Raw genomic sequence first — 42,859 nt, 5'->3', positions numbered from 1 at the left:
AGCGGCGCGCTGGGAATAAAGGTTCAGAGCGATATTGTGCTGGAAAGCAGCAGCCGGATAAGCCTGAAGGTGGGCGGTTCGTTTGTGGTCATCCACCCGGGTGGCGTGGATATTATGGGGCCGAAAATCAATCTCAACAGCGGCGGGAGTCCAGGTACAGCCGTGGGGACACTGCAACCAGTTGTTCTGGCAACTTTATCAAGTGATGGCACTGGAGAAAATTCAGGAGGCGGCGATGATTCGAATGTCTCAGGTAATCCGGTGATTGAGTCGGAAGATGTAGATGAAGAGAAAAAAATTACCTCGATTAGTTGGTCTTATGGTGAAGATAAAATAGAGCTTGGTGATATATCGAGACATTATGTTGACCTGAACCTTCATATTCAGACAGAAAACTATAATCCTGGCGAAAGTGTTTGTTGTGCTGTGGAATATAATGACATAGATAATATTAAACAAATAATAACTGTTACTGGAATTGTTGATAATACTGGAAATGTTTGCATACGCAATGTTTTTAGTGATGTGCTAATGAGCGTGCAATAAGGATATTGTAATGGGTAAAGTTCACGCAAGCGCAGGGGGACAAAAGTCCTCTTTGACGGCAAGAAGACCTACATGGAATAATGTTTATAATGGATACCCTAAAGTTAATGGAGGTACTTCATCGGAAGGTGATGAGTATTATGATACCGTTTTTACTAATGTTTTTGGTGCGAGTTATGATAAAACGATATATTTTAATGCTTGTGGGACAAGAGTTTCCCTAGCGTTGCTTGCTGGTGGAGTGAGGCAGGTTGGGAACCGAGGGATAAAAATAACAAATAAAAATCATAAATTTTATGGTAAGCAAATTGAACCTGGCGCTGAAAAATTAAAGAGTATTCTCGAAGGTAAGTGGGGAAAGGCTGACATAGTTGTAAATTTCCCGACTAACCTGAGTGATGTAAGTTCAAAACTAGATGGCAAGAAGGGTATTTATATTATGATCCCTAAATCCCCTAGAGATTTCCACGCATCAGGGCATGCAACATTATGGACCGGGAATAGAGTTATGGCCGATCATTACTATATCGCAGAATATACTGCCGCAATATACTTTTGGGAGTTGAAATAATGATACACAGACTCAACTTAGTCTTTTTTTTATTTTTTGTTCCCAGATATGCCATTTGTTCAAATGGAAACGATCTCAATATCCATGAGCATCTTCTAGATAATTACAAAACGTATTCTCTTGCTCGATGCATTACTAATAATTATGAGGAAATGGGAATGGATTTTAATAAACTACCCTTGAAAGATTATACAATGGGATTCATTGATATCGAGAAAGGATTAGCTTTTAGTAGTGATAAAAATAATGCTCTTGATATGTTTATAAAAAGTAAAACAGATAATTTTTATAAAACCAGACAAACTGAAGGCGATCTGGCTCAGCTAAATATGGTTATATATGATTGTGTTGATTTTTATCACTCAAGAGAGCTGGATGCGCTTTTAAATAGTTTGATTTCAAAAAAAACAAAATAAGACAGGGTATGAAACTATCGATAGTGTTTTCAATTAAAGCCAAATAGCTGAGTCGAATACTGTTATATTTTTTACCGGCCCTCTCAGGACAATGGCGTAGTGTTATTTTCTCTGCTAGGTGACACTACGTCTAAATTTGTATTACCTTGCTCTTGAGTAACTGCCCCACTCAATAAATCATAAGTATGAATCTTGTCCAGCAATTGCACATAAAGTATGAATGATTCAGATATAGAACATAACTTACATATCATTACAAAATGATATTTTAAAAATTTGGCTGCATTGTAAACATTCAAATATTGTTTTTACTCACAACATTAATAATGGAGAACACTTGAATCACAAAAGATAATCTTCTGAAGATCATGTAATAGCAATAAATTCTAAATTTAAAATCATTTATTAACATAAATTTAATTTCTGCTCTAACTCTGACTAAATATTATGGAGGATCCCCATGCCCACAGCAGCCCGACTTAACGATAAAGGTACCCAGCACGATGGTTATCACGAAACTGTCATTACAGCGGGTTCACCCACGGTATTTATTGATGGATTGCCTGCTGCCCGTATGAGTGACCCACTGACGCCTCACGATAAACCGAAACACCCACCTCACCCCCGAAAAATAGCCAGTGGTTCAGGCACTGTGTTTATTGACGGCCTGCCTGCCGCCAGAACCGGTGATGCAATTGACTGTGGCGGCGTGGTGATCGGCAGCGGCACAGTCAGTATCGGCTGATATACAAGGACAAGGTTATGTCACAAAATGGTTTGTGTTTTACGCTGGATGTGGAGAACTCAGTGTCCGGGAAGTGACTTCAAGGAAGAATTTACGGTCGTAGTGATAGATTCGAAACAAGAAAAGGATAAACCAATAAACTAAAGAGATGATAAAAAATCACAAAACATAATTTTAATGATATCAATGAAATTCCCCCTTACCCCATTCAAGCCAGGGTAAGGGTTCATACTTCACACTAACATAATTACAGCGGCTGAGTCTGTGCTTCTACAACCGCCAGCGCCACCATATTAACGATACGACGAACAGAGGCGATCGGCGTTAATACATGAACAGGTTTCGCAACCCCCATCAGCACCGGGCCAACCGTTACGCCTTCAGAACTGGAAACGCGTAGTAAGTTGTAACTAATACGGGCCGCTTCCATATTCGGCATCACCAGAATATTAGCTGAGCCTTTCAGCGGACTGTCCGGCATGCGGTCATTACGGATACTTTCCACCAGCGCGGCATCGCCGTGCATTTCGCCGTCAATCATCAACTCTGGCGCGCGCGCCTTAATCAGCTCCAGCGCTTCGCGCATTTTGCTGGCCGACGGGCAGTCAGAGGAACCAAAGTTGGAGTGCGACAGCAACGCCACCTTCGGTTCAATACCAAAGCGACGCACAGTCTCTGCCGCCATCACGGCGATTTCCGCCAGTTGCTCAGGCGTAGGATCGTCGTTGACGTAAGTATCGGCGATAAAAGTGTTACCGCTTGGCAGCAGCAAGGCGTTCATCGCCCCAGCAGTATGCACGCCGTCACGATGACCAAACACCTCTTTCACCACGCTGAAGTGCTCATGGTAGTCGCCAATCGTACCACAGATCATCGCATCCGCTTCGCCACGCTGCACCATGATTGCACCGATCACCGTAGTGTTGGCAATCACCGCACGCTGCGCCTGCTCCTGGGTGATCCCACGGCGCTTCATGATCTGATAATACTCACTCCAGTACTCTTTAAAGCGCGGATCGGATTCGTTGTTGACGATTTCAAAATCGACGCCCGCTTTGATCTGCAGCCCCAGTTTCTGGATACGCATTTCAATAACGCTCGGACGACCGATCAGGATTGGTTTTGCCAGCCCTAAAGTAATCAGCTCCTGGGTAGCATGCAGTACGCGCGCTTCTTCCCCTTCCGTCAGCACCACACGCTTCGGCGCTTTGCGTGCCAGGGAGAAAATTGGCTTCATGAACAGGTTGGTTTTGTAGACGAATTCAGTCAGCTTATCGATGTAAGCGTCAAAGTCGGCAATCGGACGCGTTGCCACACCAGAGTCCATCGCTGCTTTCGCCACAGCAGGGGCGATTTTGACGATCAGACGCGGGTCGAACGGTTTCGGAATGATGTATTCCGGGCCGAAGCTCAGGTCCTGATCGCCATAAGCAGAGGCCACCACTTCACTCTGCTCGGCATGCGCCAGCTCAGCAATGGCGTGCACCGCCGCCAGTTTCATCTCTTCGTTGATGGCCGTCGCACCAACATCCAGCGCACCGCGGAAGATGAACGGGAAGCACAGGACGTTGTTAACCTGGTTCGGGTAGTCTGAACGACCAGTACAAATGATTGCGTCGGAACGCACCTCTTTTGCCAACGGCGGCAGGATTTCCGGTTCCGGGTTAGCGAGTGCCAGAATCATTGGCGCACGCGCCATCTTCTTAACCATTTCCTGCGTCAGCACTTTCGGACCGGAGCAACCGAGGAAAATATCTGCGCCGTCAATGACATCATCCAGCGTACGCTTACCGTCATCCACCACCGCATAAGCCGCTTTGGTTTCCGCCATGTTCGGTTCGCGGTCTTTGTAAATCACGCCTTTGGAGTCACAGACCACAATATTGTGTTTCTGCATACCCAGCGCTACCAGCAGGTTCATACAGGCAATCGCCGCCGCGCCTGCGCCAGACACCACCATGCGCACGTCGGAGATATTTTTCTCAACCACCCGCAGACCGTTCAGAATTGCGGCAGTACTGATGATTGCTGTACCGTGCTGGTCATCGTGGAAGACCGGAATATTCATGCGTTCGCGCAGCTTTTGCTCAATGTAGAAGCACTCCGGCGCTTTGATATCTTCGAGGTTGATACCGCCAAACGTGGGTTCCAGGGCCGCAACCACATTGATAAATTTATCCGGATCGAGTTCATCGACTTCAATGTCGAACACGTCGATCCCGGCGAATTTCTTAAACAGAACGCCTTTACCTTCCATCACCGGTTTGCCGGCCAGTGCGCCAATATTGCCCAGGCCCAGCACCGCCGTACCGTTGGAAATAACCGCAACCAGGTTGCCGCGCGCGGTGTATTTGTAGGCTGCCAGCGGGTCCTTTTCAATTTCAAGACACGGTGCAGCCACGCCCGGCGAGTAGGCCAGCGCCAGGTCGCGCTGCGTTGCCAGAGGCTTGGTCGGAGAAACCTGGATTTTACCGGGTACCGGAAATTCGTGGAAATCGAGGGCGCTTTGTTTTAACTGGTCATCCATCTTGTTGTTCCTTTCACGTATCTATCAAAAAAGTGGCGCGGGTAACCATTCTACTGAGCCGCACATTATCACCTCAGTCAACGGCACAAACTTTGAAGGTCCCCAAACTCTCACCATTCAAAGAAAGAATTTGTTATCAATTTATAACAGCCATGTTACCTGCTTAATCCAGCAATACCATGCCTGTCTGCTATGCTTTTTGCTGACAACGCCCGCAATTTTCCCAAAAGTGTGAATCACAACACGCATCTAACACTTTACTTTTCAAGGAGTATTTCCTATGACCCGTAAAGAGCTTGCCAATGCCATTCGTGCGCTGAGTATGGATGCCGTCCAAAAAGCTAACTCCGGCCACCCAGGAGCACCAATGGGGATGGCCGATATCGCCGAAGTGCTGTGGAACGATTTTCTACGCCATAATCCGACCGATCCCACCTGGTACGATCGTGACCGGTTTATTCTGTCCAACGGCCACGCCTCAATGCTGCTTTACAGCCTATTGCATCTTTCCGGTTACGACCTGCCGATCGAAGAATTAAAGAACTTCCGTCAGCTCCATTCAAAGACGCCAGGTCACCCGGAAATTGGCTACACGCCGGGCGTGGAAACCACCACCGGACCGCTGGGCCAGGGTTTAGCCAACGCCGTCGGCATGGCCATTGCCGAACGCACGCTGGCAGCGCAGTTTAACCAGCCGGACCATGAGATTGTTAACCACTTTACCTGGGTCTTTATGGGCGACGGCTGTCTGATGGAGGGTATTTCACACGAGGCTTGTTCGCTGGCGGGCACGCTGGGGCTTGGCAAACTCATCGGCTTCTACGATCACAACGGCATCTCAATTGATGGCGAAACCGAAGGCTGGTTTACCGACGATACTGCAAAACGCTTTGAGGCTTACCACTGGCATGTAGTGCACGACATTGACGGTCATGACCCTGAGGCGGTGAAAAAAGCCATTCAGGAAGCGCAGGCTGTTACCGATAAACCGTCGCTGATTATCTGCCGCACGGTGATTGGTTTTGGCTCACCGAATAAAGCCGGGAAAGAGGAAGCGCACGGCGCTGCGCTGGGCGAAGAAGAGGTGGCGCTGACCCGGCAGAAACTGGGGTGGCATCATCCTGCTTTTGAAATCCCCAAAGAGATTTACCGGGCCTGGGACGCACGCGAGAAAGGCGAAAAAGCGCAACAGGGCTGGAAGGAAAAATTCGCAGCTTACGAACAAGCCTACCCAGAACTGGCGGCAGAGTTTACTCGCCGGATGAGCGGCGGACTGCCTAAGGAGTGGGAAGCAACAACCCAGAAATATATTACCGACCTGCAAGCCAACCCAACCAAAATAGCCACCCGTAAAGCTTCGCAAAATACCCTGAACGCCTATGGGCCGATACTGCCAGAACTGCTCGGCGGCTCGGCGGATCTGGCACCCAGCAACCTGACCATCTGGAAAGGCTCCTCCTCTCTTAAAGAGGATCATGCAGGAAACTACATCCACTACGGCGTGCGGGAATTTGGCATGACCGCCATTGCCAATGGTATCGCGCACCACGGGGGCTTCGTACCTTACACTGCCACGTTCCTGATGTTTGTTGAATATGCCCGTAATGCCGCGCGCATGGCGGCGCTGATGAAAGCCCGACAAATCATGGTTTATACCCACGACTCGATTGGCCTGGGGGAAGATGGTCCCACGCACCAGGCCGTCGAACAACTCGCCAGCCTACGCCTGACACCTAATTTCAGTACCTGGCGACCATGCGATCAGGTTGAGGCGGCAGTAGGCTGGAAGCTGGCGGTCGAACGCCATGACGGGCCAACGGCGCTGATCCTCTCGCGGCAGAATCTGGCGCAGGTTGAGCGCACACCTGAGCAGGTGCAGCAAATTGCCCGCGGCGGCTATGTGCTGAAGGACGGCGGCGGTAAGCCGGATGTTATCCTGATTGCTACCGGTTCAGAAATGGAAATCACACTGCTGGCAGCGGAAAAACTGACCGGCGAAGGCCGTAACGTACGTGTAGTTTCTCTGCCTTCAACCGATATCTTCGACGCCCAGGATGAGACGTACCGGGAGTCGGTCCTGCCGGCAAACGTCAGCGCGCGCGTGGCGGTAGAAGCCGGTATTGCCGACTACTGGTACAAATATGTTGGGCTGAAAGGGGCGATTGTTGGGATGACGGGCTATGGGGAGTCGGCACCGGCAGACAAGCTGTTCCCGTTCTTCGGCTTTACGGTAGATAACATCGTCGACAAAGCACACAAGGTGCTTAACGTGTGATCCACAGCGTGGGCCAGGCGTCTGGCCCATGCCAGTTATCGCAGCTTGGCTCCTGGGCATAACGCACCAGACGAAAACGCTGACCATCGTAGCGCCAGCGGGTCTGGATCCCGCAATCTGCCATCCCTCGTCCTTTGGCGAGGGTTACCAACTCCCGCGACTTCTCGTCAAACGTAGCGTTGGTCAGCTCCATATCGCGACTTTCCGCATCCGTTTTAAAAGGCAGGCTTAACCGTACCGCGCGTGAAGTCAGCGGGGTTGTACGTGAAACCACCCACGCCAGATCGATAGTGTTATACGCTCCGGCCTCACAGCCAATCATCAGCAGCGCTTTATCATCCGTTAGGGCCGTGACGCGCATCTCGCGACGCAGCGGATCGATAGAGCAACGAATACCGTTGATTCGCCAGTTACCATAGTCCAGCAGTTCACTGCGCTCTTGCTGTGTGAGAGGCGTTGGTGTTGGGTTAATGACCGCTACGCCTTTCAGCGCGGGGGCAGGAGGTACACTGAGCGGAGGCTCGTTACCTTTTTCGATCCATGCGGTTTCGCTGCCAACCCGTTTTTGCTGGGCATCGATAAACAACAATGCGGCTTTTAGCCCGACCAGCGAAAGATTTTGCGCACCTTTTTGCAGGGTAATCGCCTTCGCGTCCTGTACGGTTTGTAAAAATGCGCTAATGGTGGCGGGATCATCGGTCATCATTTGCCATGGGGTAACACGCCAGTGCTCGCCGCTCAGCGAGAGCGGCACACCATCCAACAACAGACGCGGCGCAATATCGCTCTCTTTGACGTTGGACGATTCCAGCCCGCCCAGCTCAATACGCAACACGGCGTCAGTATGTGCCCCGGCGCTGCGGCTCAAGGTCATGACCAGGCCGTGGTGCTCTCCGGTATTGCGCGCCACGCAAAAATTTTGGTTATTACACGTCACCTGCCAGTCAGAAAACGCCTGTTGCGCGGGCGCAGCCCAGAGCAATCGGGCTGGTAGCAACCCAAGCAGGAAAAGGAGAATAACGCGATAGCGCATGGACGGTACAACCCCGAAGTCAAAACACACAGCCTAAGCGGTATCTTCCTTGCGCGACTGATGTGGCTCAATAAGAATTGTCGGATTGGCCGTAAATTTGTAAAGAAATATAAATCCCACGCATTAGTCCATGAGATGCGACGACTGCAAATAGTTCAACAATAGCACCGTTTTACCGTCACGGATCTCACCCGTTTTGATCATTTCCAGCGCCTGTGTAAACGGCAGTTCCAGAACTTCAATGTCTTCATCTTCCACACCGCCACCAGCGTTTGCTCGCTGGCTGTCACTGTATTGTGCAATGAAGAAGTGGATTATTTCCGTCACGCCGCCCGGCGACATGTATAACTCAAACAGTTTGCGCACTTCGCCCACTTCAAAGCCGGTCTCTTCAATGGCCTCTTTGCGAATGCACGCTTCCGGTTCGTCGTTATCCAACAGCCCGGCGCAGGTTTCAATCAGTTGACCATCTTCATTACCGTTGACCCAGGTGGCGACGCGGAACTGGCGAATTAAGACCACCGTTTTCTTCTCCGGGTTATACAGCAGGATTGTGGCACCGTTACCGCGATCGTAAACCTCGCGTTTATGACGAATCACCTCCCCAGTGCTACGGGTCAGGTCATAGGTGATATTGCGCAGGATGAAGTAGTTATCGGAGAGGACTTTATCTTTGATGAGGGTAATTTTTTGCGACATACCGGCTCCACAGCAAGAAGTGAGAAATAATACTACGCCGTGAAACCGGGTTTGTCTTGGAACAATGTAGGCCTGATAAGCAAAGCGCCATCAGGCATTCATGCGGCACATTGCCGGATAACAACGCTAACGCGTCTTATCCGGCCTGGACGCCGATTAGTGAGATTTGACTGATTTTACGCCCAGCCAGTCGACGATCCCCTGGGCGGCGTGCCGCCCCTCCGCCATGGCCGTCACCACCAGATCCGCACCGCGTACCGCGTCGCCACCGGCAAAGATTTTCGGGTTACTGGTTTGGTAACGGTATGCGCTTTCAACATCGGCGGCAATGCGCCCCCAGTTATCGACCTTAACGCCATGCGACTCCAGCCACGGCATGCCGTGTGGGTGAAAACCAAACGCCATGATCACCGCATCTGCGGGCATCACAAACTCACTCCCGGCGATGGGAACCGGGCGACGACGCCCCTGCGCATCAGGTTCGCCAAGTTGGGTACGTAAGAAACGCACGCCGCTGACTCGCCCATCGGCATGCAACACCAGCTCAACCGGCTGGACGTTAAACTCGAAGTTTGCCCCCTCTTCCCGGGCGTTCTTCACCTCTTTTTTCGAACCCGGCATGTTGGCTTCATCACGACGATAGGCGCAGGTCACCTGGCTTGCACCGTGGCGCAGCGCGGTACGTACACAGTCCATGGCCGTATCGCCTCCGCCCAGAACCACCACGTTCAGTCCAGCGGTATCGATAAACGGTTCTTCAGGCAACTCATCCAGCCCCATCACCTGCTTGGTGTTGGCAATCAGGAACGGCAGCGCATCATATACGCCTGGCGCGTCTTCATTTGGCAGGTCCGCCTTCATGGAACGATAGGTTCCCACCCCCACGAACACGGCATCGTAATCCTCCAGCAACTTTTCAAGTGCGACGTCCTTACCCACTTCACAGTTAAGTTCGAAATGAATCCCCATAGCGCTGAAGATTTCACGGCGACGCGTCAGCAGCGATTTGTCCAGCTTGAAGGCCGGAATACCGAACGTCAACAAACCGCCAATTTCAGGATGGCGATCGTACACGGTGGCACTGATACCGCTACGCGCCAGCACATCCGCGCAGGCCAGACCCGCCGGACCCGCGCCAATAATGGCAACACGCTTGTCCACTTTCTGCACATGGCTTAAGTCCGGCCGCCATCCTTTACTCAGCGCCCGATCGGAGATGTAACGCTCAATATTACCGATGGTGACTGCGCCATGCTCACTACGCACCGTGCATGCCCCTTCGCAGAGTCGATCCTGCGGGCATACACGCCCGGTCACCTCCGGCAAGCAGTTGGTTTGATGTGAAAGCTCAACCGCGGCATCGATGTTTCCGGCTTTGACCAGCTCAATCCACTGCGGAATGTGGTTATGCAACGGACAGGTCCATTCACAAATACTGTGGTCGCCGCATTTCAGGCAGCGAGAGGCTTCCCGCTCCGCCTGCGCCGTACGAAACGGCAGATAGATCTCTTCAAAGCTGGTTTTCCGGGCCTCAATCGCCAGTTTATCCGGTTCACCACGCGCAGGCGTCGCCTGCATTTGCTCACGTTTGGTGATGACATGTGGAACAAAATCGGTAGTGCTGGCGTGCCATGGCTGGCTTTCCAGACTTGCGGTACGCAGCCTGCGCGCTTTTGACAGACCGGTAAGCGAGTTTTCCGTCACCAACTGTAACGCCTGCGCCGGGCAGTTCTCTACGCAGGCGGGCCCCTGTTCACGCCCCTGGCACAGATCGCATTTGTGCGCGGTGGCTTTCACCTTCCCTTTGGCGACGGGAGTGAGTACGATCTGCATCGTGCCGAAAGGACAGGCAACGACGCACGATTTACAGCCAATGCACTTTTGCGGGTTCACCTGAACGCTGTCGTTATCATGGCTAATTGCCCCATTTGGGCAACTTCTGGCGCAGGGTGCATCTTCGCAGTGGTGACAGGTCACCGCGCTGCGCTGCTGCTGATGTTTAATGACGGTAATTCGGGGCTGAAAATGCCGTTGGCTCAGGACATGCTGTTCGCCATTGTGAGCCATGACGCAAGCGACCTCACAGGCATGGCATCCCAGGCACTGCTGGCTATTGACCATAATAAAACGATTCATGGCTTCCTTCTTTTTTGGTTGCAAAAACCTTATTCTTTATAAGAGTGTTATTAACCGACACGGAAGGAAGCGGCAATGTTCATTTGCCCAGGAAGCACAACTATTTATGCAGAACCTGTGGCAGATCAATTTATTTCATCGCATATGAAATTGTGTTTCAGTTACCATCCAGTTTCATGGCGTTTTATTAACCTTTATCAAATACACCGCATCGTTCACGCTGTTTTCAGGCGCGACGTGTATTGTGTGAGGATGCACAAGTGACGGTAAAGCGTCCGGTCTCGGCCAGTCTGGCTAAAGCTTTTTTCTACATAGTGCTGCTGTCAATTCTCTCAACAGGTATTGCGCTGCTCACGCTGACCAGCAGCTTGCGAGATGCCGAAGCCATCAACGTTGCTGGCTCATTGCGCATGCAAAGCTACCGTCTGGGTTACGATCTGCAAAGCCAGAGCTCGCAGCTTAACGCCCACCGCCAGCTTTTCCAGCAGGCGCTAAACGCACCGGCATTACAGAATCTGAATGCGTGGTATGTGCCACAAGCGGTAAAAAGCCGCTATGGACGTCTGCATGCTAACTGGCTGGAAATGAATGCCCGCCTGATCGACGGCGATTTAAAATGGTACCAGGCCAATATCAACAACTACGTCGATCAAATCGATCTCTTCGTGCTGGCGTTGCAACATTATGCCGAGCGTAAAGTCATGCTGGTATTTGGTATCTCGCTGGCGGGCGGGATCGGCATATTCACCCTCGTCTTCTTTACCCTGCGGCGCATTCGCCAGCAGGTGGTGCGTCCGCTGAATAAACTGGTGATGGCCAGTCAGCAAATTGAACACGGTCAGTTTAATATCCCACCGCTTGATACCGGTTTGCCCAATGAGCTGGGGTTGCTGGGCAAAACGTTTAGCCAGATGTCGAGTGAATTACACAAGCTGTATCGCTCGCTGGAAGCGTCTGTTGCCGAGAAAACTCACGATCTCCATGAAGCCAATCGCCGTCTGGAGGTGTTGTATCAGTGCTCCCAGGCGTTAAATACCAGCCAGATTGACGTGTACTGTTTCCGCCATATTTTACAGATCGTCCGCGAACATGATGCCGCGTATTTCCTTGAGCTCACCGTCGGTGATAACTGGCGGATTAGCGAAGGGACTAAAAGCCTGGAGCTACCGATGCAGATCCTGCCGGTCACTATGCAGGAAACCGTCTACGGCGAACTGCACTGGCAAAGTCCAAACGTCAATGCTTCTACTCCGCTGCTTAACAGCGTTTCCTCAATGCTGGGACGCGGGTTGTACTTCAACCAGGCACAAAAACATTTTCAGCAACTGTTGTTAATGGAGGAGCGAGCGACGATTGCACGCGAACTGCACGACTCACTGGCACAGGTGCTCTCTTATTTACGCATTCAGTTGACGCTGCTGAAGCGGTCAATTCCGGAAGATAACGCCCCAGCGCAAAGCATTATGGCGGATTTCTCCCAGGCGCTGAACGATGCCTACCGTCAGCTACGCGAACTGCTCACCACCTTCCGTCTGACCTTACAACAGGCAGACTTACCCTCCGCCCTGCATGAAATGCTGGAAACGCTGCAAAATCAAACCTCAGCTAAACTCACACTCGACTGTCGGTTACCCACGCTGGCGTTGGATGCGCAAATGCAAGTGCACCTGTTGCAGATCATCCGCGAAGCGGTGCTGAACGCCATTAAGCATGCCAGTGCGAGCGAAATTGCCGTCAGTTGCGTAACGGCTCCGGACGGCAACCACACGGTTTATATCCGCGATAACGGCATCGGCATTGGCGAGCCGCATGAGCCTACAGGGCACTATGGACTAAATATTATGCGTGAGCGGGCGGAAAGACTAAGCGGCACGTTGACCTTCTCTCAACCTTCCGGAGGAGGAACGTTGGTAAGCATCAGTTTCCGCTCGGCTGAATCAGACAGTGATCTAACGTAAAGAACCGCAAAGCGCCGTCGGGTCTGGATCCTGGCCTGACGGCGTTGGCACGAAAGGTATGCTGTAAACGGGCATGATAATTTACATTATCTTCTTTTTTTCTCCACGTTTGACCCGTACCTTGCCGCTAAAGTGAAGCAAGCCATACCCATAACGATACGCAGAAACACGAGGTCCTCTTTTAATGGCGAATTTTTTCATCGATCGCCCCATTTTTGCCTGGGTGTTAGCTATCCTGTTGTGCCTGACAGGAGCCCTGGCTATTTTTTCACTACCCGTTGAGCAATATCCCGATCTGGCGCCGCCAAATGTACGGGTCACCGCCAACTATCCTGGCGCCTCGGCTCAGACTCTGGAAAACACCGTCACCCAGGTGATCGAGCAGAACATGACCGGTCTCGATAACCTGATGTACATGTCGTCACAGAGCAGCGGGACAGGTCAGGCGTCAGTTACGCTGAGCTTTGTCGCCGGAACCGATCCTGATGAGGCCGTCCAGCAGGTGCAAAACCAGCTGCAATCGGCAATGCGTAAACTGCCGCAGGCGGTACAGGATCAGGGGGTCACGGTGCGTAAGACCGGGGACACTAATATTCTGACAATCGCCTTTGTCTCCACCGATGGCTCAATGGATAAGCAGGACATCGCCGACTATGTCGCCAGTAACATTCAGGATCCGCTCAGCCGTATTAACGGCGTGGGGGATATTGACGCTTACGGCTCACAGTACTCCATGCGAATCTGGCTTGACCCGGCCAAACTGAACAGTTTCCAGATGACCGCTAAAGATGTGACCGACGCTATCGAGTCACAGAATGCGCAGATTGCGGTCGGACAACTTGGCGGTACGCCTTCGGTGGACAAGCAGGCGCTGAACGCGACGATCAACGCCCAGTCGCTACTGCAGACTCCGGATGAATTCCGCGCCATTACTCTACGCGTCAACCAGGATGGCTCAGAAGTTAAACTGGGCGATGTGGCAACGGTCGAAATGGGGGCCGAGAAGTACGACTACCTCAGCCGGTTTAACGGCAACCCGGCTTCCGGTCTGGGCGTGAAACTGGCCTCCGGCGCCAATGAAATGGCAACGGCAGAGCTGGTGCTCAACCGCCTTGACGAACTGTCACAGTATTTTCCACATGGGCTGGAATATAAGGTGGCATATGAAACCACCTCCTTTGTCAAAGCCTCAATCATCGACGTGGTAAAAACCCTGCTGGAAGCGATAGCGCTGGTATTCCTCGTGATGTACCTGTTCCTGCAAAACTTCCGCGCCACGCTGATTCCCACCATCGCCGTTCCCGTCGTCCTGATGGGGACCTTCTCCGTGCTTTACGCCTTTGGCTATAGCGTTAACACCTTGACGATGTTTGCGATGGTGCTGGCGATCGGCCTGCTGGTCGATGACGCCATTGTGGTAGTGGAAAACGTCGAGCGTATTATGAGTGAGGAAGGGCTCACACCGCGGGAAGCGACGCGGAAATCGATGGGGCAAATCCAGGGCGCGCTGGTTGGTATTGCCATGGTGCTGTCGGCGGTGTTTATCCCGATGGCCTTCTTCGGCGGCACTACCGGGGCTATTTACCGCCAGTTCTCGATTACTATCGTCTCCGCAATGGTGCTGTCTGTTCTGGTGGCGATGATCCTCACTCCTGCTCTGTGCGCCACCCTGCTCAAACCGCTGCATAAGGGCGAGCATCACGGACAAACCGGTTTCTTCGGCTGGTTTAACCGAATGTTTAATCGCAACGCCGAGCGCTACGAAAAAGGCGTTGCCAGGATCCTGCACCGCAGCCTGCGCTGGATACTGATCTACGGCCTGCTGCTCGGCGGAATGGTTTTCCTGTTCCTGCGCCTGCCAACCTCCTTCCTGCCGCTGGAAGACCGCGGCATGTTTACCACCTCGGTACAGCTGCCTAGCGGCTCCACACAGCAGCAAACATTGAAAGTGGTTGAGGAAGTAGAGAAGTATTACTTCACCCATGAGAAAGACAACATTATGTCGGTCTTTTCCACGGTCGGTTCAGGCCCTGGCGGGAACGGTCAAAACGTGGCGCGTATGTTTGTCCGTTTAAAAGACTGGGATGAGCGCGACACCACCACCGGAACCTCTTTCGCCATCATTGAACGTGCGACCAAAGCTTTTAATAAGATTAAAGAAGCCCGCGTCTTCGCCAGTAGCCCTCCGGCTATCAGTGGCCTCGGAAGCTCTGCCGGTTTCGATATGGAGCTGCAGGATCACGCTGGTGCGGGGCATGACGCGTTAATGGCCGCGCGCGACAAGCTGATTGAGCTGGCCGGGAAGGATTCTTCCCTGACCCGCGTTCGTCATAACGGTCTGGACGACAGCCCGCAGTTGCAAATTGATATCGATCAGCGCAAAGCCCAGGCACTGGGCGTTTCCATCGACGACATCAACGATACATTGCAAACGGCCTGGGGTTCCAGCTACGTCAATGACTTTATGGACCGCGGTCGCGTGAAGAAGGTTTACGTACAGGCGGCAGCAAAATATCGCATGCTCCCTGACGACATCAATTTGTGGTACGTCCGTAATAACAACGGTGGCATGGTGCCTTTCTCGGCCTTTGCCTCGTCGCGCTGGGAAACCGGTTCACCACGTCTGGAACGCTACAACGGCTACTCCGCGGTCGAGATTGTCGGAGAAGCCGCGCCCGGCGTCAGTACCGGTACAGCGATGGACATAATGGAATCGCTGGTGCGCCAGTTGCCGACCGGATTTGGCCTCGAATGGACTGCGATGTCTTATCAGGAACGGCTGTCGGGTTCTCAGGCCCCCGCCCTGTACGCCATTTCTCTGCTGGTGGTATTCCTGTGTCTGGCGGCCCTGTATGAAAGCTGGTCAGTTCCCTTCTCTGTCATGCTGGTTGTGCCGCTGGGGGTCATTGGTGCTCTGCTGGCGACCTGGATGCGCGGTCTGGAAAACGACGTGTACTTCCAGGTCGGGTTACTTACCGTTATCGGGCTATCGGCGAAGAACGCAATCTTGATTGTTGAATTCGCCAATGAGATGAACGAGAAAGGACACGATCTGCTCGATGCCACGCTCCACGCCTGTCGCCAGCGCTTGCGTCCGATTCTGATGACCTCGCTGGCGTTTATCTTCGGAGTGCTGCCGATGACCATCAGCAGCGGCGCGGGCTCCGGCGGTCAACATGCGGTGGGGACAGGCGTAATGGGTGGAATGATTTCAGCCACTATCCTGGCGATTTACTTCGTGCCCCTGTTCTTTGTGCTGGTGCGCAGACGCTTCCCGTTGAAACCGCGCCCGGAATAATCGGGCACAAAAAAGGCGACTTACGTTGAGTCGCCTTTTTTTATCCTTTACAGGATATGAATTTCTTCCAGAAAATTATTTACGAAGCATCACTTCGATAAAGTCTTTCCAGTTCCCCAGTTCACGTTCAATCATAACAACCTCTCTTATTATTATGAGCATTCTACAAAATCATCATCATCAAAAGAAGAACATTTAACCGATGGTTGTGATTACATCCTCCCGTGTTTGGGGTTTATGTGATCACTATGCGCCATACTCATAAATTTTATGTGACTTACTGCAATATTTTGAAATATTCATACGCTATCTACTACTTTGCCAATTCTGATGGAAAAACAGGCTGATGCAAACAGATAAATTCTGAATTGTGTCTCAGCACAGATTATTGGAACTTTCAGGAATTATTATTAACCATTGCCCAACAATGTTATATTTTTCTATAACGTCTGAATGACAATATGTATTATCTGCATTCATCAGCATAAGAATAGATATTCAAAATTAGTTAATAAGGATTCAAATGATCACCCTCTACGGCATTAAGAATTGCGACACGATTAAAAAAGCCAGACGCTGGTTGGAAGCTCAAGGTATTGACTATCGCTTTCATGATTATCGCGTCGACGGTCTTGACAATACGCTATTACAGTCCTTTATCAGAGAATTAGGTTGGGAAGCGCTGCTCAATACACGTGGAACCACCTGGCGTAAACTCGATGAATCCACGCGCAGTCAAATCACCGATGCGGCTTCCGCCGCCGCATTGATGATTGAAATGCCAGCAATTATCAAACGCCCATTGCTCTGCGCGCCGGGTAAGCCTATGCTGCTTGGTTTCAGTGAATCCAGTTATACTCTGTTTTTTAATGAGGTGTAGTCTATGTCGTGCCCGGTTATTGAGCTGACACAGCAGCTTATTCGCCGTCCTTCCCTGAGCCCGGATGATGCCGGGTGCCAGGCGTTAATGATTGAACGCCTGCGCGCGGTAGGTTTTACCGTTGAGCGTATGGATTTTGGTGACACACAGAATTTTTGGGCATGGCGCGGTAAAGGTGAGACCCTGGCATTTGCCGGTCACACCGACGTAGTGCCCGCCGGCGATGTCGATCGTTGGATCAATCCACCGTTCGAACCGACCATTCGCGATGGCATGCTGTTCGGGCGTGGCGCTGCCGATATGAAAGGCTCACTGGCAGCGATGGTCGTGGCCGCAGAGCGTTTTGTCGCCCAGCATCCAAACCATCAGGGTCGTCTGGCATTTTTGATAACGTCCGACGAAGAAGCCAGCGCCAAAAACGGCACCGTAAAGGTGGTTGAAGCACTGATGGCGCGTAATGAGCGACTGGATTATTGTCTGGTTGGCGAGCCGTCCAGCACGGAAATCGTTGGCGACGTAGTCAAGAATGGACGTCGTGGTTCACTGACCTGCAACCTGACCATTCATGGCGTGCAGGGGCACGTAGCCTATCCGCATCTGGCCGATAACCCGGTACACCGCGCGGCGCCAATGCTCAACGAACTGGTGGCGATTGAGTGGGACCAGGGTAACGAGTTTTTCCCGGCGACCAGCATGCAGATTGCCAATATTCAGGCAGGTACCGGCAGCAACAACGTTATCCCCGGAGAACTGTTTATCCAGTTCAACTTCCGTTTCAGCACTGAGCTGACCGATGAGATGATTAAAGCACGGGTTCACGCGCTGCTGGAGAAACATCAGTTGCGCTATACCGTCGACTGGTGGCTTTCCGGTCAGCCGTTCCTGACTGAACGCGGTAAACTGGTGGATGCAGTAGTGAACGCCATTGAGCACTATAATGAAATTAAACCGCAGTTACTGACTACAGGCGGGACGTCCGACGGGCGCTTTATTGCCCGCATGGGGGCACAGGTAGTCGAACTTGGGCCGGTCAACGCCACTATTCATAAAATAAATGAATGTGTTAATGCCGCCGACCTGCAGCTGCTTGCCCGTATGTATCAACGTATCATGGAGCAACTCGTCGCCTGATGAGTGTTCCTGCAAGAGGGAAAATACATGGACTGGCTAGCAAAATATTGGTGGATTCTGGTGTTGGTGTTTCTGGTAGGCGTGCTGCTTAACGTTATCAAAGATCTCAAGCGCGTCGATCCAAAGAAATATCTGGCCAACAAACCGGAGCTTCCCCCGCATCGTGACTTTAACGATAAATGGGATGACGACGACGATTGGCCGAACAAGGATCAACCGAAGAAATAATTTCCAGGCCGATAAGTCACGTAGGCCCGGTAAGCGTTAGCGCCACCGGGCGTTAAGTGCCGGATGGCAACGCTTCGCGTTTTATCCGGCCTACGGTTATCAATCAGATCATCTCAATCACATCATCATCGTGAGGCTTACCACCGCTCAGCGCTTCATCAAAATAGTGCTTCGGTACGGTAAAACGCAGATGATCGAGCGCAAACTGCATGCTGCGTTCATCAATGGCGTGCCCCAGGTTTTCGACGATATCCAGCGTCACATCCCCACCCGCAGCAATTAATGCCTCCTGCGCGGCAACGGCATGGGAGAGCTCTATCACCCGGTCTTCACCACCGTGAATCAAATGCACCGTCGTTGCGGTAGTTGCAACCTCCGGTAAGGTGGCATAGCGACCATTGAAGGCAATGACCCGCGACGCCAGCCCCGGCTCGGCTTTGATGCTCTCAAGCGACATAATCGAACCCTGAGAAAAACCAATCAGCGCAGTGGCCTGCGGTGAAACGCCGCTTTGTTTCTGCCAGTAGCGCACGGTTTCGATAAACACCGGCATAATCGCGTCGATACGCGCCTGGCGGTTCTCTTCCGTTACGCCCTGTACCGAAAACCACTGACGTCCGGAAGTCGTACCGTAAGGCTCTGCCCCGCCAATGCTGACGATTAACGCATCCGGAAACAGCGGCGCAAACCAGGAGCCAATTTCCCCCATGGCAACCGGGTTATCGCCGACGCCATGAAACAGCAGCAGTAGCTGTTGAGCGGGTTTATCGGGACTTTGAACAACAAAATGGTCATGTTTCATGGCGATCTCCTTAACTGATGAGAATCATTCTACGCCGCTTAACCGCAATGACCATGCCAGGAAATTGAAGATGTTAGTGAAAAAATTGCCATTGCATAATGCGATTATGTAGCCGCTGTTCACGTTCAGCATCCAGCTGATTTAACGCTTGTGCCACTTCGGCGCGCTGAACGACCAGCAGCGCTTTACGACCTGAGATCTTCAGCTGTTGGCACAATTCGGCGTCGCTGCGTTTAGCCTGTATACGTCCACGCAATGCCGGAAGAGGTAATTCACTGTGCTCAAGCAGACGACTCAGACAGCCTAGTGACGTCAATAATGGCCGATGCGCGAAGGCAAACCCAGCCAGCTCAGCCCAGTCATCCTCATTAAGCGTAGTCTCTTTCAGCGGGACCAGCGGAATGCTCTCATCGTTCCATCGCGCAAGGATTTCCGCGTCACGCCGCAAATGCTGGTGCTCCCGCTCGGCAAGGCGCTTTCCCGCTTCGCTGATCGGCAGCAACGCCATGGCGGTATAACAGCCGCTGCTGGCTTCCCGGTGATTTCCCACTCTCACCAGCACAAAACCGCAGCGCTGCCAGAAACGCCATAGTTCAGCCGTATACCCAAAACTGACCGACAGATAGTCACACGATGTGGAATAGTGGTGGGCCAGCACAATCAGCTGTTGCCCAATACCTTCTCTTTGGCGCGCAGGATGAACCGCAATTCGACTGACTCGTCTCCCGACGAGCGTCGCCGCCAACGGGTCACCACCGTGCGCCGCCAGCGACTGCGCAACCAAATTCCCCCTCGGTCGACGATATCCGGCCCAGACGGCCTGGCTTAATTCTGCGGATAGTCCCCCTTCATCGACCAGCCAGACAGCACCCGCCACTGAGTCAGCGGTTGATGCCTGAAGAAAATGCTGACCAGGCGCGTCCATCATTCGCCGCAGGTCTAATGGCGAGGTGCGATAATGCGCTCCGGAGAGCAACTGGTATACCGCTAACGGCAGCGCCGGGCCAGCACCCCAGGACTGTTGCTCAAATGCCGAGAAGTGAAGCTCCCCCAATGGGGCATGCGTGAACGTTTCATCATCAAACACCAGCGCATCGCTGACAATTTGCTCCAGCGGACATCCCTGCGCCCAGCGCACGGGTTGTTGCAACTCATAGCGTCGAAGATTAGGGAAGCGGGCGCAGAATTTCAGCAAGAAGCCTCTACCCGTTCCCTCGTAGCCTTGTACTGTAGTGGTTAACAGCGTACGAGGAAAACGCGCCACCAGTTGGTGTAGCAGCGGCGCGGGGATCGCGGCGGCTTCATCCACAATCAGCCAGTCTGCGGTTTCAGAACTGCTTAATAGTGCATCCGGCGCCATAAAGCGGTAACGCTCTGCGGCAAATTGTGCCAGCACATCCGTTGCAGCTTTGGCAGGTGCGGTCACAATCGCAGTGCCGTTAATCCGCGCTATGAGTTGCCCTGCCAGAGCGGATTTGCCCCGACCCCGTGCGGCCGTCACCGCAACCACACCGGGAGGCATAGCCAGCAAATGATTTAATATCATCGCCTGTTCTGGTTGGGGTTCGCCAGTTGCCGCAAGCCAGGCTGCGCGAGCAGGAAAGTGCGGACAGGAAACCGGCTGATGCTGCTGCCAGTGCAGAGCCTGTCTATCGAGGGAAATCACCCGTTTGACGTGCTCAACAAAGTGCGGTGTGGGAATGGGCTCAGCACAATCGCTCCAGCGTAGTGAATCCACGTCCGGATGCGTGTGCCAGGAATGCCAGGGTGGGGTCAGCAAAACCAGCCAACTGCCGGCAAGCAGTGTACCGCTTAAGGCGGCAAACGCCGCAGCGTCAAATCCCTGCCCGGCGTCGAAGACTGCATGACGAAACTCGCGCCCCAGTAACGTTTGCAGCGCCTGTGGCGTACAGTTCGGTTCAGCCGGGGCATTCGCCCCTACCCACAACCAGTCGCCGGGTAATATGTCGCGTAGCGCTAACGCCTGCCCCTGACACCAGTTCTCCTCGCCGCTGATAATCAGCAAGCGACGGATCCCCTCACGAGCCATCTGTTCGGTTAACGCCCTCAGCGCCGTGTTATCGGACATCCCTGCCTCTGTATCTTAAATACCTTTACCAAAAGTATTACATTGTCCCGGATCGCCGCTATCAAAACCGCGTTTGAACCAGGTAAAACGCTGTTCAGAGGTTCCGTGAGTAAAGCTGTCCGGTACGACGCGTCCTTGCCCCTGCTGTTGCAGACGATCGTCACCAATGGCCTGTGCGGCGTTTAGTGCCTCTTCCAGGTCACCAGACTCCAGCACGCCTTGCTGCTGCATGCTGTGGCCCCAGACACCGGCAAAGCAGTCCGCCTGCAGTTCCATACGAACGGAAAGACGGTTCACCTCAGCTTGTGAGGCGTTCTGCTGCATCTGGCGAACCTTCGGTTCAATACCCAGCAGTTTCTGCACGTGGTGACCCACTTCATGGGCGATAACATAGCCCTGCGCAAAATCACCATCAGCGCCCAGCTTGTTTTTCATGTCATCATAGAATGAAAGGTCGATATATACCGTACCATCTGCCGGACAATAAAACGGCCCCATCACGGACTGGCCCGCGCCGCAGCCGGTGCGCGTCGCGCCCCGGTACATGACCAGCTTTGGCTGTTGATAGGTGCGGCCCATTTTTTCAAACTGCTGTCCCCAGGTATCTTCTGTTGTAGCCAGAATCACCGAGGTAAATTTTGCCGCTTCATCATCGTTTGGGTTGATGGAGCGTGATGATTGTTGTTGGGAGACCGGCTGGCCGGTCATTAATCCGGTAAGATCCACGCCATAATAACCCGCCACCAGCACCACAATCAGCAGGATGATACCGCCTTTACCACTGGGCAGACGAAAACCAGGCCCACCCATAGAGGGGCCGCCGCCAGAGCTGTTTCGTCTGTCTTCCACGTTGTCACTTTCACGACGCCCTTGCCAGCGCATAATCACCTCAACTTTTTATTCATTATGATGATGATCGTAGGCGGTTCGGAACAGGATTACCATAAGAAATAGTAATCAAATCAGGTGGGGTTAATGAGCCGGAGAGCGATCGCCGGCTCAGGGGAAGATTAGTCTAACTTCACACCCAGGCGATGCGCGACGGCTTCATAGGCTTCGATCAGGCCGCCCAGACTCTGGCGGAAGCGATCTTTGTCCATTTTATCCAGCGTTTCTTTGTCCCACAGGCGGCTACCGTCCGGTGAGAATTCATCACCCAGGACTACTTCACCTTTATACAAACCAAACTCAAGTTTGAAGTCGACCAGAATCAGACCAGCATCATCAAACATCTTTTTCAGCACGTCGTTAGCTTTGTAGGTCAGCTCTTTCATACGTGCCAGATTCTCTTTGCTCACCCAACCAAAAGTTTCGCAATAGGAATCGTTAATCATTGGATCGTGCATAGCATCGTTTTTCAGGAACAGATCAAACAGCGGCGGATTCAGTTCAATACCTTCCTCAACGCCTAAACGCTTAACCAGAGAGCCTGCTGCGCGGTTACGTACCACACATTCAACCGGTACCATATCCAGCTTTTTCACCAGACATTCGGTATCAGAAAGCAGTCGCTCCATCTGGGTAGGAATACCCGCTTCTTGCAGTTTAGTCATAATGAAATGGTTGAATTTGTTGTTCACCATGCCTTTACGGTCAAACTGTTCAATGCGCGCGCCATCCCCTGCTGACGTATCATTGCGGAATTCGAGCACCAACAGGTCCGGGTTTTCCGTGCTGTATACGGTCTTCGCTTTACCACGATACAACTCAGCTTGCTTTTGCATCTTTATTACTCCTGGGTGTGAATTAACGATAAATATTGCGTTTTTCTGCCGACGCACACGTTTGCGTATCATATCAGAAAAAAAGGGCTGGAGTTATCCAGCCCTTTATTTTTACTTACTGAACGCTGCCTGGAAGACAGCGACCAGCGCGTCGTTCTGGTTTTGCGTCAGGGTATGCCCCTTCGGATCGATAAACTGCAAGCTACTGCGGTTGTCTAAATCACCAACCTGCAGTTTATAGTCGCCGGATACCAGACCTGGGTCACTTGCGCCCAGCTCCTGCCAGCTGCTATCAGACAGAGGTTTGTAGGTCACCGCGATGCTACCCTGAGAACGGGTGCTGTCGGTTACCTTCATCCCCACTTTCTCAAGCGCTGCTGGCAAACGCTGCCACACCACGTTGAACGGCCCGCGTACCACCAGCATTGGTAAACCGGTGTCATCGGCTGCGCTCTGAACATCCATGGTGGCTGCAGAGCGGTTCTGCGCGGCATTCGCGGCGTCGGTGGCGTTCTTATCCAGACCAGCAGAGATAACGTTCATCATCTCAGCGCTGTAACGCTGCATTGATGCCGCATCGGCTACGGGTTTACCCGCCTGCTCGAGGTTAATCAGTTTCACCGTTACCGCTTGCTGATAGCCCTGCGGTTTAACCGAGATTTGATAACGTCCACGGTACTGCTCGTCTTCATCCAGACGGTTCCAGTCAACCCAGTCGGTGGTCAGCGTCTGGCTGGCATCATCACGTTTGGTGATCGTGTAGTTTTTAGACTGAATGACGCTCACGACCTGCGGCCACAGCGTGTTGCCACGACCATTTTCCACCAGCAACGTTGAGGTATCGCCTGCGATTTGCGTGCGAGCGCCAGTGACTAACGCTAACGGCTGAGCCGGTGGACGAATATCCAGCGCTTTACCCACGGCACCACTGCCGTTAGTTACCGGGATATTATAGTCGCCCGACATAACCGGCAAAATCATCCCAGCTGGAGCATGAAGCTCAGCAAGCGGTGCGGCCTCCAGATAGGATTCATCACCGCTCACCTGGCGCTTATAGCGCGAGTCAGAGCTACAGGCCGCGAGCAACATAACAAGCGAAACACCCGCAACCTTGGCCAGGCGCGACTTTTGTACTGAGTAAGCCATCAAATCTCCCTAAACTTTACAGCAAACCGGCATGCTTAAGTGCCGCTTTGACGATTTCACGAGCATTGTCCGTGATTGGCGTCATCGGCAGACGTAGCGTATCGGTCGCCACAAGTCCCAATTCCTTACACGCCCATTTCACGGGAATAGGATTGGGTTCGACAAATAGTTTGTTGTGTAACGGCATCAGACGCTGGTTAATCACCCGCGCCTCGGCAAATTGCCCAGCTGCCGCCAGTTTGCACATTTCAGCCATATCACGTGCCGCAACGTTAGACGTTACAGAAATCACGCCATGACCACCGAGCTGCATAAAATCCAGTCCGGTCGCGTCATCACCGCTGAGCAGAATAAAGTCGTCCGAAACCAGCTCTTTGATCTGGTGAACGCGACTTAAGTTCCCCGTGGCCTCTTTAATAGCGATAATATTTTTAACTTTCGCCAGACGACCAACGGTTTCCGGCAGCATATCGCAGCCAGTACGGGACGGCACATTATACAGAATTTGCGGCAGGTCAGTATGCTCAGCGATGGCTTTGAAATGCTGGAACAAACCTTCCTGGGTTGGGCGGTTGTAGTAAGGCGTCACCGTCAGGCAGCCAACAACACCGCTGTCGTTGAAACGCTGCGTCAGACTAATGGCTTCCGCGGTCGCATTGGCGCCGGTTCCGGCAATAACCGGAATACGCCCGTCAGCCAGCTCCAGCGTCATCATCACCACATCGCCATGTTCATCATGACTCAGGGTGGCGGACTCACCGGTGGTGCCAACAGAAACGATCGCCGAGGTGCCGCTGGCGACATGATAATCAATCAGTTTTTTCAGGCTCGACCGGCAGACTTTACCTTTCTCATCCATCGGCGTAACAAGCGCGACAATACTTCCCGTGAACATGGGCCATCCTCTGTGCAAACAAGTGTCTCAATGGTACGTTTGGTACGACAATAAAAGCAAGCGACCAGAGCCGTTCTGATTGTTGTATGCATGTTTTTTTTATGCTTTCCTTATGATTACCTCACCGCTCAAAGGAAGAACAGGTTTGACATCGTCATCGCAACACTATCTGGTCATTACTGCGCTGGGTGCCGACCGCCCAGGAATTGTGAACACCATCACACGTCATGTCAGCAGTTGCGGCTGTAATATCGAAGACAGCCGACTGGCCATGCTGGGTGATGAGTTCACGTTTATCATGTTGCTGTCGGGCACCTGGAATGCCATCACCCTGATTGAATCAACCCTGCCATTAAAAGGCGCAGAGCTGGATTTACTCATTGTGATGAAGCGCACGACCGCGCGCCCTCGTCCGGCGATGCCTGCTACGGTATGGGTGCAGGTCGATGTCCCTGATTCTCCCCATTTGATTGAACGCTTCACCGCACTGTTTGACAGCCACCAAATGAATATTGCGGAACTGGTTTCACGCACGCAACCGGCTGAGAATGGAAAGGCGGCGCAGTTGTTTATTCAAATTACCGCACATAGTCCTGCGTCACATGATTCGGCAAATATTGAAGATGCGTTTAAAGCACTCTGTACAGAACTCAATGCGCAAGGCAGTATTAACGTCGTCAATTACTCACAGCATGATGAACAGGATGGAGTTAAGTAATGAACCCACTGAAAGCCGGTGATATCGCACCGAAATTTAGCTTGCCGGATCAAGACGGAGAACAAGTAAATTTAACCGACTTCCAGGGACAGCGTGTTCTGGTTTATTTTTACCCGAAAGCCATGACACCCGGCTGTACCGTACAGGCCTGCGGCTTGCGCGATAACATGGATGAGTTAAAAAAAGCTGGTGTTGAAGTGCTGGGGATCAGCACCGACAAACCAGAGAAGCTTTCCCGATTCGCGGAGAAAGAAGTCCTGAATTTCACGCTCCTGTCCGATGAAGATCATCAGGTTTGCGAGCAGTTCGGCGTCTGGGGTGAGAAGTCATTTATGGGCAAAACCTACGATGGCATCCACCGCATCAGCTTCCTGATTGATGCCGAAGGCAAAATTGAGCACGTGTTCGATGACTTCAAAACCAGCAATCACCACGACGTGGTACTTAACTGGCTGAAAGAGAACGCCTGATTTACGTTTTGCTGGAAAAAGCCTGATGGCGCTTCGCTTATCAGGCCTACGCAGCTTATTAATATTGCGAAACTTGTAGGCCGGGTGAGGCGTAGCCGCCACCCGGCATAAACGTGAATCTGTACTTTTTCAGGCTGACATCCGCATAAACGTTTATTCAAACGTCCCTTTTACGCAGGCTTTCTTCTCTCTGACCACGGCTTTTCCCTTCGCCCAAAGGTGATTAACCTCCAACGCATCGTTAAGCACCAGAATGTCCGCATCGCATCCCACCGCCAGGCGCCCCTTATGTTCGAGCCCCAAAAATTCTGCGACCGTACGCGTCAGCGGACAGAGCGCCTGTTCCAGCGGTATGGCATGAACTTTCACCAACTGGCGCACCGTTTCAGCCAGTGATTCAAACCCCGCGACACCGATACCTATGAGATTACCTAACTCATCAAATTCCGGCTGGCTGCCGTTGCCATCCGAGCTAAGCGTAATGCGCGACAGTGGCACGTTCTGCCGCAGCGCCGTGGCGATAGCCGTGGCGGGGTCGACGGGCTCATCAATGCTGCTGGTAATGTCGATATAACCGCCTTTACGGGCATACTCCAGCGCCGCCTGGAACAACGGTTCCGCACGGTTAACGTGTGTCGGCAACAGTTTAGTAATCGGCACATCGCAGCAGTTGAGGATCTGGTACAATGGTTCCAGCATGCGCGGGCTATCGCCCATATGGAATACACTGATCCCCGGTTTGCGTCCTAACAATCCACCGACGCGCGACTGCGCTGCCATGTTTGCCAGCACCGAGGTATCTGGGGCTGAGGAACGATGGTCCGAAATCGCACATTTCACGCCAATGATTTTATCGATCAGCGCCACGTCACGATCGATGCTGCCGGTTATCGTCGGGGAAGGCAGAGAATACGCCCCAGTAAGCATCCATGCGCTGATGCCTTCAAACTCCAGCGCGCGGGTTTTTGCCAGCAGCGATTCCGGATGACGGGTAATGCCATCGGTACCCAGCAAACCCACCACCGAAGTTACACCAGCTTCAACCAGGCGTGACAAGCGTACTTCCGGCGTGCGGGTATGCGGTCCTGCTTCCCCGCCTCCGCCAATCAGATGGACGTGTTGATCGATAAATCCTGGGCACACAATCGCGCCGTCAAGATTGATACACTCGCAACCGGGAAAGTCTTCAGGAGAAATTGACGGGGCGATGGCAACAATTTTACTGCCGGAGACCAGTATATCCTGTCGCCCTAAATCTTCCAGTGCGTACACGTGTCCCTGCTGGAACAACGTCAAATTAAGAATTGAACAGTTCATAACCTTCCTTGTCAGGCAATTACCTGCATAACCCAAATAGAGAGCAGTGCATTAATGACGCATACCGCAATAATCAGCGGGTAGTAACGGGGATGGACCCCCGCAGTTCCCAGGCAGCGTCCCACATTTTGCACCGGATTGCCCATCAGGTAGATTGCCGGTAGCAATACAGTCGCATCATGTCCCGAAAGCGTACCAGCAACAACCAGACTGGCACAAACGCCGACGCCGCCTCCCATACTCATCACCGCCGCCAGCAGCACGGTGGCAGATTCCCCCGGTAGCCCCCACAACGCCATCACCGGTTCGCACACCCGCCCGACAATCTCGAGCAATCCCGTCACCTTCAGCGCCTGAATAATCACAAAAGCCATCACCACGTTAGGTAACAGGCTGGTTGTAGCAATTGTAAACCCGCGCCGCGCGCCATCGATAAACATATCCATGACGTTTTTACGTACCTGCGTTGTCATCTCAGACCTCCTGCTGCAGACGGCGATTTTCCAACTGCGCAATCCACAAACGCAGCAGGTTCGCACCCACAAATTTGAAGACAAGGATCACCGCCAGCGGCGTAATCACCGGAACGGTAACCACCGTAAACAGCGCAGCGCCAGAGGAAAAATAGTTGGTAATACACGCGCTGCCGCTGGTTTGCCAGCAGGCAAAAATGGCACGCTCCTGTTCAGTAATAATACCCTCTTCCGCCATCTCTTTGGTCATCCCGGCCGCGGCATCGGTATTTTGCAAATTCGCAATTAGCGCCAGCGAACAAACTCCCGGAATACCGAGTAACGGGCGCAGGACCGGCGTCATCAGCTGTTGTGCCGCACGTAAACCACCTAACCCTTCGGTGACGGAAATAATCCCGAGTGAAAGAATGACGGAAGGTGCCAGCTCAAGCGCGAATAAGAAGCCATCTTTGGCTCCCATCCCTCCAGAGCCGCGAAAAGAGACCGCCGTATCGCCTGCGGCATTAATCTGCCCAAACGCGCCGTTGAGGACGGTGAAGTCAAAGACCCGCCACCATTCGGTACTTTTCGCAAACATGCCGGAAAAAAGGATAATCGTAATAAAAAAAGCGAGATAACCGCCCCATCCCACCTTTTGCTGCGTGTGTGTGTTGTGACCCATTTTGTTCTCCTGTTGGTCTTATTCCTTGCGTGACAGAAAGACATCACGCAGGTCAAGTTAAAGACAAATGCGGAGAAAAACGACAGCAGAAGAGATTATTCAGAAAGTGTGGATAGAGGTCAGACAAGTTCGGATCCGGCGACATGATATCGCCGGATCTTGCAGATTAGGGTTCGTCAACGACCTGACCATCCGGCCAGGCGTGCATTACCGCTTTGATTAACGTCGCCAGAGGGATCGCAAAGAATACGCCCCAGAATCCCCACAGACCGCCGAAAATCACCACGGAGAGAATAATCACCAATGGATGCAGATTGACCGCCTCGGAGAACAGCACGGGAACCAGCAGATTGCCGTCCAGCGCCTGGATAATCAGGTACACGGCAAAACAGCTCCAGAACTCAGTGCCAAGCCCGAACTGAAACAGCGCCACGCCGACCACCGGAATCGTCACCACAAAAGCGCCGATATACGGGATCAGCACAGAGAACCCTACCAGCACCGCCAGCAGCAGCGAATAGTTGAGACCAAACAGCAGGAAGCCGAGCCAGGTCGCCACGCCGACCACCACCATTTCCAGCACCTTTCCGCGAATATAGTTGGTGATTTGCTGGTTCATCTCTTTCCACACCTGCCCCGCCAGCCCACGATTACGCGGCAGCACCCGGCGCACGGCGTTCAGCATCTGTCCTTTATCTTTGATCAGGAAGAACACCATCAACGGGACGAGAACCAGATAGACCGCCAGGGTCAGCAATCCAACCAGTGAGGCTAACGAATATTTCACCACCGAATCACCCATGGTGAGCATTCGCGAGCGCATATTTTCCGCCATCGCATCAATGATGCCCGCATCCATCAGCGCCGGATAACGCCGAGGTAAGGTGGCGGCAAAATCAGACAATTTATTAAGCATACCGGGCATGTCGCGGATCAGGTAAATACCCTGCTGCCACGCAACGGGCATCACCACAAAGGCCATCAGCAGCAAAATACCGACAAACACCACCAGCACAATCGATGTCGCCCAACGCCGTGAACACCCAATATGTTCCAGCCGCACAGTCGGCCATTCAAGCAGGTACGCCAGCACTATGGCGACCAGTAGCGGCGCCAGAAGACCGCTAAAAAAGAACAGGATGCCAAAACCGGCAACAAGAATAATCAGCAGGGCGATGGCTTCGGGGTCGCTAAAGCGGCGACGATACCATTGCATCAACATTTCGAGCATAAAACCCTTCCATGAACCCAATAGCGGGATTGCGATCCCGAATTGTATCGAAATGTCACAAAAAAGACTTCGCTTTTTATGGCTGATTACGCAAAGTGAAAAGACATTTTTCCTGGGTGTTCATCGTCAGGTTTCGCAGTTACACTCCGTAAGCTTGCGGAGTGTGAACGATACTTCACAGCATAGGTCAAATGGCTATCTCAAAAAAGAATACAGGACAGAGGTTATGTTCAGGCAGTTGAAAAAAAACCTGGTTGCTACCCTCATTGCCGCACTGACTATCGGTCAGGTTGCGCCCGCATTTGCTGATACTGCGGACACCCTGCCTGATATGGGAACGTCGGCAGGCAGTACGCTTTCCATAGGACAGGAAATGCAGATGGGCGATTATTACGTACGCCAACTGCGCGGCAGTGCGCCATTAATTAATGATCCATTGCTCACCCAATACATTAATGCGCTGGGGATGCGTCTGGTCTCGCACGCCGACTCGGTAAAAACACCCTTCACATTCTTTTTGATCAACAACGATGAAATCAACGCCTTTGCTTTCTTTGGCGGCAACGTTGTCTTGCACTCCGCGCTGTTCCGCTATTCCGACAACGAAAGCCAGTTAGCATCGGTTATGGCACACGAAATTTCCCACGTCACACAACGTCACCTGGCGCGTGCAATGGAAGATCAGAAACGCAGTGCGCCGCTAACGTGGGTAGGTGCGCTAGGTTCAATTTTATTAGCGATGGCTAGCCCGCAGGCGGGTATGGCGGCGCTGACCGGTACGCTGGCGGGTACACGTCAGGGGATGATTAGTTTTACGCAACAAAATGAACAGGAAGCAGACCGCATCGGTATTCAGGTGCTGCAACGCTCGGGATTCGATCCCCAGGCCATGCCGACGTTCCTCGAAAAACTGCTCGATCAGGCCCGTTACTCTTCGCGTCCGCCGGAAATTTTGCTGACTCACCCCCTGCCTGAAAGCCGCCTGTCGGATGCCCGTAACCGCGCCAACCAGATGCGTCCGGTGGTCGTCCAGTCGTCAGAAGATTTTTATCTGGCTAAGGCACGAACCTTGGGCATGTACAACTCTGGTCGTAACCAGTTGACCGATGACCTGCTGAGTAACTGGTCGAAAGGCAACGTACGTGAGCAACGTGCGGCACAATATGGCCGGGCATTGCAGGCGATGGAAGCCAGCAAATATGACGAGGCGCGTAAAGCGCTGCAACCGCTGCTGGCTGCAGACGCGAACAATGCCTGGTATCTCGACCTGGCAACGGATATCGATCTCGGCCAGAAGAAAACCAGTGATGCCATTAACCGCCTGAAAAACGCCCGCGACCTGCGCACTAACCCGGTACTGCAGCTCAACCTGGCGAATGCGTATCTACAGGGCGGACAAGCCAAAGAGGCGGCAACCATCCTGAATCGCTATACGTTTAACCATAAGGACGACCCTAACGGCTGGGATCTGTTAGCGCAAACGGAAGCCAACCTGAACAACCGCGATCAGGAGCTGGCGGCGCGGGCGGAGGGGTATGCCCTCGCCGGACGTCTGGATCAGGCGATTTCGATGCTCAGCAGCGCAAGCTCTCAGGTGAAACTGGGTAGCCAGCAGCAGGCCAGATACGATGCCCGTATCGACCAGCTACGCCAGCTGCAAGAACGCTTTAAACCCTACACGAAGATGTAATTATCGAACCCTTGCCGGATGGCGACGCTGTAGCGTCTTATCCGGCCTACGTCAGACGCGATATGTAGGCCGGATAAGGTCTTTTGGCCGCCATCCGGCAGTATTGTTATGCAAGGAGAAGTCATGTCAGACGCGATTAAAATCTACCATAACCCACGCTGCTCCAAGAGCCGTGAAACGCTGGAATTACTGAAGTCCAATGGCGTGGACCCGGAAGTGGTGCTGTATGTGGAAACCCCGGCTGACGCCGCGACCCTGCGTGAACTTCTGCAGATGCTGGGTATGTCCAGCGCGCGTGAGCTGATGCGCCAGAAAGAGGATCTCTATAAATCGCTTAACCTGGCGGACAAAAATCTGAGTGAAGATGCGCTGATTCAGGCAATGGTGGAAAACCCGAAACTGATGGAGCGCCCGATCGTAGTTGCCAAAGGTCAGGCTCGAATTGGACGCCCGCCGGAGCAGGTACTGGAAATCGTCGGTTAACCGAAACCTGCCGCAGTCATTTGGCTGCGGCGCTTACAGCTTCAGAATTTCTTTTACGAACGGAATGGTCAGCTTACGCTGGGCGGTGATCGATGCGTGATCAAGCTGATCCAACGTCATAAACAGCGTACGCATTTCCCGATCCAGACGCTTAAGCAGAAAGCGGCCCACATCTTCCGGCAGTTCAAATCCGCGAAGTCTGGCGCGTAATTGCAACGCCTGCAGCTTATCTTCATCGGAAAGTGGTTGCAGCTTGTAGATTTGCCCCCAGTCCAGACGCGAAGCGAGATCTGGCAATCCCAGATTCAACTGTCTTGGTGGACGATCGCCGGTGATCAGCAGGCGTGTTTTCCCCGACTCCAGGATACGGTTGTAGAGATCAAAGATCGCCATTTCCCACAGTGAATCACCAGCCACACATTCGATGTTATCGATGCATACCAGCGATAAATGCTCCATCCCGTCGAGCACCTCGGGGACGAACCAGGTGCGTTTGTCGAGCGGCACGTAGCCTACCGCATCGCCGCGCGCGGACAGTTCCGCACAGGCTGCATGCAGCAAATGACTACGGCCAGCGCCTTCACGCGACCAGAGATAAATATACCCGCTATGTTCCTGACGCAGCACGTTTTGCAGTGCAGCCAGTAAAGAGGAGTTATCCCCCGGCCAGAAACTTGCGAAAGTTTCGTCGTCAGGAAGATAAAGTGGCAAAGAGAGCTGTGCCGGTGTGTTCAGAGATACCTCAACCCAGGATTTCATAAAATCGCGTTGAGTTTAACACAGAAATGCGTCGCGATAGAACCGGGCAGCATCGCCGCCCGGTCAAAGGTTTACTGTTGTTCAGTGTCGGCATCTTTGGCGTCGAGCACCACTTCTTCTGGACGCAGCAGGCTGATAACTTTGAAAATCAGGCTCAGACAGACACCCACAATAGTCGCCAGCGCCATGCCTTTCAGCTCAGCAGCACCGATGTGAACTTTCGCGCCGCTGACGCCGATGATCAAAATGACCGAGGTCAGGATCAGATTCTGTGCTTTGTTGTAGTCAACTTTTGACTCGATCAGCACGCGAATACCGGAAGCGCCAATCACGCCGTACAACAGCAGAGAGACACCGCCCATGACCGGCAGTGGAATAATTTGGATCGCCGCAGCCAGTTTACCCACGCAGGAGAGCAGAATGGCGAAAATCGCCGCACCGCCAATAACCCAGGTACTGTAAACGCGGGTAATCGCCATGACGCCGATGTTTTCGCCGTACGTGGTGTTCGGCGTAGAACCGAAGAAGCCGGAGATCACCGTCGACAGGCCGTTAGCAAACATAGAACGATGCAGGCCAGGATCGCGAATCAAATCTTTTTTCACGATATTCGCCGTTACCACCAGGTGGCCGACGTGTTCAGCAATAACAACCAGCGCCGCAGGCAGAATGGTCAGAATAGCGACCCATTCAAAGCGCGGCGTATAGAACGTCGGCAGAGCAAACCAGTGAGCCTGCGCTATCGGCGTGGTGTCCACGACGCCCATCACGAAGGAGAGCGCGTACCCGGCCAGCACCCCAATCAAAATCGGGATAATCGCCATAAAGCCACGGAACAGCACGGAACCAAATACCGTCACAGCCAGCGTCACCATTGAGATGATGATGGTTGTTGAGTCTGGCGCTTGTCCTTCCGCAGGCAGCAATCCCGCCATACCCGCAGCGACACCCGCCAGCTCCAGACCGATCACGGCAACGATTGCGCCCATCGCCGCAGGCGGGAACATTACATCCAGCCAGCCAGTACCGGCTTTCTTAACGATGAACGAAACCAGGCAGAACAGGATGCCACACATAATGAAACCGCCCAGCGCCACTTCATACCCTAGCGGCAGCAGCAGCAGAACCGGGGAAATGAACGCAAAGCTTGAACCGAGGTAAGCCGGAATTTTACCTTTACAAATAAAGAGATACAGTAAAGTACCAATACCGTTAAACAGCAGAACGGTAGCTGGGTTGATATGAAACAGGACTGGCACCAGTACCGTTGCGCCAAACATGGCGAACAGGTGCTGTAAACTAAGCGGGATTGTCTGTAAAAGCGGCGGTCTTTCACTCACCCCGATAGCACGGCGCGTCATAGTGTTTTCCTCTGAGTGTTGTTTGTTATTAGCGATTGGGTTGTTTTATTCAAAAAAAAGCCGACTCTTAAAGTCGGCTTCTTTTCACTTATTCGTTTACTTGGTACCAAAAATCTTATCGCCGGCATCGCCGAGCCCCGGAATAATGTATCCGTGCTCGTTCAGTCCCTGATCGATGGAAGCAGTGTACAGCTCAACATCCGGGTGCGCTTTTTCCAGCGCCGCGATACCTTCCGGCGCTGCAACCAGCACCAGGACTTTAATGCTGCTGCAGCCTGCTTTTTTCAGCAGGTCGATGGTAGCGATAACGGAACCGCCGGTTGCCAGCATTGGGTCAACGATCAGCGCCATGCGCTCATCAATGTTAGAAACCAGCTTCTGGAAGTACGGAACCGGCTCCAGCGTCTCTTCATTACGGTACATACCAACCACGCTGATACGCGCGCTCGGAACGTTTTCCAGAACGCCTTCCATCATGCCCAGGCCCGCACGCAGGATTGGCACAACGGTGATTTTTTTACCTTTGATTTGGTCAACTTCAACCGGACCGTTCCAGCCTTCAATGGTCACCTTTTCGGTTTCCAGACCGGCGGTTGCTTCATAAGTCAGCAGGCTGCCAACTTCCGAGGCGAGTTCACGAAAGCGTTTAGTGCTGATGTCGTTTTCACGCATCAGTCCCAGCTTGTGTTTGACGAGTGGGTGTTTGACTTCCACGATCTTCATACTCTTCTCCTTTCCTCAGACGAGTGGCAACCACAAAAAAAATCGCCGGATTATACCGCTTTTCGTCTCTGGCGCAACACTGCATACGCTTGATATGGATCAACCAAAATCGTTTGCGTCTGGATGATGAGTATAAAACAACCCCCACAATAAGTGCGGGGGTTGTTATCAATGCTATGAATTTTATAGATTTTCAGCATTACTCTGGATGACGTTTTGATACCATGAAAAAGATTTCTTCGGCGAGCGTGCTAATGTTCCACTCCCGTCATTATTTTTATCAACATAGATAAAGCCGTAGCGTTTTTTCATCTCCCCCGTCCCGGCCGAGACTAAATCAATACAGCCCCACGGGGTATAGCCCATCAGATCCACACCATCTTCCACCACCGCTTTTTTCATTTCGCGGATATGTGCGGCCATATAGTCAATACGATAGGAATCATCCACCGAGCCGTCGGCCTGCTGCACGTCAATCGCCCCAAAGCCGTTTTCTACAATAAATAACGGCAACTGATAATGATCCCAGAACCAGTTCAGCGAATAGCGCAGACCGACGGGATCAATCTGCCAGCCCCAGTCCGACTTCTGCACGTACGGGTTAGAAACCAGGCTTTTCGACTCGTCGTAATCCAGCTGTGGGTTGTCCGCCGTTGCCTGGGTCGCGAAAGACATATAATAGCTAAAGCCGATGTAATCAACGCAGCCCTCGGTCAGCGCCTGACGGTCTTCCTCGGTGATATCCAGTTCAAAGCCACGACGGGCAAAGTAATTGAGAAGATGCTGCGGGTATTTGCCGCGCACATGGACGTCAGTAAACCAGTAACGCCGGTGCATAGCATTCATCGCCATCATCATGTCGTTCGGCGCACAGGTCAGCGGATAAATTGGGCACATCGCAATCATGCAGCCAATTTGCAGCGCCGGGTTAATTTCACGCGCGACCTTCACCGACAGCGCGCTTGCCACCAGCTCGTAGTGCGCCGCCTGGTACATGACCGGCTCGCGGTCTTCGCCGGGCTGGTATTTCAGGCCAGAGTTAGTAAAGGGCGCGAAGTCTTCGTGATAATTTGCCTGATTGTTAATCTCATTAAACGTCATCCAGTACTTCACTTTGTGCTGGTAACGAGTGAAAACCACCCGGGCAAAACGGACAAAAAAGTCGATAAGCTTACGGTTGCGCCAGCCGCCATATTCCGTCACCAGATGGTAGGGCATCTCGAAGTGCGACAACGTAATCACCGGTTCAATGCCATATTTCAGACATTCGTCGAACAGATCATCATAGAACTGCAGGCCAGCTTCATTGGGTTGCGCTTCGTCACCTAAAGGGAAAATCCGCGTCCAGGCAATAGAAGTGCGAAAACATTTAAACCCCATTTCGGCAAACAGCTTGATATCGTCTTTATAGCGATGATAAAAATCGATGGCATCGTGGTTAGGGTAATTTTTACCGGCAATCACACCGTCAGTAATTTCACGCGCCACACCATGCGCCCCCGCCGTCATGACATCGGCAACGCTAATTCCTTTACCGCCCTCCTGCCAGCCACCTTCCAGTTGATGAGCGGCGACAGCGCCACCCCACATGAAATCTGCTTTAAATCCTGACATCCCCTTCCCCTATCGTGATGAGTCTGCGCAAAACGCTCCAAATGAGGCCCGCAACAAAAAACAGAAACCGGTTTCAGTACGATACTGTGCATTCGGCCGGCAGGTTTCAAGCACAAGGCTGTACCCGGTTTCATTTTCGTGGCGCAGTTCAAACAAATAGATAAATGATTGTAAAATGCTGAAAAAACCAGCAGATAAAACTTGATGCAGAGCAGGCTCGCAAACGTTTGCTTTCCCTGTTAGAATTGCGCCGAATTTAACTTTTACTGCAAGTAAACATGTGGGGAAGCAGGCAGTGACCGATAAAACCTCTCTTAGCTACAAAGATGCCGGTGTTGATATTGATGCAGGTAATGCTCTGGTTGATCGAATCAAAGGCGTAGTAAAGAAAACGCGTCGTCCGGAAGTTATGGGTGGTCTGGGTGGCTTCGGTGCGCTGTGCGCATTGCCGCAAAAATATCGTGAACCGGTACTGGTTTCCGGCACTGATGGCGTTGGTACAAAACTGCGTCTGGCGATGGATCTGAAACGCCACGACACTATCGGCATTGACCTCGTCGCAATGTGCGTCAACGACCTCGTGGTTCAGGGCGCTGAGCCGCTGTTCTTCCTCGACTACTATGCAACCGGCAAACTGGATGTGGACACCGCAGCCAGCGTCATTAACGGGATTGCCGAAGGCTGCCTGCAGTCTGGCTGTGCGCTGGTCGGTGGGGAAACAGCTGAAATGCCGGGGATGTACCACGGCGAAGATTACGACGTGGCAGGTTTCTGTGTTGGCGTCGTCGAAAAATCAGAGATTATCGACGGTTCTAAAGTGGCTGACGGCGACGTACTGATTGCGCTCGGCTCCAGCGGTCCGCACTCCAACGGTTACTCTCTGGTGCGTAAAATCGTTGAAGTCAGCGGTTGTGACCCGGAAACCACCGAGCTTGAAGGTAAATCGCTGGCCGACCACTTGCTGGCTCCGACCCGCATTTACGTAAAATCCATTCTGGAACTGATCGAGAAGGTTGATGTGCACGCCATTGCCCACCTGACCGGCGGCGGCTTCTGGGAAAATATTCCACGCGTTCTGCCAGACAACACGCAGGCCGTGATCGACGAGTCTTCCTGGCAGTGGCCAGCCGTCTTCAACTGGCTGCAAACGGCGGGTAACGTCAGCCAGCATGAGATGTATCGCACCTTTAACTGCGGCGTAGGTATGGTTATCGCCCTGCCAGCTCCGGAAGTGGACAAAGCCCTGGCTTTGCTCAATGAGAAAGGTGAAAACGCATGGAAAATCGGTATCATCAAAGCTTCTGATTCCGAACAGCGTGTGGTCATTGAATGAAAAACATTGTGGTGCTCATTTCCGGTAACGGAAGCAATTTGCAGGCGATAATAGACGCCTGTGAACAGAAAAAAATCAATGGCACCATACGTGCAGTATTCAGTAACAAGGCCGATGCGTTCGGCCTTGAGCGCGCACGCGAAGCGAATATTCCGGCACACTCGCTGGAAGCCGCCCAGTTTGCCAGTCGCGAAGCCTTCGACCGCCAACTGATGCAAGAAATTGACGCCTGGGCGCCGGATGTCGTGGTGCTGGCCGGTTATATGCGCATCCTCAGCCCGGCGTTTGTCGCGCACTATTCTGAACGATTGCTGAATATCCACCCGTCTTTATTGCCAAAGTATCCCGGCCTGCATACGCACCGCCAGGTACTGGAAAACGGCGATGAAGAGCATGGTACCTCCGTCCACTTCGTCACTGATGAACTGGACGGCGGACCGGTTATTCTCCAGGCCAAGGTTCCGGTATTTGAAGGCGACAGCGAAGATGATGTCACGGCGCGGGTTCAGGCTCAGGAACATACCATTTACCCACTGGTGGTAAGCTGGTTTATTGATGGTCGCCTGAAAATGCGTGATAACGCCGCATGGCTGGATGGCATCCGCCTACCGCCACAAGGCTACGCCGCCGACGAATAATAAAATTCAACCTGTAAGCCGCATGTCACCATCCGGCTTACAGGCATAACTACCTTTTCCGGTTAATACCACCGGTATTCATCTACGCTCCCCCTTTCTCTTTGCTATCAGACGGTTTATTGTCATATTTTTCTGGCACAGTTGGACATCTGAGAGCAATGCTCGCCATAATAAATCGGTAGTGTCCCGTGAATGAAACGGAGTAAAAGTGGTAATGGGTCAGGAAAAGCTATACATCGAGAAAGAACTCAGTTGGTTAGCGTTCAACGAACGTGTACTCCAGGAAGCTGCTGATAAGTCAAACCCGTTGATCGAACGGATGCGTTTCTTAGGCATCTATTCCAATAACCTCGACGAGTTTTATAAGGTTCGTTTTGCCGAACTGAAGCGCCGAATCATTATTAGCGAAGAACAGGGTTCAAACTCTCACTCCCGCCATCTGTTAGGCAAAATCCAGGCCCGCGTATTAAAAGCCGATCAGGAATTTGACGGTCTGTACAACGAGTTGCTGCTGGAGATGGCGCGCAATCAGATTTTCTTAATCAATGAACGCCAGCTATCGGCCAATCAGCAGAGCTGGTTGCGTCATTACTTCAAGCAATATCTTCGCCAGCACATCACGCCGATCCTGATTAACCGCGAGACGGATTTAGTCCAGTTTTTGAAAGATGACTACACCTATCTGGCGGTAGAGATTATCCGCGGCGATACAATCCGCTACGCGCTGCTGGAAATCCCTTCTGACAAGGTTCCCCGTTTTGTGAATCTGCCGCCGGAAACCCCGCGTCGTCGCAAACCGATGATCCTGTTGGACAACATTTTACGTTATTGCCTTGACGATATTTTCAAAGGGTTCTTTGATTACGACGCACTTAACGCCTATTCGATGAAAATGACCCGTGACGCCGAATACGATTTGGTGCACGAGATGGAATCGAGCCTGATGGAGCTGATGTCCTCCAGCCTGAAACAGCGTCTGACCGCAGAGCCTGTGCGTTTCGTCTATCAGCGCGACATGCCCAATGCGTTGGTCGAGGTGCTACGTGAAAAACTGACGATTTCTCGCTACGACTCGATTGTTCCCGGCGGCCGTTACCATAACTTCAAAGACTTTATTAACTTCCCCAACGTTGGCAAAGCCAACCTGGTGAATAAGCCGCTGCCGCGTCTGCGCCACATCTGGTTCGACAATGAGAAATTCCGTAACGGATTTGATGCAATCCGCGAGCGCGATGTGCTGCTGTATTACCCGTACCACACCTTTGAGCACGTTCTTGAACTGTTGCGCCAGGCGTCTTTCGACCCGAGCGTACTGGCAATAAAGATCAACATCTACCGTGTGGCGAAAGACTCGCGCATCATCGACGCGATGATCCATGCCGCGCATAACAGTAAAAAAGTCACCGTGGTAGTGGAATTACAGGCGCGCTTTGATGAAGAAGCCAACATTCATTGGGCCAAGCGTCTGACCGAAGCGGGCGTTCACGTCATCTTCTCCGCGCCGGGTCTGAAAATTCACGCCAAACTGTTCCTTATCTCGCGTAAAGAAGGTGATGAAGTCGTGCGCTATGCGCATATCGGGACGGGCAACTTCAACGAAAAAACGGCGCGCCTGTACACCGACTACTCGTTGCTTACCGCTGATTCACGCATCACCAACGAGGTTCGTCGGGTGTTCAACTTCATCGAAAACCCGTATCGTCCGGTGACGTTCGATTATCTGCTGGTTTCTCCGCAGAACTCACGCCGTCTGCTGTACGCGATGATCGACAAAGAGATCGCCAATGCGCAGCAAGGCCAGCCTTCCGGTATCACGCTAAAACTGAACAACCTGGTCGATAAAGGTCTGGTTGATCGTCTCTATGCAGCCTCAAGCTCAGGCGTACCGGTTAATTTGTTGATTCGCGGTATGTGCTCTCTGATCCCGAACCTGGAAGGCATTAGCGACAATATTCGTGTTATCAGCATCGTTGATCGCTACCTTGAACACGACCGGGTTTATATTTTCGAAAACGGTGGCGATAAGCAGGTATACCTCTCCTCTGCAGACTGGATGACCCGCAATATCGACTATCGTATCGAGGTCGCCACTCCGCTGCTGGACCCGCGCCTTAAGCAGCGCGTGCTGGATATTATCGATATCCTGTTCAGCGACACGGTGAAGGCTCGCTTCATCGATAAAGAACTCAGTAATCGCTACGTACCACGCGGAAACCGCCGTAAAGTTCAGTCACAATTGGCGATTTACGACTACATCAAATCACTCGAGCAACCTGACTAACGCTATGCCAATACACGACAAGACTCCACGACCGCAGGAATTTGCTGCGGTCGACCTTGGTTCAAACAGTTTCCATATGGTCATTGCCCGCGTGGTAGATGGCGCAATGCAGATTATCGGGCGGCTGAAACAGCGCGTTCATCTGGCGGATGGTCTCGGCGAAGATAACAAGCTGAGCGAAGAGGCAATGGAACGCGGATTAAGCTGCCTGTCGCTGTTCGCCGAACGCCTGCAGGGCTTTCCCCCGTCAAGCGTATGCATCGTGGGAACCCATACTTTGCGTCAGGCGCTGAATGCGACCGATTTTCTCAAGCGAGCGGAAAAAGTCATCCCCTACCCGATTGAGATTATCTCCGGTAACGAAGAAGCCCGACTGATTTTTATGGGCGTGGAGCACACTCAGCCGGAAAAAGGCCGCAAGCTGGTTATCGATATCGGCGGTGGCTCAACAGAACTGGTGATCGGCGAAGATTTCGAACCCAAGCTGGTCGAAAGCCGCCGTATGGGCTGCGTCAGTTTTGCCCAGATGTATTTCCCGGGCGGTGTTATCAGCCGGGAAAACTTCCAGCGTGCCCGCATGGCGGCAGCGCAAAAGCTTGAAACTTTAACGTGGCAGTTTCGCATTCAGGGCTGGAACGTCGCAATGGGCGCGTCAGGCACAATTAAAGCGGCACACGAAGTGCTGCTGGAGATGGGTGAAAAAGACGGTTTTATCACCCCCGAACGCCTGGACAAACTGACATCTGAAGTGCTGAAGCATGCGTCATTTGATGCGCTCAGCTTGCCAGGATTGTCAGAAGAACGAAAAGCAGTGTTTGTACCCGGACTCGCGATTCTGTGCGGCGTTTTTGACGCGTTGGCTATCCGCGAACTTCGCCTTTCTGATGGCGCACTACGCGAAGGCGTACTGTACGAGATGGAAGGACGTTTTCGCCATCAGGACGTTCGCAGCCGTACCGCCAGCAGTCTGGCGAACCAGTACAACATTGACAGTGAACAGGCCCGGCGCGTACTGGAAACAACGATGCAAATGTACGACCAGTGGCATACGCAACAGCCCAAACTAGCCAATCCTCAACTGGAAGCATTACTGCGCTGGGCAGCGATGCTGCATGAGGTTGGGCTGAACATCAACCACAGCGGCTTACATCGCCACTCTGCTTATATCTTACAAAACAGCGATTTACCGGGGTTTAATCAGGAACAACAACTGATGATGGCAACATTAGTTCGTTATCATCGCAAAGCGGTGAAACTGGATGACTTGCCCCGCTTTACACTGTTCAAGAAAAAACAGTTTCTGCCGTTAATTCAACTGTTACGCCTGGGCGTGCTGCTGAATAATCAGCGTCAGGCGACCACCACGCCGCCAACCCTGACTCTGATAACCGACGACAACCACTGGACCTTACGTTTCCCGCATGACTGGTTTAGCCAAAATGCGCTGGTGCTGCTCGATCTGGAAAAAGAGCAGCAATACTGGGAGGGCGTAACCGGCTGGCGTCTCAAAATTGAAGAAGAAACCTCACCCGATATCGCCGCATAAACTCAGAACAGGTGCCAGCGCGTCTGGCGCCTGTTCTTCCAGCGTTTCATGCAATGGCTGTGGTTTACCAATCAAGTACCCCTGCATGTAGTCAATCCCCAGCGAAATTACCGCACTGCGTATTTCTTCACTTTCGACGTACTCCGCAACCACCAGCATTCTTTTCATCCGAGCCAGATGGCAAATAGAGGCCACGATTTGGTAGTCGAGGCTATTCGAAACGATACTGCGAATAAAGCTGCCATCAATTTTCAGGATATCGGCACTCACATTCTTCAGCCGCGCATAGCTGGCGTAACCCGTCCCAAAATCATCAATCGCAATCTGACAGCCCAGTGATTGCAGCTGCAGTAACGTTGCCTGTGCCTGTTCCGCATTGGTTAAGGCGTTGCTTTCCGTGACTTCAAAAATCAACTGCCACGCTTCAACCTTGTACTTAACCAGTAGCTGCTTGATGTCATG

General features: G+C 52.4%; 37 protein-coding genes and 1 pseudogene (1 of these 38 running past the window's edge). 18 read left to right on the top strand and 20 right to left on the bottom strand.

All coding sequences use genetic code 11. The features are described from left to right. The 4 genes and pseudogenes from OGX66_RS13095 to OGX66_RS13080 form a co-directional block, all read left to right on the top strand. Window positions 1–546, top strand: a pseudogene (locus OGX66_RS13095) (hypothetical protein); the annotation flags it as partial. A 10-nt stretch (window positions 547–556) separates the two neighbouring features. Next, on the top strand, window positions 557–1,117 hold the full coding sequence (locus OGX66_RS13090) for a T6SS effector amidase Tae4 family protein (protein WP_088903194.1): 561 nt from the start codon (window positions 557–559) through the stop codon (window positions 1,115–1,117). Between the two features lie 158 nt (window positions 1,118–1,275). Next, a complete protein-coding gene (locus tag OGX66_RS13085) occupies window positions 1,276–1,533 on the top strand; it encodes a hypothetical protein (protein ID WP_225990936.1) in 258 nt (85 codons plus the stop codon). A gap of 460 nt (window positions 1,534–1,993) precedes the next feature. Continuing rightward, window positions 1,994–2,278, top strand: coding sequence for a type VI secretion system PAAR protein (locus OGX66_RS13080; RefSeq protein ID WP_031605187.1), 285 nt, complete (start codon window positions 1,994–1,996; stop codon window positions 2,276–2,278). 247 nt (window positions 2,279–2,525) lie between these two features. Here the strand turns inward: OGX66_RS13080 and maeB are convergent, their stop codons facing one another. Next, window positions 2,526–4,805: an NADP-dependent oxaloacetate-decarboxylating malate dehydrogenase gene (maeB, locus tag OGX66_RS13075; RefSeq protein WP_003838520.1), complete on the bottom strand. Its 2,280-nt coding sequence runs from the start codon at window positions 4,803–4,805 to the stop codon at window positions 2,526–2,528. Between the two features lie 280 nt (window positions 4,806–5,085). On the opposite strand from maeB, the gene tkt reads away from it, so the two are divergent. Continuing rightward, complete coding sequence (gene tkt, locus OGX66_RS13070; RefSeq protein ID WP_270934385.1) at window positions 5,086–7,080, top strand: transketolase; 1,995 nt, start codon at window positions 5,086–5,088, stop codon at window positions 7,078–7,080. On the opposite strand, the gene OGX66_RS13065 is transcribed toward tkt, so the two are convergent. From OGX66_RS13065 to aegA, 3 genes are all read right to left on the bottom strand, one after another. After that, window positions 7,070–8,113 (bottom strand): DUF1176 domain-containing protein, encoded by a 1,044-nt coding sequence (locus OGX66_RS13065; protein ID WP_088903398.1) that lies wholly within the window; start codon window positions 8,111–8,113, stop codon window positions 7,070–7,072. The two genes, tkt and OGX66_RS13065, sit on opposite strands and share 11 nt — an antisense overlap. A gap of 123 nt (window positions 8,114–8,236) precedes the next feature. After that, the gene (gene nudK / locus OGX66_RS13060) at window positions 8,237–8,812 is read right to left on the bottom strand and encodes a GDP-mannose pyrophosphatase NudK (RefSeq protein WP_003838513.1); all 576 of its coding nucleotides are present in this window, start codon (window positions 8,810–8,812) and stop codon (window positions 8,237–8,239) included. 156 nt (window positions 8,813–8,968) lie between these two features. Further along, window positions 8,969–10,948, bottom strand: a complete 1,980-nt coding sequence (aegA, locus tag OGX66_RS13055) for a formate-dependent uric acid utilization protein AegA (RefSeq protein WP_088903192.1) — start codon at window positions 10,946–10,948, stop codon at window positions 8,969–8,971. A 260-nt stretch (window positions 10,949–11,208) separates the two neighbouring features. Here aegA and narQ point away from each other — a divergent pair, with 260 nt between their 5' ends. Beyond that, entirely contained in the window at window positions 11,209–12,906 is a 1,698-nt protein-coding gene (gene narQ, locus OGX66_RS13050; protein WP_057102005.1) for a nitrate/nitrite two-component system sensor histidine kinase NarQ, read from the top strand. 184 nt (window positions 12,907–13,090) lie between these two features. After that, complete coding sequence (acrD, locus tag OGX66_RS13045) at window positions 13,091–16,204, top strand: multidrug efflux RND transporter permease AcrD (RefSeq protein ID WP_136345773.1); 3,114 nt, start codon at window positions 13,091–13,093, stop codon at window positions 16,202–16,204. A 75-nt stretch (window positions 16,205–16,279) separates the two neighbouring features. Here acrD and ypfM read toward each other — a convergent pair whose 3' ends face one another. Beyond that, window positions 16,280–16,339: a protein YpfM gene (ypfM, locus tag OGX66_RS13040; RefSeq protein WP_001386977.1), complete on the bottom strand. Its 60-nt coding sequence runs from the start codon at window positions 16,337–16,339 to the stop codon at window positions 16,280–16,282. A 388-nt stretch (window positions 16,340–16,727) separates the two neighbouring features. Between ypfM and OGX66_RS13035 the strand changes: the two genes are divergently transcribed. From OGX66_RS13035 to OGX66_RS13025, 3 genes are read left to right on the top strand one after another with little or no spacing between them, the layout of a single operon-like run. Next, window positions 16,728–17,084 carry an ArsC family reductase gene (locus OGX66_RS13035; RefSeq protein WP_088903190.1) on the top strand — a complete coding sequence of 119 codons (357 nt, stop codon included), beginning with the start codon at window positions 16,728–16,730 and terminating at the stop codon, window positions 17,082–17,084. 3 nt (window positions 17,085–17,087) lie between these two features. Then, window positions 17,088–18,215 (top strand): succinyl-diaminopimelate desuccinylase, encoded by a 1,128-nt coding sequence (gene dapE, locus OGX66_RS13030; RefSeq protein ID WP_003037976.1) that lies wholly within the window; start codon window positions 17,088–17,090, stop codon window positions 18,213–18,215. Between the two features lie 27 nt (window positions 18,216–18,242). After that, on the top strand, window positions 18,243–18,443 hold the full coding sequence (locus OGX66_RS13025; protein ID WP_003037974.1) for a membrane protein: 201 nt from the start codon (window positions 18,243–18,245) through the stop codon (window positions 18,441–18,443). Between the two features lie 103 nt (window positions 18,444–18,546). Here the strand turns inward: OGX66_RS13025 and ypfH are convergent, their stop codons facing one another. From ypfH to dapA, 6 genes are all read right to left on the bottom strand, one after another. Continuing rightward, the gene (gene ypfH, locus OGX66_RS13020) at window positions 18,547–19,245 is read right to left on the bottom strand and encodes an esterase (protein WP_003037972.1); all 699 of its coding nucleotides are present in this window, start codon (window positions 19,243–19,245) and stop codon (window positions 18,547–18,549) included. A gap of 73 nt (window positions 19,246–19,318) precedes the next feature. Beyond that, the gene (locus tag OGX66_RS13015) at window positions 19,319–21,334 is read right to left on the bottom strand and encodes a tRNA(Met) cytidine acetyltransferase TmcA (RefSeq protein WP_088903189.1); all 2,016 of its coding nucleotides are present in this window, start codon (window positions 21,332–21,334) and stop codon (window positions 19,319–19,321) included. Window positions 21,335–21,349: 15 nt separating this feature from the next. Further along, on the bottom strand, window positions 21,350–22,216 hold the full coding sequence (gene ypfJ / locus OGX66_RS13010) for a KPN_02809 family neutral zinc metallopeptidase (RefSeq protein WP_003838501.1): 867 nt from the start codon (window positions 22,214–22,216) through the stop codon (window positions 21,350–21,352). 128 nt (window positions 22,217–22,344) lie between these two features. Next, window positions 22,345–23,058: a phosphoribosylaminoimidazolesuccinocarboxamide synthase gene (purC, locus tag OGX66_RS13005; RefSeq protein WP_003037964.1), complete on the bottom strand. Its 714-nt coding sequence runs from the start codon at window positions 23,056–23,058 to the stop codon at window positions 22,345–22,347. Window positions 23,059–23,169: 111 nt separating this feature from the next. Then, window positions 23,170–24,204: an outer membrane protein assembly factor BamC gene (bamC, locus tag OGX66_RS13000; RefSeq protein ID WP_088903188.1), complete on the bottom strand. Its 1,035-nt coding sequence runs from the start codon at window positions 24,202–24,204 to the stop codon at window positions 23,170–23,172. 16 nt (window positions 24,205–24,220) lie between these two features. Further along, the gene (gene dapA, locus OGX66_RS12995) at window positions 24,221–25,099 is read right to left on the bottom strand and encodes a 4-hydroxy-tetrahydrodipicolinate synthase (RefSeq protein WP_003037957.1); all 879 of its coding nucleotides are present in this window, start codon (window positions 25,097–25,099) and stop codon (window positions 24,221–24,223) included. Window positions 25,100–25,244: 145 nt separating this feature from the next. Between dapA and OGX66_RS12990 the strand changes: the two genes are divergently transcribed. Further along, entirely contained in the window at window positions 25,245–25,817 is a 573-nt protein-coding gene (locus OGX66_RS12990) for a glycine cleavage system transcriptional repressor (protein ID WP_003037954.1), read from the top strand. Then, window positions 25,817–26,287, top strand: coding sequence for a thioredoxin-dependent thiol peroxidase (gene bcp, locus OGX66_RS12985; RefSeq protein ID WP_003037951.1), 471 nt, complete (start codon window positions 25,817–25,819; stop codon window positions 26,285–26,287). Before OGX66_RS12990 ends, bcp begins: the two co-directional genes overlap by 1 nt. 153 nt (window positions 26,288–26,440) lie before the next feature. On the opposite strand, the gene iadA is transcribed toward bcp, so the two are convergent. From iadA to OGX66_RS12965, 4 genes are all read right to left on the bottom strand, one after another. Further along, on the bottom strand, window positions 26,441–27,604 hold the full coding sequence (gene iadA, locus OGX66_RS12980) for a beta-aspartyl-peptidase (RefSeq protein WP_286511629.1): 1,164 nt from the start codon (window positions 27,602–27,604) through the stop codon (window positions 26,441–26,443). 11 nt (window positions 27,605–27,615) lie between these two features. Next, window positions 27,616–28,077: a YjiG family protein gene (locus OGX66_RS12975; RefSeq protein ID WP_003037948.1), complete on the bottom strand. Its 462-nt coding sequence runs from the start codon at window positions 28,075–28,077 to the stop codon at window positions 27,616–27,618. A gap of 1 nt (window position 28,078) precedes the next feature. Next, the gene (locus OGX66_RS12970) at window positions 28,079–28,738 is read right to left on the bottom strand and encodes a nucleoside recognition domain-containing protein (RefSeq protein WP_003847228.1); all 660 of its coding nucleotides are present in this window, start codon (window positions 28,736–28,738) and stop codon (window positions 28,079–28,081) included. Between the two features lie 166 nt (window positions 28,739–28,904). Continuing rightward, window positions 28,905–29,969 (bottom strand): AI-2E family transporter, encoded by a 1,065-nt coding sequence (locus OGX66_RS12965; protein ID WP_003037941.1) that lies wholly within the window; start codon window positions 29,967–29,969, stop codon window positions 28,905–28,907. A gap of 226 nt (window positions 29,970–30,195) precedes the next feature. On the opposite strand from OGX66_RS12965, the gene bepA reads away from it, so the two are divergent. Together bepA and arsC are read left to right on the top strand one after the other, a co-directional pair. Further along, window positions 30,196–31,659, top strand: a complete 1,464-nt coding sequence (gene bepA, locus OGX66_RS12960) for a beta-barrel assembly-enhancing protease (RefSeq protein ID WP_003037939.1) — start codon at window positions 30,196–30,198, stop codon at window positions 31,657–31,659. Window positions 31,660–31,782: 123 nt separating this feature from the next. After that, entirely contained in the window at window positions 31,783–32,142 is a 360-nt protein-coding gene (arsC, locus tag OGX66_RS12955; RefSeq protein ID WP_286511627.1) for an arsenate reductase (glutaredoxin), read from the top strand. A 33-nt stretch (window positions 32,143–32,175) separates the two neighbouring features. Here arsC and OGX66_RS12950 read toward each other — a convergent pair whose 3' ends face one another. The 4 genes from OGX66_RS12950 to OGX66_RS12935 form a co-directional block, all read right to left on the bottom strand. After that, on the bottom strand, window positions 32,176–32,877 hold the full coding sequence (locus tag OGX66_RS12950; RefSeq protein ID WP_211924219.1) for a DnaA inactivator Hda: 702 nt from the start codon (window positions 32,875–32,877) through the stop codon (window positions 32,176–32,178). A 95-nt stretch (window positions 32,878–32,972) separates the two neighbouring features. After that, window positions 32,973–34,262, bottom strand: a complete 1,290-nt coding sequence (gene uraA / locus OGX66_RS12945; RefSeq protein WP_003037932.1) for a uracil permease — start codon at window positions 34,260–34,262, stop codon at window positions 32,973–32,975. 96 nt (window positions 34,263–34,358) lie between these two features. Further along, window positions 34,359–34,985 carry a uracil phosphoribosyltransferase gene (upp, locus tag OGX66_RS12940; protein WP_003037929.1) on the bottom strand — a complete coding sequence of 209 codons (627 nt, stop codon included), beginning with the start codon at window positions 34,983–34,985 and terminating at the stop codon, window positions 34,359–34,361. A gap of 183 nt (window positions 34,986–35,168) precedes the next feature. Further along, window positions 35,169–36,599 carry a 6-phospho-beta-glucosidase gene (locus tag OGX66_RS12935; RefSeq protein WP_088903187.1) on the bottom strand — a complete coding sequence of 477 codons (1,431 nt, stop codon included), beginning with the start codon at window positions 36,597–36,599 and terminating at the stop codon, window positions 35,169–35,171. Between the two features lie 295 nt (window positions 36,600–36,894). Between OGX66_RS12935 and purM the strand changes: the two genes are divergently transcribed. From purM to ppx, 4 genes are all read left to right on the top strand, one after another. Then, the gene (gene purM, locus OGX66_RS12930) at window positions 36,895–37,932 is read left to right on the top strand and encodes a phosphoribosylformylglycinamidine cyclo-ligase (protein WP_003838485.1); all 1,038 of its coding nucleotides are present in this window, start codon (window positions 36,895–36,897) and stop codon (window positions 37,930–37,932) included. Continuing rightward, window positions 37,929–38,570, top strand: coding sequence for a phosphoribosylglycinamide formyltransferase (gene purN / locus OGX66_RS12925; protein WP_003838482.1), 642 nt, complete (start codon window positions 37,929–37,931; stop codon window positions 38,568–38,570). The genes purM and purN overlap by 4 nt, the downstream gene beginning before the upstream one ends. A 214-nt stretch (window positions 38,571–38,784) precedes the next feature. Continuing rightward, on the top strand, window positions 38,785–40,851 hold the full coding sequence (gene ppk1, locus OGX66_RS12920; protein WP_003037917.1) for a polyphosphate kinase 1: 2,067 nt from the start codon (window positions 38,785–38,787) through the stop codon (window positions 40,849–40,851). 4 nt (window positions 40,852–40,855) lie between these two features. Next, entirely contained in the window at window positions 40,856–42,397 is a 1,542-nt protein-coding gene (ppx, locus tag OGX66_RS12915) for an exopolyphosphatase (RefSeq protein ID WP_003037914.1), read from the top strand. Here the strand turns inward: ppx and OGX66_RS12910 are convergent. Continuing rightward, window positions 42,377–42,859, bottom strand: partial view of a sensor domain-containing phosphodiesterase gene (locus OGX66_RS12910; protein WP_049014902.1) — the 3' portion only. 1,788 nt of this gene lie beyond the right edge of the window; 483 of the gene's 2,271 nt are visible here — the last part of the coding sequence; its start codon lies off the right edge, out of view; it ends in the stop codon at window positions 42,377–42,379. The genes ppx and OGX66_RS12910 overlap by 21 nt on opposite strands.

This window comes from Citrobacter sp. Cf072, assembly GCF_030334485.1.
GTDB classification, from domain to species: domain Bacteria; phylum Pseudomonadota; class Gammaproteobacteria; order Enterobacterales; family Enterobacteriaceae; genus Citrobacter; species Citrobacter freundii.
This window is presented reverse-complemented; position numbering and strand designations above follow the sequence as displayed.

Bases quoted from the DNA above. Each gene is read 5' to 3' on its own strand.
- bamC (WP_088903188.1), bottom strand. From the start codon at position 24,204: ATGGCTTACTCAGTACAAAAGTCGCGCCTGGCCAAGGTTGCGGGTGTT.
- OGX66_RS12965 (WP_003037941.1), bottom strand. From the start codon at position 29,969: ATGCTCGAAATGTTGATGCAATGGTATCGTCGCCGCTTTAGCGACCCC.
- OGX66_RS13065 (WP_088903398.1), bottom strand. From the start codon at position 8,113: ATGCGCTATCGCGTTATTCTCCTTTTCCTGCTTGGGTTGCTACCAGCC.
- maeB (WP_003838520.1), bottom strand. From the start codon at position 4,805: ATGGATGACCAGTTAAAACAAAGCGCCCTCGATTTCCACGAATTTCCG.
- ypfJ (WP_003838501.1), bottom strand. From the start codon at position 22,216: ATGCGCTGGCAAGGGCGTCGTGAAAGTGACAACGTGGAAGACAGACGA.
- ppx (WP_003037914.1), top strand. From the start codon at position 40,856: ATGCCAATACACGACAAGACTCCACGACCGCAGGAATTTGCTGCGGTC.
- OGX66_RS12970 (WP_003847228.1), bottom strand. From the start codon at position 28,738: ATGGGTCACAACACACACACGCAGCAAAAGGTGGGATGGGGCGGTTAT.
- OGX66_RS13085 (WP_225990936.1), top strand. From the start codon at position 1,276: ATGGATTTTAATAAACTACCCTTGAAAGATTATACAATGGGATTCATT.
- bcp (WP_003037951.1), top strand. From the start codon at position 25,817: ATGAACCCACTGAAAGCCGGTGATATCGCACCGAAATTTAGCTTGCCG.
- dapE (WP_003037976.1), top strand. From the start codon at position 17,088: ATGTCGTGCCCGGTTATTGAGCTGACACAGCAGCTTATTCGCCGTCCT.
- OGX66_RS12935 (WP_088903187.1), bottom strand. From the start codon at position 36,599: ATGTCAGGATTTAAAGCAGATTTCATGTGGGGTGGCGCTGTCGCCGCT.
- dapA (WP_003037957.1), bottom strand. From the start codon at position 25,099: ATGTTCACGGGAAGTATTGTCGCGCTTGTTACGCCGATGGATGAGAAA.
- acrD (WP_136345773.1), top strand. From the start codon at position 13,091: ATGGCGAATTTTTTCATCGATCGCCCCATTTTTGCCTGGGTGTTAGCT.
- nudK (WP_003838513.1), bottom strand. From the start codon at position 8,812: ATGTCGCAAAAAATTACCCTCATCAAAGATAAAGTCCTCTCCGATAAC.
- OGX66_RS13035 (WP_088903190.1), top strand. From the start codon at position 16,728: ATGATCACCCTCTACGGCATTAAGAATTGCGACACGATTAAAAAAGCC.
- OGX66_RS13025 (WP_003037974.1), top strand. From the start codon at position 18,243: ATGGACTGGCTAGCAAAATATTGGTGGATTCTGGTGTTGGTGTTTCTG.
- aegA (WP_088903192.1), bottom strand. From the start codon at position 10,948: ATGAATCGTTTTATTATGGTCAATAGCCAGCAGTGCCTGGGATGCCAT.
- OGX66_RS13090 (WP_088903194.1), top strand. From the start codon at position 557: ATGGGTAAAGTTCACGCAAGCGCAGGGGGACAAAAGTCCTCTTTGACG.
- ypfH (WP_003037972.1), bottom strand. From the start codon at position 19,245: ATGAAACATGACCATTTTGTTGTTCAAAGTCCCGATAAACCCGCTCAA.
- purC (WP_003037964.1), bottom strand. From the start codon at position 23,058: ATGCAAAAGCAAGCTGAGTTGTATCGTGGTAAAGCGAAGACCGTATAC.
- iadA (WP_286511629.1), bottom strand. From the start codon at position 27,604: ATGAACTGTTCAATTCTTAATTTGACGTTGTTCCAGCAGGGACACGTG.
- arsC (WP_286511627.1), top strand. From the start codon at position 31,783: ATGTCAGACGCGATTAAAATCTACCATAACCCACGCTGCTCCAAGAGC.
- upp (WP_003037929.1), bottom strand. From the start codon at position 34,985: ATGAAGATCGTGGAAGTCAAACACCCACTCGTCAAACACAAGCTGGGA.
- tkt (WP_270934385.1), top strand. From the start codon at position 5,086: ATGACCCGTAAAGAGCTTGCCAATGCCATTCGTGCGCTGAGTATGGAT.
- bepA (WP_003037939.1), top strand. From the start codon at position 30,196: ATGTTCAGGCAGTTGAAAAAAAACCTGGTTGCTACCCTCATTGCCGCA.
- purN (WP_003838482.1), top strand. From the start codon at position 37,929: ATGAAAAACATTGTGGTGCTCATTTCCGGTAACGGAAGCAATTTGCAG.
- OGX66_RS13080 (WP_031605187.1), top strand. From the start codon at position 1,994: ATGCCCACAGCAGCCCGACTTAACGATAAAGGTACCCAGCACGATGGT.
- OGX66_RS12975 (WP_003037948.1), bottom strand. From the start codon at position 28,077: ATGACAACGCAGGTACGTAAAAACGTCATGGATATGTTTATCGATGGC.
- OGX66_RS13015 (WP_088903189.1), bottom strand. From the start codon at position 21,334: ATGTCCGATAACACGGCGCTGAGGGCGTTAACCGAACAGATGGCTCGT.
- ppk1 (WP_003037917.1), top strand. From the start codon at position 38,785: ATGGGTCAGGAAAAGCTATACATCGAGAAAGAACTCAGTTGGTTAGCG.
- uraA (WP_003037932.1), bottom strand. From the start codon at position 34,262: ATGACGCGCCGTGCTATCGGGGTGAGTGAAAGACCGCCGCTTTTACAG.